Annotated in this window: 42 protein-coding genes and 1 riboswitch (2 of these 43 running past the window's edge); of the genes, 22 read left to right on the forward strand and 20 right to left on the reverse strand. The window is 73.7% G+C overall.

Annotated elements, in window-relative coordinates; genetic code table 11:
* Positions 1–387: the 5' portion of a glucose-1-phosphate adenylyltransferase gene (gene glgC / locus ABZW14_RS18450; RefSeq protein WP_355347554.1), read on the reverse strand. It extends 846 nt beyond the left edge of the window; only the first 387 of its 1,233 coding nucleotides appear in the window; it begins with the start codon at positions 385–387; the stop codon falls past the left edge of the window.
* 95 nt (positions 388–482) lie between these two features.
* Between glgC and glgA the strand changes: the two genes are divergently transcribed.
* Genes glgA through glgB form a run of 3 tightly spaced genes read left to right on the forward strand, consistent with a single transcriptional unit; the run spans position 483 to position 5,922 of the window.
* Positions 483–1,691, forward strand: coding sequence for a glycogen synthase (glgA, locus tag ABZW14_RS18455; protein ID WP_355347557.1), 1,209 nt, complete (start codon positions 483–485; stop codon positions 1,689–1,691).
* 38 nt (positions 1,692–1,729) lie between these two features.
* On the forward strand, positions 1,730–3,832 hold the full coding sequence (locus ABZW14_RS18460; protein WP_355347560.1) for a maltotransferase domain-containing protein: 2,103 nt from the start codon (positions 1,730–1,732) through the stop codon (positions 3,830–3,832).
* Positions 3,820–5,922, forward strand: a complete 2,103-nt coding sequence (gene glgB / locus ABZW14_RS18465; RefSeq protein WP_355347563.1) for a 1,4-alpha-glucan branching protein GlgB — start codon at positions 3,820–3,822, stop codon at positions 5,920–5,922. Before ABZW14_RS18460 ends, glgB begins: the two co-directional genes overlap by 13 nt.
* A 100-nt stretch (positions 5,923–6,022) precedes the next feature.
* Here the strand turns inward: glgB and ABZW14_RS18470 are convergent, their stop codons facing one another.
* Positions 6,023–7,063 (reverse strand): phosphatase domain-containing protein, encoded by a 1,041-nt coding sequence (locus ABZW14_RS18470; protein WP_355347566.1) that lies wholly within the window; start codon positions 7,061–7,063, stop codon positions 6,023–6,025.
* A 118-nt stretch (positions 7,064–7,181) separates the two neighbouring features.
* Between ABZW14_RS18470 and ABZW14_RS18475 the strand changes: the two genes are divergently transcribed.
* The 6 genes from ABZW14_RS18475 (at position 7,182) to ABZW14_RS18500 (ending at position 17,197) form a co-directional block, all read left to right on the forward strand.
* Entirely contained in the window at positions 7,182–8,792 is a 1,611-nt protein-coding gene (locus ABZW14_RS18475) for a hypothetical protein (protein WP_355347569.1), read from the forward strand.
* Positions 8,793–8,814: 22 nt separating this feature from the next.
* A complete protein-coding gene (yaaA, locus tag ABZW14_RS18480) occupies positions 8,815–9,612 on the forward strand; it encodes a peroxide stress protein YaaA (RefSeq protein WP_355347572.1) in 798 nt (265 codons plus the stop codon).
* A gap of 107 nt (positions 9,613–9,719) precedes the next feature.
* Positions 9,720–10,382 (forward strand): hypothetical protein, encoded by a 663-nt coding sequence (locus ABZW14_RS18485; RefSeq protein WP_355347575.1) that lies wholly within the window; start codon positions 9,720–9,722, stop codon positions 10,380–10,382.
* A gap of 236 nt (positions 10,383–10,618) precedes the next feature.
* Positions 10,619–12,886: a helix-turn-helix domain-containing protein gene (locus tag ABZW14_RS18490; RefSeq protein WP_355347578.1), complete on the forward strand. Its 2,268-nt coding sequence runs from the start codon at positions 10,619–10,621 to the stop codon at positions 12,884–12,886.
* A gap of 192 nt (positions 12,887–13,078) precedes the next feature.
* A complete protein-coding gene (locus tag ABZW14_RS18495; RefSeq protein ID WP_355347581.1) occupies positions 13,079–16,120 on the forward strand; it encodes a S8 family serine peptidase in 3,042 nt (1,013 codons plus the stop codon).
* 162 nt (positions 16,121–16,282) lie between these two features.
* Positions 16,283–17,197 (forward strand): TAXI family TRAP transporter solute-binding subunit, encoded by a 915-nt coding sequence (locus ABZW14_RS18500; RefSeq protein ID WP_355347716.1) that lies wholly within the window; start codon positions 16,283–16,285, stop codon positions 17,195–17,197.
* Between the two features lie 7 nt (positions 17,198–17,204).
* Here the strand turns inward: ABZW14_RS18500 and ABZW14_RS18505 are convergent, their stop codons facing one another.
* Positions 17,205–18,659 (reverse strand): HAMP domain-containing sensor histidine kinase, encoded by a 1,455-nt coding sequence (locus tag ABZW14_RS18505; protein WP_355347584.1) that lies wholly within the window; start codon positions 18,657–18,659, stop codon positions 17,205–17,207.
* Positions 18,660–18,669: 10 nt separating this feature from the next.
* Positions 18,670–19,338 carry a response regulator transcription factor gene (locus tag ABZW14_RS18510; RefSeq protein ID WP_355347587.1) on the reverse strand — a complete coding sequence of 223 codons (669 nt, stop codon included), beginning with the start codon at positions 19,336–19,338 and terminating at the stop codon, positions 18,670–18,672.
* Positions 19,339–19,426: 88 nt separating this feature from the next.
* Here ABZW14_RS18510 and ABZW14_RS18515 point away from each other — a divergent pair, with 88 nt between their 5' ends.
* Together ABZW14_RS18515 and ABZW14_RS18520 are read left to right on the forward strand one after the other, a co-directional pair.
* Positions 19,427–19,765, forward strand: a complete 339-nt coding sequence (locus tag ABZW14_RS18515) for a DUF952 domain-containing protein (protein WP_355347590.1) — start codon at positions 19,427–19,429, stop codon at positions 19,763–19,765.
* 146 nt (positions 19,766–19,911) lie between these two features.
* Positions 19,912–20,454, forward strand: a complete 543-nt coding sequence (locus tag ABZW14_RS18520) for an acyltransferase (RefSeq protein WP_355347593.1) — start codon at positions 19,912–19,914, stop codon at positions 20,452–20,454.
* A gap of 56 nt (positions 20,455–20,510) precedes the next feature.
* Here ABZW14_RS18520 and ABZW14_RS18525 read toward each other — a convergent pair whose 3' ends face one another.
* The 3 genes from ABZW14_RS18525 to ABZW14_RS18535 are packed head-to-tail and all read right to left on the reverse strand — an operon-like array spanning position 20,511 to position 24,923.
* A complete protein-coding gene (locus ABZW14_RS18525) occupies positions 20,511–21,794 on the reverse strand; it encodes a nucleotide sugar dehydrogenase (RefSeq protein WP_355347597.1) in 1,284 nt (427 codons plus the stop codon).
* Between the two features lie 4 nt (positions 21,795–21,798).
* A complete protein-coding gene (locus ABZW14_RS18530; protein ID WP_355347600.1) occupies positions 21,799–23,370 on the reverse strand; it encodes a glycosyltransferase in 1,572 nt (523 codons plus the stop codon).
* Positions 23,367–24,923, reverse strand: coding sequence for a glycosyltransferase family 4 protein (locus ABZW14_RS18535; RefSeq protein WP_355347719.1), 1,557 nt, complete (start codon positions 24,921–24,923; stop codon positions 23,367–23,369). Before ABZW14_RS18535 ends, ABZW14_RS18530 begins: the two co-directional genes overlap by 4 nt.
* 294 nt (positions 24,924–25,217) lie before the next feature.
* Between ABZW14_RS18535 and ABZW14_RS18540 the strand changes: the two genes are divergently transcribed.
* Complete coding sequence (locus ABZW14_RS18540; protein ID WP_355347603.1) at positions 25,218–26,408, forward strand: hypothetical protein; 1,191 nt, start codon at positions 25,218–25,220, stop codon at positions 26,406–26,408.
* A 28-nt stretch (positions 26,409–26,436) separates the two neighbouring features.
* On the opposite strand, the gene ABZW14_RS18545 is transcribed toward ABZW14_RS18540, so the two are convergent.
* On the reverse strand, positions 26,437–28,317 hold the full coding sequence (locus ABZW14_RS18545; RefSeq protein WP_355347606.1) for a hypothetical protein: 1,881 nt from the start codon (positions 28,315–28,317) through the stop codon (positions 26,437–26,439).
* 448 nt (positions 28,318–28,765) lie between these two features.
* On the opposite strand from ABZW14_RS18545, the gene wecB reads away from it, so the two are divergent.
* The 3 genes from wecB to ABZW14_RS18560 are packed head-to-tail and all read left to right on the forward strand — an operon-like array spanning position 28,766 to position 33,412.
* Positions 28,766–29,851: a UDP-N-acetylglucosamine 2-epimerase (non-hydrolyzing) gene (gene wecB / locus ABZW14_RS18550; protein WP_355347609.1), complete on the forward strand. Its 1,086-nt coding sequence runs from the start codon at positions 28,766–28,768 to the stop codon at positions 29,849–29,851.
* Between the two features lie 34 nt (positions 29,852–29,885).
* The gene (locus tag ABZW14_RS18555; RefSeq protein WP_355347612.1) at positions 29,886–31,292 is read left to right on the forward strand and encodes a glycosyl transferase; all 1,407 of its coding nucleotides are present in this window, start codon (positions 29,886–29,888) and stop codon (positions 31,290–31,292) included.
* Complete coding sequence (locus ABZW14_RS18560; RefSeq protein ID WP_355347615.1) at positions 31,289–33,412, forward strand: glycosyltransferase family 1 protein; 2,124 nt, start codon at positions 31,289–31,291, stop codon at positions 33,410–33,412. The genes ABZW14_RS18555 and ABZW14_RS18560 overlap by 4 nt, the downstream gene beginning before the upstream one ends.
* A gap of 77 nt (positions 33,413–33,489) precedes the next feature.
* Here ABZW14_RS18560 and ABZW14_RS18565 read toward each other — a convergent pair whose 3' ends face one another.
* The 5 genes from ABZW14_RS18565 to ABZW14_RS18585 form a co-directional block, all read right to left on the reverse strand.
* Positions 33,490–35,124, reverse strand: coding sequence for a glycosyltransferase family 4 protein (locus tag ABZW14_RS18565; protein ID WP_355347618.1), 1,635 nt, complete (start codon positions 35,122–35,124; stop codon positions 33,490–33,492).
* Between the two features lie 81 nt (positions 35,125–35,205).
* Complete coding sequence (locus ABZW14_RS18570; RefSeq protein WP_355347621.1) at positions 35,206–36,864, reverse strand: glycosyl transferase family 1; 1,659 nt, start codon at positions 36,862–36,864, stop codon at positions 35,206–35,208.
* A 32-nt stretch (positions 36,865–36,896) separates the two neighbouring features.
* Positions 36,897–37,925 (reverse strand): Gfo/Idh/MocA family oxidoreductase, encoded by a 1,029-nt coding sequence (locus ABZW14_RS18575; RefSeq protein ID WP_355347624.1) that lies wholly within the window; start codon positions 37,923–37,925, stop codon positions 36,897–36,899.
* A complete protein-coding gene (locus ABZW14_RS18580) occupies positions 37,922–39,031 on the reverse strand; it encodes a DegT/DnrJ/EryC1/StrS family aminotransferase (RefSeq protein ID WP_355347627.1) in 1,110 nt (369 codons plus the stop codon). Before ABZW14_RS18580 ends, ABZW14_RS18575 begins: the two co-directional genes overlap by 4 nt.
* Positions 39,032–39,186: 155 nt before the next feature.
* Positions 39,187–39,819 carry a TetR/AcrR family transcriptional regulator gene (locus ABZW14_RS18585; RefSeq protein WP_355347630.1) on the reverse strand — a complete coding sequence of 211 codons (633 nt, stop codon included), beginning with the start codon at positions 39,817–39,819 and terminating at the stop codon, positions 39,187–39,189.
* Positions 39,820–39,980: 161 nt separating this feature from the next.
* Between ABZW14_RS18585 and ABZW14_RS18590 the strand changes: the two genes are divergently transcribed.
* From ABZW14_RS18590 to ABZW14_RS18605, 4 genes are all read left to right on the forward strand, one after another.
* The gene (locus tag ABZW14_RS18590; protein WP_355347633.1) at positions 39,981–40,883 is read left to right on the forward strand and encodes an ABC transporter permease; all 903 of its coding nucleotides are present in this window, start codon (positions 39,981–39,983) and stop codon (positions 40,881–40,883) included.
* The gene (locus ABZW14_RS18595) at positions 40,876–41,676 is read left to right on the forward strand and encodes an ABC transporter ATP-binding protein (RefSeq protein WP_355347636.1); all 801 of its coding nucleotides are present in this window, start codon (positions 40,876–40,878) and stop codon (positions 41,674–41,676) included. The genes ABZW14_RS18590 and ABZW14_RS18595 overlap by 8 nt, the downstream gene beginning before the upstream one ends.
* A gap of 144 nt (positions 41,677–41,820) precedes the next feature.
* Positions 41,821–43,332 carry a bifunctional cytidylyltransferase/SDR family oxidoreductase gene (locus ABZW14_RS18600; protein ID WP_355347639.1) on the forward strand — a complete coding sequence of 504 codons (1,512 nt, stop codon included), beginning with the start codon at positions 41,821–41,823 and terminating at the stop codon, positions 43,330–43,332.
* A 22-nt stretch (positions 43,333–43,354) separates the two neighbouring features.
* Positions 43,355–45,052 (forward strand): CDP-glycerol glycerophosphotransferase family protein, encoded by a 1,698-nt coding sequence (locus tag ABZW14_RS18605; RefSeq protein WP_355347642.1) that lies wholly within the window; start codon positions 43,355–43,357, stop codon positions 45,050–45,052.
* Positions 45,053–45,059: 7 nt separating this feature from the next.
* Here the strand turns inward: ABZW14_RS18605 and ABZW14_RS18610 are convergent, their stop codons facing one another.
* The 5 genes from ABZW14_RS18610 to ABZW14_RS18630 form a co-directional block, all read right to left on the reverse strand.
* A complete protein-coding gene (locus ABZW14_RS18610) occupies positions 45,060–45,812 on the reverse strand; it encodes an alpha/beta fold hydrolase (RefSeq protein ID WP_355347645.1) in 753 nt (250 codons plus the stop codon).
* Between the two features lie 105 nt (positions 45,813–45,917).
* Positions 45,918–46,760 carry a C39 family peptidase gene (locus ABZW14_RS18615; protein WP_355347648.1) on the reverse strand — a complete coding sequence of 281 codons (843 nt, stop codon included), beginning with the start codon at positions 46,758–46,760 and terminating at the stop codon, positions 45,918–45,920.
* A 197-nt stretch (positions 46,761–46,957) separates the two neighbouring features.
* A riboswitch (cyclic di-AMP (ydaO/yuaA leader) is annotated at positions 46,958–47,099 on the reverse strand.
* A gap of 328 nt (positions 47,100–47,427) precedes the next feature.
* Positions 47,428–48,192 (reverse strand): hypothetical protein, encoded by a 765-nt coding sequence (locus tag ABZW14_RS18620; protein WP_355347651.1) that lies wholly within the window; start codon positions 48,190–48,192, stop codon positions 47,428–47,430.
* A gap of 141 nt (positions 48,193–48,333) precedes the next feature.
* A complete protein-coding gene (locus tag ABZW14_RS18625) occupies positions 48,334–48,798 on the reverse strand; it encodes a hypothetical protein (protein ID WP_355347654.1) in 465 nt (154 codons plus the stop codon).
* 128 nt (positions 48,799–48,926) lie between these two features.
* Positions 48,927–50,111, reverse strand: coding sequence for an acyltransferase (locus tag ABZW14_RS18630; protein ID WP_355347657.1), 1,185 nt, complete (start codon positions 50,109–50,111; stop codon positions 48,927–48,929).
* Between the two features lie 88 nt (positions 50,112–50,199).
* Here ABZW14_RS18630 and ABZW14_RS18635 point away from each other — a divergent pair, with 88 nt between their 5' ends.
* Together ABZW14_RS18635 and ABZW14_RS18640 are read left to right on the forward strand one after the other, a co-directional pair.
* The gene (locus ABZW14_RS18635; RefSeq protein WP_355347659.1) at positions 50,200–50,838 is read left to right on the forward strand and encodes an alpha-ketoglutarate-dependent dioxygenase AlkB; all 639 of its coding nucleotides are present in this window, start codon (positions 50,200–50,202) and stop codon (positions 50,836–50,838) included.
* Between the two features lie 95 nt (positions 50,839–50,933).
* Positions 50,934–52,271 (forward strand): solute carrier family 23 protein, encoded by a 1,338-nt coding sequence (locus tag ABZW14_RS18640; protein WP_355347662.1) that lies wholly within the window; start codon positions 50,934–50,936, stop codon positions 52,269–52,271.
* A gap of 59 nt (positions 52,272–52,330) precedes the next feature.
* Here the strand turns inward: ABZW14_RS18640 and ABZW14_RS18645 are convergent, their stop codons facing one another.
* Entirely contained in the window at positions 52,331–54,820 is a 2,490-nt protein-coding gene (locus tag ABZW14_RS18645) for a DNA topoisomerase IV subunit A (protein ID WP_355347665.1), read from the reverse strand.
* 31 nt (positions 54,821–54,851) lie between these two features.
* Positions 54,852–56,951 (reverse strand): DNA topoisomerase IV subunit B, encoded by a 2,100-nt coding sequence (locus ABZW14_RS18650; RefSeq protein ID WP_355347668.1) that lies wholly within the window; start codon positions 56,949–56,951, stop codon positions 54,852–54,854.
* Between the two features lie 283 nt (positions 56,952–57,234).
* Here ABZW14_RS18650 and ABZW14_RS18655 point away from each other — a divergent pair, with 283 nt between their 5' ends.
* On the forward strand, positions 57,235–57,671 hold the beginning of the coding sequence (locus tag ABZW14_RS18655; protein ID WP_355347671.1) for a hypothetical protein. 820 nt of this gene lie beyond the right edge of the window; only the first 437 of its 1,257 coding nucleotides appear in the window; it begins with the start codon at positions 57,235–57,237; its stop codon lies beyond the right edge, outside the window.

The following is a 57,671-nucleotide window of genomic DNA, read 5'->3' on the forward strand; positions in this document are numbered from 1 at the left end:
CCGGTAGATGTGGTCGGCACCGAAGACGATCACGTGGTCGGGCTGCTCGTCGTTGATGAGGTTGAAGCTCTGGTAGATCGCGTCGGCCGAGCCGGCAAACCACCACGGGCCGCGGCGCTGCTGCGCGGGCACCGGCGTGACGTAGTTGCCGAGCATCGTCGACATCCGCCAGGTCTGGGTGATGTGGCGGTCCAGGGAGTGGGACTTGTACTGGGTCAGCACGACGATCTTGAGATAGCCGGCGTTCGCCAGGTTGGACAGGACGAAGTCGACCATGCGGTACATCCCGCCGAAGGGGACGGCCGGCTTCGCCCGGTCGGTGGTGAGGGGCATCAGGCGCTTGCCCTCCCCGCCGGCAAGGACGATCGCGAGCACCTTGGCAGCCATGCTCAGACGCTATCCATACCGCACCGACTTCACCACTCGTACGGGCACGTTTCCGCACCCGGTGCGGGGCGGGAAAGCGCGCTAGGGTGCCGGGCATGAGCGATTCCGCACGGCTGCGCGTCGACCTGCTGACCCGGGAGTACCCGCCGGAGGTCTACGGCGGCGCCGGGGTGCACGTCGAGTACCTGGCGCGCGAGCTACGCCGCCTCGCCGACGTGCGGGTGCACTGCTTCGGCGCGCCCCGCGACGAGCCGGGCGTCACGGCGTACGCCGAGCCCGCGGCGCTGGCCGGCGCGAACGCCGCGCTGCGCACCATGGGCGTCGACCTGGAGATGGCCGCGGGCACCGCCGGCACCGACGTGGTGCACAGCCACACCTGGTACGCCAACCTGGCCGGGCACACCGCGAAGCTGCTGCACGGGGTGCCGCACGTGGTGACCGCGCACAGCCTCGAGCCGCTGCGCCCGTGGAAGGCCGAGCAGCTCGGCGGCGGCTACGCACTCTCGTCGTGGTGCGAGCGGGTGGCGTTCGAGGCCGCCGACACGGTCATCGCGGTGAGCGAGGGGATGCGGCGCGACGTGCTGACCGCGTACCCGGAGGTCAACCCGGACCGGGTGCGGGTCGTCTACAACGGCATCGACACCGCGCAGTACGCCCCCGACCGCGGCACCGGCGTGGTGGACCGGCTCGGCATCGACCCGGCCCGCCCCAGCGTGGTCTACGTCGGCCGGATCACCCGGCAGAAGGGCCTGCCGTACCTGCTGCGGGCGGCCCGGGAGCTGCCCGCCGACACCCAGCTCGTGCTGCTGGCCGGCGCCCCCGACACCCCGGAGATCGCCGCCGAGGTGGAAGGGCTGGTCGCCGAGCTGCGGGCCGGCCGCTCCGGCGTGATCTGGATCGCCGAGATGCTGCCCAAGCATGAAGTGATCCAGGTGCTCACCCACGCCACGATCTTCGTCTGCCCGTCGGTCTACGAGCCGATGGGCATCGTCAACCTGGAGGCGATGGCCTGCGAGACGGCCGTGGTGGCCACCGCCACGGGCGGCATCCCCGAGGTGGTCGCCGACGGCGAGACCGGGCTGCTGGTTCCGATCGAACAGGCCGGCGACGGCAGCGGCCGGCCGCTGGACCCGGAGCGCTTCGTGGCCGACCTGGCGGCGACGATCAACGACCTGCTGTCCGACGAGAAGCGGGCGGAGGAGTTCGGCCTCGCGGGCCGCCGCCGGGCGGTCGAGCACTTCTCCTGGGACACCATCGCGCAGCGGACGCTGGAGGTGTACCGGTCGGTGGGCGCCGCCGGCTGACTTGAGCGCGAAGCGATCTCGGGCAGTAGGTTGAACCGGTGACTGGACGGTTCCCGATCGAAGACGTCTCCCCCGTCGTCGCCTGCGGTCGCTACCCGGCCAAGGCGGTGGTCGGCGAGATCGTGCCCGTGTCGGCCCGTGCCTACCGCGAGGGCCACGACGCGCTCGGGTGCAACGTGGTCTGGCTCGGCCCCGACGGCGCCGCCCGCCCGTTCACCCGGATGCGCCCCGGCGAGCCCGGCCAGGACCGCTGGCACGCCACCATCCGCCCCGACGCGGTCGGCACCTGGCGGTTCACCGTCGAGGCGTTCCAGGACCCGTACCTGACCTGGCAGAACGCCGTCACCAAGAAGGTCGCCGCCGGCCAGGGCCCGGCCGAGCTGGCCAACGACCTGGCCGAGGGCGTGCGGGTGCTGGAGGCCGCCCTGGACCTCGTGCCGGCCGCCGACCGGGAGCGGGTGCGGGCGGCGGTGACCGCGTTGCGCGACGAGGACGCGGAGCTGCCCCGCCGGGTCGGCCCGGCGCTCGACCTGGCCCCGCTGCTCTGGGACCACCCGGTGCGCGAGCTGGTCACCACCGGCGACGAGCACACCCTCTGGGTCGACCGGCCGCGCGCGCTGTTCTCCGCCTGGTACGAGTTCTTCCCCCGCTCCGAGGGTGCGATCCCGGCCACCGTCGACGCGCCCGCCCGGTCCGGCACCTTCGTCACCGCCCTGGACCGGCTGCCGGGCGTCGCCGCCATGGGCTTCGACGTGCTCTACCTGCCGCCGATCCACCCGATCGGCCGGGTCAACCGCAAGGGCCCCAACAACGCGCTCACGGCCGGGCCGGACGACGTCGGCTCGCCGTGGGCGATCGGCGCGGCCGAGGGCGGCCACGACGCCATCCACCCCGACCTGGGCACGCCGGAGGACTTCCGCGACTTCGTCGCCGCGGCCGCCGAGCAGGGCCTGGAGGTGGCCATGGACCTGGCGTTGCAGTGCGCCCCCGACCACCCGTGGGTGACCGAGCACCCGGAGTGGTTCACCACCCGGGCCGACGGCAGCATCGCGTACGCGGAGAACCCGCCGAAGAAGTACCAGGACATCTACCCGCTGAACTTCGACAACGACCCGGAGGGCATCCGGGCGGAGATCCTGCGGGTGGTGCTGCACTGGGTCGGCGAGGGCATCCGGATCTTCCGGGTCGACAACCCGCACACCAAGCCGTTCGACTTCTGGCACTGGCTGATCTGGGAGGTCAAGAAGGTCGACCCGGACGTGCTCTTCCTCGCCGAGGCGTTCACCCGTCCGGCGATCATGCACGGCCTCGGGAAGATCGGCTTCACCCAGTCGTACACCTACTTCACCTGGCGCACGTCGGCCGCCGAGATGCGGGAGTACTGCGCGGAGCTGGTCGCGGCGGCCGACTACATGCGACCCAACTTCTGGCCGAACACGCCGGACATCCTGCACGAGTCGCTCCAGCACGGCGGCCCGCCGATGTTCAAGATTCGAGCGGTGCTGGCCGCGCTGCTCTCCCCCTCCTGGGGCATGTACGCCGGCTACGAGCTCTTCGAGCACGTCGCGCGACCCGGTGCCGAGGAGTACCTGGACAACGAGAAGTACGAGCTGCGCCCCCGGGACTGGGCCGGTGCGCAGGAGCAGGGCCGCTCGCTCGCCCCGTTCATCGCCACCCTCAACCGGGTCCGCCGGGACAACCCGGCCCTGCACCGGCTGCGCAACCTGCGCTTCCACGACATCGACAACCCGGCGCTCCTCTGCTGGTCCAAGCACGACCCGGACACCGGCAACACGGTGATCGTGGTCTGCTCGTTCGACTCCCGTGCCGTGCAGTGGGGCAACACCACGCTCGACATGCCGGCGCTCGGCCTCGACTGGCACGAGCGGTTCACCGTGCACGACGAGCTGACCGGCGCCGACTACGACTGGGGGCAGCGCAATGCGGTGCGGCTCGACCCGTACCTGCAGCCCGCGCACGTGTTCACGGTGCGCCGGCCCGCCGCGCCGGCCGAGCCCGAAGGCGTGCCGCCGGCCCCCGCGGCGGCCGACCTGACCGTCGAAGACGTACCCGCCGACCTCTCCGGCGGAACCGCCCCGACCGCACCGGCCGCGAAGGACGACGCACGATGGAGCAGCTGATCGCCGGTCAGGCCCACGACCCGCACGCCGTGCTCGGCGCGCACCCCGCCGGTGGGCGCACCACCATCCGCACGCTGCGCCGGGGCGCGGCCGACGTGGCCGTGCTCGCCGGCGACGAGCGGCACCCCATGAAGCGGGTGCACGACGCGGGCGTCTTCGAGGCCGTGCTGCCCGGCGAGGTGCTCGACTACCGGGTCGAGGTCGACGGCTCGGTGCACGACGACCCGTACCGCTACCCGCCCACCCTCGGCGAGCTGGACCTGCACCTGATCGGCGAGGGGCGGCACGAGCGGCTCTGGGAGGCGCTCGGCGCCCGGGTCTTCGACGAGGGCGTCGCCTTCACCGTCTGGGCGCCCAACGCCCGCGGCGTCCGGGTGGTCGGCGACTTCACCGGCTGGGGGACCGACGACGGCTGGCCGATGCGCTCGCTCGGCTCCAGCGGGGTGTGGGAGATCTTCGTGCCCGGCGCCGCCGTCGGCAGCCGGTACAAGTACCGGATCCTCGGCGCCGACGGGCACTGGCGGGACAAGGCCGACCCCCTGGCGGCCCGCACCGAGGTGCCGCCGGCCACCGCCTCCGTGGTGCACCACTCCCGGTACGCCTGGGGCGACGCGGACTGGCTCACCCGCCGGGCGCGGCGGCAGCCGCACCAGGAGCCGATGAGCGTCTACGAGGTGCACCTCGGCTCGTGGCGCCCCGGCCTCGGCTACCGGGAGCTGGCCGACCAGCTCACCGCGTACGTCACCGAACTCGGCTTCACCCACGTCGAGTTCCTGCCCGTGATGGAGCACCCGTTCGGCGGCTCCTGGGGCTACCAGGTCACCGGCTACTACGCCCCGACCGCCCGGTTCGGCGACCCCGACGAGTTCCGCCACCTGGTCGACCGGCTGCACGGAGCCGGCATCGGGGTGATCCTCGACTGGGTGCCCGCGCACTTCCCGAAGGACGAGTGGGCTCTGGCCCGCTTCGACGGCACCCCGCTCTACGAGCACCCCGACCCGCGCCGCGGGGAGCACCCCGACTGGGGCACGTACGTCTTCGACTTCGGCCGCCGCGAGGTACGCAACTTCCTGGTCGCCAACGCCCTCTACTGGCTGGACGAGTTCCACGTCGACGGGCTGCGGGTCGACGCGGTCGCCTCGATGCTCTACCTGGACTACTCCCGCCAGGAGGGTCAGTGGGCGCCCAACGTGCACGGTGGCCGGGAGAACCTGGAGGCCATCGCGCTCCTTCAGGAGGTCAACGCCACCGTCTACAAGCACCACCCCGGCGTGGTGATGGTCGCCGAGGAGTCCACCGCCTGGCCGGGCGTCACCCGCCCCACCGCCGAGGGCGGGCTGGGCTTCGGCTTCAAGTGGAACATGGGCTGGATGCACGACACCCTGCTCTACACCTCCAAGGACCCGATCTACCGGCAGCACCACCACCATCAGCTCACCTTCTCCCTGGCGTACGCCTGGAGCGAGAACTACGTGCTGCCGATCAGCCACGACGAGGTGGTGCACGGCAAGGGCTCCCTGACCGGCAAGATGCCCGGCGACACCTGGCAGCGGCTGGCCAACGTGCGGGCGCTGCTCGCGTACATGTGGGCGCACCCCGGCAAGCAGTTGCTCTTCATGGGCTGCGAGCTCGCCGACGACCGCGAGTGGAGCGAGGAGCGCGGCCTCGACTGGTACCTGCTGCACGACCCGGCGCGGGCCGGTGTGCAGCGCCTGGTCGGCGACCTGAACCGCGTCTACCGGGAGACCCCGGCGCTCTGGGCGCAGGACACCGACCCCGCCGGCTTCCGCTGGATCGCCGGGGACGACGTCGCCAACAACACCGTCTCGTTCATCCGCATCGCCCCCGACGGCCAGACCCTGGTCTGCGTGGCCAACTTCTCCGCGCTGCCGCTGGAGGGCTACCGGGTCGGCCTGCCGGCCGGGGGCACCTGGACCGAGCTGCTCAACACCGACGCCCACCACTACGGCGGGTCGGGGGTGGGCAACCTCGGGTCGGTGCGGGCCGAGAGCGTGCCGTGGCACGGGATGCCGGCGTCGGTGGCGCTGCGGGTGCCGCCGCTCGGCGTCCTCTGGCTCCGCCCGGCCTGACCCGCGGGCGGTTCACGGTGATCGCCGGCGGCTCAGGTGGCCGGCACGCCGGGAGGGGTGCGCCCGGTCCGCCACGGATCGGGCGGCGACATCGCGTGAATCAGACCAGGCCGGCTTCGCGGAGGAGTTTCCAGAGGCCGGCGCCGTCCGGGGCGGCCAGCCACTTCTGGCCGACCGGGCCGGCGGAGGGGCGGCCCGCGGGGGTGGGCAGGCTGCCGGCCAGCACCGACTGGGTGGGCGAGAGCCGGCGGATCGCCACCCCGGCCACGTTGTCCGGGTGGGCGGCGGCGAACTCGCGGTAGATCTCCTGGTCGTGCTGCCCGTCGTCGCCGAGGAGCAGCCAGCGGACGTCGGGGAACTCCCGGGCCAGCCGGGCCAGGGTGGCCCGCTTGTGCTCCCGGCCGCTGCGGAACCAGCGGTCGGCGGTCGGCCCCCAGTCGGTGAGCAGCAGCGGCCCGGCCGGGTAGAGGTGCCGGGACAGGAACCGGGTCAGCGTCGGCGCGACGTTCCACGCGCCGGTGGAGAGGTAGAAGACCGGGGCGCCGGGGTGGGCGGTGACCAGGCGCTCGTACAGCACCGCCATGCCGGGGACGGCGGCCCGGGCGTGCTCGTCGAGGACGAAGGTGTTCCACGCGGCGAGCAGGGGCCGGGGCAGCGCGGTGACCATGACCGTGTCGTCGATGTCGGAGAGGATGCCGAAGCGAACCTCGGGGTCGAGGATGCGGACCAGCGCCTCCACCGGCTCGGCGTCGGGCACGCTGAGGCGTACGCAGCCCCAGCCGGGGGTGAAGTCGGCCTCGATGACGGTGTCCACGAAGCCGCTGCGGTCCGCGGTGGCCTCCTGGCGTACGCCGCCGGCCTCGATGGTGACCTTCGCGTACTTGGCGGGCAGGGTGGTGAAGCTGCGCCAGCCCCGGACCTTCTCCAGCCGGCCGCGCTGCCGGGTGTCGGGGCGGCCCAGCAGGACCCGGCAGAGCACCCGCGCCCAGCCCGGCGCGCCGTAGCCGGCGTACGCGATGATGTTGATCTGCCACCCGGTGCGCCGCAGCCGCCGGGCCACCAGGTTGTGCAGGGCGTCCTCGATGCGCGCGGCGTGGTGCAGCTGCGGCACGGCCAGTTGGTCCGGTGGTGTGGGCGGCACGCTGTCACCCTGCCACAACCCGGGCGGGCCGGCCACGCGAGTGGTCTGCGCCGATCCACCCCGCCGCCCGCCGCCCCCGTGACAGACTGCGGTCGAGGCGACGACGGGGGCCTTGGTCGTGTCGAAACCGGAGCGGGACCCGGGACGGTGGCGTCCGGCGCTGGACCGGCCGGCGCTGGTGGCGCTGGTGCTCGGTGCGGCCGGGGTCGGCTACCGGCTGGTGCTGACGCTGCTCACCCTGCCCACCTCGAACAGCGACGAGGCGACGTTCGGCCTGGCGGCCCTGCACATCGCCGGCGGGGGCGAACGGCCGGTCTTCCTCTACGGGCAGCGCTACATGGGCGTGCTGGAGTCCTACCTGGCGGCCCCGCTGGTGGGCTGGGCGGGGGCGAGCTGGCCGTTGCTGCGGCTGCCGCTGCTGGTGCTGTTCGCGGTCTTCCTGTGGCTGGCCTACCGGTTGACCCGCCGGCTGTTCTCACCCTGGCTGGCCACCCTCGTGGTGGGCCTGCTGGCGCTCGGCTCCGAACGGGTCGTCCGGGACCAGCTCACCGCGGTCGGTGGCCGGCCGGAGGTGAAGCCCGCCGTGCTGGCGATGCTGCTCATCGCGGTCGCCCTCGGCGAGCGCCGGGTCCGGCACCGGTGGCTGGCCGCCGGCCTGTTCGGGCTGCTGGCCGGGCTGGCGCTCTGGTCGGACTGGCTGATCGTGCCCTACCTGGCGGTCGCCGGGCTGGTGCTGCTCTGGGCCGCGCCCCGGGACCTGGTGGGCTGGCCGGGGGTGCTGCTGGTGCTGGGCTTCCTGGTCGGAATCGCGCCGGTGATCAAGGACAACCTGGTCGCCCCCGACGGGCAGGACTCGCTGTCGGTGTTCCGGCAGATCAGCACCAAGGAGGGCGCGACGCCCTCGGTGTCGGAGCGGCTGCACGGCGGGCTGCTGGAGGGCGTGCCGCTGGCGTCCGGGCTCTGCCCGATGGACGGCTGCGCCCGCTGGGCCCAGTGGTTCGGGCTGCTCTACCCGGTGCTGCTGGTGGCCGCCGCCGTGCTCGGGCTGGTCGCGTTCCGCCGGGCCACGGACCCGGCCGCGCGGGTCCGGGCCGTGGCGATCCTCGCCCTGGTCGCCGGCGCGGCATTGACCCTGCTGGCGTACGTGCGCAGCCCGCTCGCCGCGACCGACCCGCTGGGCAACGCCCGGTACCTGTCGGTGCTCCAGATCTCGCTCCCGGCGGTGCTCTGGCCGCTCTGGCTGGCCGCCGCGCACGCCGTGCGGGCCACGGCGAGCCGGCTGACCCGGCCGGTCGGCGCGCTGGCCGCGCTGGTGCTGGCCGCGCTGGCGGCCGCCATGCTGGCCGGCACCGTGGCGTTCGTGGCCGACGCCCCAGGGCTGCGGGCCGAGGAGCGCGAGGCCCGGGAGCTGGCCGACGCGGTGCGCCGGGCCGGCCTGCGCGAGGTGTACGGGGACTACTGGACCTGCAACCGGCTGATCTTCAACACCGGGGAGGCGGTGGTCTGCGGGGTGCTCGACGGCGACCTGAGCCCCGGGCAGAACCGCTACCCGGCGTACTGGAAGCGGGTGGGGCGGGCGGCCCGGCCCGGGTACGTGGTGGCCGTCGGCTCGTCGGCGGAGCGTGCGCTGCGCCGGCTGCTCGGCGACCGGGCCGACGCGGCCGTGGTGGCCGAGGTCGGCGGCTATCGGGTGTACCACCCGGATGCCGCCGTGCGGCCGTGGCGCTGAACCCGGGCCGTACGCTGTGCCGATGCTCATCCTGCTGCCCCCGTCCGAGGGGAAGGCCGAGGCCGGCACCGGCCGGCGGCTGGACCTGTCGAAGCTCTCCCAGCCGGAGCTGAACCCGGCCCGGGAGGAGGTGCTGGCCGCCCTGGTCGACCTGTGCGCCGGCCCGGACGAGACGGCGGCCCGCGAGGCGCTGGGGCTGAGCGAGGGCCAGCGCGGCGAGCTGCGGCGCAACGCGCGCCTGCGGGCGGCGGCCACCGCCCCGGCCGGGCGGATCTACACGGGGGTGCTCTACGAGGCCCTCGACCTGGCCACGCTGCCGCCGGCCGCGGAACGGCTGGCCCGCCGCTCGGTGCTGATCAGCTCGGGCCTCTGGGGCGCGGTCCGCCTCACCGACCGGATCCCGCCCTACCGCTGCCCCATCGGGGCGCGGCTGCCGGGGATCGGCGCCCTGGGGGCGTACTGGCGGCGGCCGCTGGCGGCGGCCATGACGACGGCCGCCGGGACCGGCCCGGTGCTGGACCTGCGCTCGGGCGCGTACGCGGCCACCTGGGCGCCGCGCGGGGCGGTCGCCGAGCGGACGGTGACGGTGCGGGTGCTGCACGAGCGTGAGGTGGACGGGGCACCGACCCGGTCGGTGGTCAGCCACTTCAACAAGGCCACCAAGGGCCGGCTGGTCCGCGACCTGCTCACCACCGGCGCCCGGCCGCGCACCGCCGACGCGCTGGTCGGGGCGCTGCGCGAGCTGAAGTACGCCGTCGAGGAGCAGCCGCGGGCGGCCGGCCGGCCCCGTCAGCTCGACGTGGTCGTCACCGAACTCTGAGGCGGGTTGCCGCAAATTTTGCTCAAGGCTCGGGCGCAGCGGTTCCGTGGCGCGGACACCGGGGGTCACGGTTAGGGAACCCCGATTCCGAGCAAGGAGCTGTTCCGATGGCCCCCGAGTCCTCCACCCTGCTCGACCGGTCCCGCCAGCCGTCGCCGCCCCCGCCCCTGGACTGGCTCACCCTGGCCGACGCCTTCGAGGTCGCCTGCCTGGTGCGCTGCACCCCGCCCCCGGCCACCGGCGCCCGCCGGATCGACGCCGGGACGTACCGGGGCGGGACCGCCGAGTTCAACCGCCAGGAGGCGGCGCATCGGATGCGGCAGCTGCTCCAGCGGCTGGACGTGCCGGTGGAACACGAGCTCACCACGGGCGGCCTGCGCCGCCGCTACGAGCTGCACCGGCTGTCGGTGCCGCGGGAGCACCGGTCGGCGTACGCGACGATGCTGGAGGCCGGCTGGTGGCAGGGCCGCCGGGAGCTGCTCGGCGGGCCCTTCCCCGGCGCGTCCACGGCCCGGCGGGTGTGGCGGCCCCGGCTGGCCGCCGGGGCGTGGCGGGCGGCGCTGCTGGCCGGCGGGCGGCACGTGCGCCGGCACAGCCTCGGCATCCGGCTGGCCGACCGGGACCTGGCCGCGGTGCTGGTCCGGAGCGCGGCGCTGCTGGACGTTCCCGCGGTGCTCCGCCCCGGCTCGGGCTGCTTCCTGGTGAGCGTGGCCAACGGCGCGCACCGGGCCCGGATCACCGAGAGCGCCACGCTGGCCCCGGCCGCCTGACCCCACCGTCCGCCGACCGGGCATCCCGGTCGACGCCGGTCGGCGGCGGTTCCTTCCGCCGCTGAGCGGCGGCGTCCGCCGTACCGCCGCAATACGCCTGCAACAGCGCCCGGCTAACGTCCTGTCGTCGCGCCGCGACCTGCGGGCCGACCCGTCCCGGGGAGTGTGGATCCAGCTTGCCTCGCCCCAGCGCCGACCCGGCAGACCCGCCCGCACCGGGCTGGCACACCGGTGACGTGCGACAGCTGGCGGCCCTGCTGCGCCAACACCGGACGGCGGCGCGGCTCAGCCAGGAAGCGCTCGCCGAGACGGCCGGGGTCGCCGTGCGGACCGTACGCAACCTGGAGGGCTCCCGGATCGCCCGGCCGCGTCGCCGGACCGTGGAGGAGCTCGCGAACGCGCTCGGCCTGACCGGCCAACCGCGTGCCCGGCTGCTCCGGACGGTGCACGGGACCGCCGCAGCGCCGGCCTGGCAGCACAGCGGCCTCCCCCCGGCGGTGCCCGACTTCGTCGGCCGGCAGGCCGAACTGGACCAGCTGGTCGCGCAGGCACGGTGCCTCGCCGAGCAGCCGGGCAGCAACGCCACGGTCGTGATCAGCGGCCAACCGGGCGTCGGCAAGACCAGCCTGGTCGTGCGGGCCGCGCACGCCCTCGCGGGGGAGATACCCGGTGTCGCGTGCCACGTCGACCTTCGCGGCATGGACCTGGCACCGCTCTCGGCCGACCAGGCGATGGAGCAACTGCTCACCACCCTCCGCGGCGGCCGGGCCGGGCCGTTGCCGCCCGGCCCGGGCGAACGGCTCGCCCTCTACCGGATGCTGACCGCCACCCGTCCCGGGCTGCTGGTGCTCGACAACGCGGCCACCGAGGCGCAGGTACGACCGCTGCTCCCGACGGGTCCCGGCTGGCTGACGCTGGTCTCCAGCCGGTTCAGCCTCGGCGGGCTGGAGAGCACCAGCCGGCTGCGCCTGGCGGACCTCGACGAGGCCACCGCGACGAGGCTGATCGAGGAGATCGTCGGCGCCGGTCGGGTGTCAGCCGAGCCGGAAGCCACCGCCGAGCTCGTCCGGCTGTGTGCCGGGCTGCCCCTCGCCCTGCGGGTGGCCGGTAACCGGCTCGCCTCCCGACCGTCCTGGAGCATCGGCTGGCTGGTCGAGCGGATCCGCGACGAGACCCGCCGCCTCGACCTGCTGCATCCCGGCGACACCCAACTCCGCGCCGGGTTCAGCCTGTCGTACGACCAGCTGCCGGAGATCGCGCGGCGAACCCTGCGCCGGCTTGCCTTGCTGCCCTGGCCGGACTACTCCGCCGCCCCCGTGGCGCGGTTGCTGGGCATCGACGTCGGCGAGGCCGAGGCGGCGCTGGAGACGCTGGCGGACGCGAGTCTCCTGTCACCGGCGGCGGCACCCGACCGTTACCTGCTGCACGACCTGCTTCGCGTCTTCGCCGCCGAGCGCCTCGCCGCCGAGGACCCGCCGGCGGATCGCGCCGAGGCCGTCAGCCGGGTCCGGGCGTGGTTGCTCGGGATGGTCGACGTTGCCGGCCGGTGGCTCGACCCCGACCCCAGGCGGGAACCGGCCGCGGACACCGAGTTCGGCGGCGTCCATGCCGCCGTGGCATGGCTCACCACCGAGCGGCACTGCTGGTGGTGGGCCGTGCGTCAGGCCGCGGCGACCGGGCGGCACCGGGACGTCGTCGCGGCCGCCGACGGGCTCTACTGGTACTCGGACCGCTACCACAATGTGATCGACTGGCCGGAGCTGTTCGGCCTCGCTGTCACGGCGGCCCAGGCCGCTGGCGACACCGTGGCGGAGGCCGCGCAGCGCAACGCCCTGGGCTGGGCCCAGACCATGGTGCTCGACCGACCGGCCGACGCGGTCGCGCAGCACCGCGAGGCCTTCCGACTGGCCGCCGCGGCAGGTGACCGGCGCAACCTCGGCTGGGCATGCTTCTACCTCACCGGGGAGCGCTACCGCGCCGGCGACCTGACGGGCGCCGCCGAGGCCTGTGCCCGGGCGCTGCGCGAGCTGAACGGCGCGGGGGACCTGACCGGGAGAGTCATCGCGTCGTACACCCTGGCCGACATCCGGCGGCAGCGCGGCGAAGCCGGTGCCGCGGTCATCCAGCTGCGGCGGGCGCTCGACGACTGGCAGGCCGCCATGGCGGACCGGCCCGCCCACCGCCACCTCGCCAGTCGCCACCTGACGGGCTGGATCCACCACCGGCTCGGACGCGCCCACACGGACCTGGAGCAGTGGCCCGAGGCGATCGCCTCGATGGAGGCGGCAGCCGCCGACTTCGCGGCCGGGGGCGACCCGTACGGTTCCGGTGAAGCCGTGCTGGGCCTCGCCGAGGCGCTGCTGCGGGCCGGCGACTCCCGCGGGCAGCGGGTCCTGCTGGACGCCGTACGGGACTTCGAAGCGGACGGCGACCAGGCGCGAGCGGCTCGGGCCCGGCAGCTGCTCGGTCCCCGTCCGGGCGCCGATACGGCAAATTGCCGGTGATCTTGCCTGGTCGGCCAGCGGCGTCGACCTTAGCGTTTCCCTGAACGTCATCCAGGTTGCCGACGACGAATCGCAGCCCGCCAACGGTGGTGCACCGAACCGGTTGGGTGGCGTCAGCACCTCCCTCATGACCGAGGGGTGCATCCACGCTTGGGAGCGCTTCCAAGCAGTTCTGGAAGGAGCCTCGTGGCTATGAGCACGAGTAGTACCCGGCGCCGAAGGGGACTGGCCATACCGCTGCTGGTCCTCACCCTGGCTGGCGCCGGCACGGTCGCCACCGCGGGAACGGCGTCGGCAGTATCGAGCGGGTCGACCAGGGTGGCGGACAGCGGCCTCGACTTCGGACCGGCCAAGAACCGAGACCAGGTGGACCTGACCGGCGGCGGGGGTCGGACCGGGAAGTCCGACACGAAGCAGAAGAGCACGCCCACCGGTCCCGCACGGTACGTCGTCGAACTGGCTGAGGATCCGGTGTCGACGTACACCGGCGGGATCTCGGGGCTGGCCCGGACCCGACCGGCAGCCGGCAAGCGGCTCGAGCCGCACTCGGCGGCGGCGAAGGCGTACCGGCAGCATCTGGGCGTCCAACGCGGCGCGGTGGCCGAGGCGGCCAAGGTCAAGGTCGACCAGGTCTACACCACCGCCTTCGACGGATTCTCCGCCACGCTGACGCCCGCCCAGGTCGACGCGTTGAAGCGGGACAAGCGGGTCCGTTCGGTCACCGCTTCCCAGGCGTTCAGCATCAACCAGGCAGCGCCGGGCGAGGCCGCCCCCACCCCGACGCCCGCCGCGCCGACAACCGCCGCGACGGCCGGTGTGCAGACGCCCGCCGGATCGAAGCCGGGCAGCGACACCGGTGCCGGGATCGTCATCGGCGTCCTGGACTCCGGCATCTGGCCGGACAGCCCGTCGTTCGCCAGGACCATGCCCGCCCCGGCGGGCTGGCACGGCACCTGCCAGACCGGGTACGCCTTCGTGGTCGAACACTGCAACGGCAAGATCGTCGGCGCCCGGTACTTCGCCGACACCTACCTCGCGGTCGCGGGCGGGCTGCCGGAGGGCGAGTACCTCTCCCCTCGGGACATGGTCGGTCACGGCACGCACACCGCGTCGACCGCGGCCGGCCTCCCGGTCGAGAACGTCACCATCTCGGGGCGGGACTTCGGTTCGATCTCCGGCGTGGCCCCGGACGCGCAGATCGCCGTCTACAAGGTTCTCTGGGGCGGTTCGGGGTACGACGCCGACATCATCGCCGGCATCGACGCGGCGGTCGCCGACGGCGTCCAGGTGCTCAACTACTCGATCGGGAAGCAGTTGGGGGACTGGGAACCGAACACGCCGATCGGCACCGCCTTCCTCAACGCCACGCTGGCCGGGGTCTTCGTCTCGGCGTCCGCCGGCAACGACGGCTTCAGCGGTGCGATCAGCAACGCCCAGCCGTGGGTGACCACGGTCGGCGCGGCGGTGACCAACGTGAACGAGGGGACGGTCCAGCTCGGCAACAGCACCAAGATCGTCGGCGCCTCGCTGGACGTTCTCCCCGGTGGCCGGCCCCGACCGCTCGTCTTCGGCGAGCAGGCCGGCGCCTTGGAAGACGGTTCGGCGTACTGCTACGGCCTGGACCGGGCGAAGGTGAAGGACAAGGTGGTCGCCTGCGCCCTGGACAACCCGTACGACCAGGTGGCGGAGGCCAGGGCCAACGGCGCCGCCGCCCTCATCCTCTTCGACCCCTTGGGCAACTTCCGGGTCAACTCGATCTACGACTTCCCGGTGCTGTACCTGAACACCAAGGAGCAGGCCGGCAAGATCTTCAACTACCTGATGCGCCACCCGACCGATGGCACGGCGCTGCTCACGTCCGGCGGTGACGGCTCCAGCGTCCCCGGCGTGCCCAGCGTCGCGGACTACTCGTCCACCGGGCCGGACAAGACGCACAACGGGCTCATGAAGCCCGACCTGGTCGCGCCCGGCAGCGACATCATCGCGGCCGTCTCCCCGCCCGGCAACTTCGGCCGGCAGTACGACGCGTACTCGGGCACCTCGATGGCGGCCCCGCACGTGGCCGGCGCGGCCGCGATCCTGCGGGCGGAGCATCCCGACTGGTCGCCCGGGGCGGTCGCCTCGGCGCTGCGGACCACCGCCACCGACACCGTCGGCACCGACAACCCGCTGGCCCAGGGCAGCGGCATGCTGGCCCTGGACCGGGCCGAAGACCCCGGGCTGGTCATCGAGCCGGCCGCCGCGGACCTGATCGCGTTCGGCGCGGCGGCCCAGCCGGACGGCCGGGAGCTGAACCTGCCGTCGATCTCGCTGCGCGAGTACGACGGGACCAAGCAGGTGACGCTGACCCGCAAGCTGACCAACGTCGGCGGCAAGCAGGAGACGTACCGGGCCGCGATCACCGGGCTGCCGGGCATGCAGGTCAGCGTGACGCCGAAGGTGGTGACGGTGCCACCGGGCAAGACCGCCACGGTCACCATCACGCTGCGGCGCGGCAGCGCGCCGTGGGACCGCTACGTCACCGGCGCGATCACCTGGCGCAGCGATGCCCACCAGGTACGTGTTCCGGTCGCCGCGCGTCCGTGGGGCATCTCCCCCCGGATCTACGACGACAACCTGGAGGAGTTCGGCCGGGTCGTCAACGGCGCCTTCGGGGTCATGGAACCCGGCTTCACCGGCAAGATCTCCGGCCGGTCGACCGGCTACACCCCCATGCGGTGGGACTCGTACTCGATGCCGACGGGAGTCAACGGCGGCGTCTTCGACCCGGACGCCCTCGGGGTGCGGGCGCACACCTTCACGGTGCCGGCGGGCAGCGCCGGGATCGTGGTGCAGACCGCCACCGACGACCCGAACACCAACCTCGACCTGTGGCTGTACAAGGGCGACAAGCTGGTGTACCGGAGCGCCGCCGACTGGCACAGCAGTGAGCGGGCCTGGGTCTTCATGCCGGAAGCCGGCACCTACACGGCGTACGTCTTCGCGCAGGCCTCCAGCAGCCCGGCCGTCGACTACCGGCTCGGCCACGTGATCCTCAGCCGCGATGGCCACTACGCCCCCGCCACGCTGGAACTGCCGGCCCGGGTGGAGCGGGGCACGACCCCGTCGTACAAGCTCCGGCCGGACGCCCCGCTGGAGGAGAACGTCGAGTACTGGGCGTACACCGAGTTCTCCACCAACGGAGAGGTGATCCCCGGACATCTCGCCTCCACCACGCAGTACTTCTGGGAGTGACACGTTGACACCGGATTCGGTGGGGTGGAGCGTCGGCTCCGCCCCACCGAGCCCGCCGGACCGCCAGCCCGGCGGGCTTGCGCACCAGGCCATGCACGGCGCACAGTGCAGCCCGTGAACCGACACTGGTCCGTGCCCGGCCGACGCCGGGCCGCCGCGCCGATGGCGCTGGTGCTGCTGCTGGTGTCGGCGCTCGCCGGGCTCGCCGGCTGCCGGGACGAGCCCGCCGCGCCGGTGCGCATCCGCATCGCCACGGGCAGCCCCACGGCGGTCTACCACGCCTTCGGCCAGTCACTGGCCGCCCTGCTCAACCGCGAGCTGCGCGGCGTGCAGGCCAGCGTGGTCGTGACCGCGGCGTCCGCGCAGAACGTCCGGCTGGTGGGCTCCGGCGAGGCCGAGCTAGGCTTCACCCAGGCCGACGTGCTGCCGCCCCACACGCCGGAGCAGCCCGCGGTGCTCGCCGTGGCCCGGGTGTACGACGACCTGCTGCACCTCGTCACCACCGCCGGGGGCCCGGTACGCACCCTCGCCGACCTGCGGGGCCGGCGGGTGTCGGTGGGCGCCGACGGCTCCGGCACCGAGGTCACCGCCCGGCGGCTGCTGACCGTGGCCCAGCTCGGCGGCGACCAGGTCCGCCAGGAGCACCTCGGCCTGGACGACTCGGTGGCGGCGCTGCGGGCCGGCCGGATCGACGCCTTCTTCTTCTCCGGCGGCCTGCCGGTACGCGGTGTCGCGGAGCTGGCCGGCAGCACCTCGCTGCGGATGGTCGACCTGGGCGACTGGACCGAGCCGCTGCGCCGCGGGTACGGGCAGGTCTACGTGACCCGGGACATCCCCCGCTCGGTCTACGGGGCGGATCCGGTCAGCACGGTGGCGAACCCGAACTACCTGATCGCCCGCGCCGACCTGCCGACGGCGCTGGTGCGCGAGGTGACCCGGCTGCTGATGGAGCGCCGGGAGGAGCTGGCCGCGGCGCATCCGGCGGCCGGCCGGATGAGTCCCCGGGCGGCGATCGTCACGACCCCGCTGCCGCTGCACCCCGGCGCGGCGGACTGGTACCGGGCCACCAAGCCCTGAGGCGGGCTCAGCGGCGCCCGCGCTCGGAGCCGACCGGTTCGACCGGGCCGTCGCCGAGCGCCGCGGCAGGCTCGTCCGGCTCGGGCAGCTCCTCGTCCGACGCCGGGAACCACAACTCGGCCACCAGCCCCCGCGGCTCGCCCTGACGCATGGTCAGCCGGCCGTCGGAGGCGTCGACAAGAACCGCGACGATGGTCAGCCCGAGCCCGGCGCCGTCCACGTTCTGCACGTCCGGCGCGCGCCAGAACCGCTCGGTGGCCTGGTCGAGCTGGCTGTCCGTCATGCCGGGGCCGGTGTCCCGCACCTCCAGCGCGATCCCTCCGTCGGCCGGGCGTACGGTCACCGTCACCGCCTCCCCGTCGCCGCTGAACTTGACCGCGTTGTCGATCAGGGCGTCGAGCGCCTGGTCGATCGCGGTCGGCACGGTCCGGGCGTACGCGGGCGTCCCGGTGCCGTGGACCGCCAGCGTGACCGACCGGTGCCGGGCCAGCGGCAGCCAGGCCGCGACCCGGGAGGCGGCGATCGCGGCGGCGTCCACGGTGACCCGCTGGTTCTCCTCCCGCTCGGCGCGGGCCAGGGTGAGCAGCGCGTCGAGCACGGTGGCCAGGCGGTCGGTCTCCTCCAGCGCCAGCCGGTGCTCGTCGCGGCCGTCCGGGTCGGTCAGGCTCGGTCCCAGCTCCTCCACCCGCAGCCGCAACGCGGTGAGCGGGTTGCGCAGCTGGTGACTGGCGTGCGCCACGAACGCCCGCTGCCGGTCCATCACGTCGGAGACCGCGTCGGCCATGTGGTTGAAGCTGGTCGCCAGCCGGCGCAGCTCGGGCGGGCCGAGCCGGGGACGCACCCGGGCCCGCCGGTGCCCCTCGGCGATCTCGTGGGTGACCGCGTCCAGCTCGGTGACCGGGCGCAGCACCCAGCCGGCCAGCCCGAACGCGGTGGAGACGCAGGCCAGCACCGCGAGCAGGCCGATCCCCGCGAGCGTCAGCCACCAGGCGGTGACCGTGCGGCGCACCTTGGCCGCCGGGGTCGTGGTGACCACGGCGCCGAGCACCTCGCCGCCGTCGTTGATCGGGACCGCCACCACCAGCGGCCCGTCCACCCAGGGACGGACCGCGTCCGGCCGGCTGAACTGCTGACCGGCCAGCGCGGTGTCCAGCGCCAGGTCGGTGCCCGCGCCGACGGCCCAGCGCGTCGAGGCGACCACGGTCCGGCGGTCCCGGTCCACCACGGCCGCGCCGATGCCGTAGAGGGCGTCGTAGGCGGCCAGTTCGGCGTCCAGCGGGCCGGGGGTGCCACCGCGCAGCGCCGGGCCGGCCAGCGAGGCGAACCGGGTGGCGTCGGCGAGCCGGTCGGCGCGGACCCGGTCGGTCTCCCGGGTGGCCAGGGTGGCCGCCAGCGGGGTCTCCAGGGCCAGCAGCACGAGCACCATCAGCAGCAGGTAGCTGATCACCAGACGGCGGCGCACAGCAATCCCCTTACTCGCCGCGGAGCCGGTAGCCGACCCCGCGGACGGTCTCGACCAGCGTCGGGTCGCCGAGCTTGCCGCGCAGGGAGCCGACGTGCACCTCCACCGTGTGCCGGTCCGCCCAGGTGGTGCCCCAGACGTCGAGCAGGATCCGGTCGCGCGGCACGGCGAACCCGGGCTGGCGGGCCAGCGAGAGCAGGATGTCGAACTCCTTGCGGGTGAGCGCCACGGGCCGGCCGGCCACGGTGACCGTCCGGCCGCCGACGTCGATGCGTACGGCGCCGGCCTCGATCAGCGTGCGCTCCGGCGCGGTGTGCGCGGCCCGGCGCAGCACCGCCTCGATCCGCGCCTGCAGCTCCACCATCGAGAACGGCTTGACCACGTAGTCGTCGGCGCCCAGCCGCAGCCCGAGCACCCGGTCGCGTTCCTCGCCCCGGGCGGTCACCGCGATGATGCCGAGCTGGCTGCTGCGCCGGCGCAGCTCCCGGCACAGGTCGGTGCCGTCCCCGTCGGGCAGGGTCAGGTCGAGCAGCACCAGGTCGCAGGGGGCGGCGGAGAGGGCGGCCCCGACGGTGGCGGCGTGCTCCACCTCGTAACCGCGTCGGGTGAGCGCGGACGACAGGGCGGCGGCCACCCGACGATCGTCCTCGACCAGGAGGATCCGCACCCGTGCCTCCATCCGCTCGACGTGCTGCCCTGCGAATGGTGGCAGACCGGGCGGCGGGATGGGAGGGCCGGTGCCCGGTCCGGCCCTCTAGGCTGCGGTGGTGATCTACAAGATTCTGGCCGACAGCGAGTGGGAGCAGGCGCGGGCGGCCGGGCGGTTCACCGGCACCGCGATGGACCGCCAGGACGGCTACATCCACCTGTCCGCGGCGGACCAGGTGGTGGAGACGGCCCGCCGGGTCTTCGGCGGTGTCACCGGCCTCACCGTGCTGGCGGTGGACGAGGCGCGGCTCGGCGACGCGCTGCGCTGGGAGGTGTCCCGGGGCGGCGCGCTGTTCCCGCACCTCTACGCGGCCCTGCCGGTCGACGCCGTGGTGGCCGCGCACCCGCTGCCCGCCGACCGGCCCGCCGCCGACGCGGTGGCCGACCTGGTGGCCTGACGGCTCGCTATGCTGCCACGAGCCCGCGCGCCGGCTCCCGGAGCCGGCGCGCTCGGGTGGCCCTGGCCCGACCGGGCGCGCGGTGTGAGCCGCGGCGGTCCGGCACCGACGGCGCGACGACGCGCCCTGCGACGATGCGAGTTGACATGACTGACACCAACGACCGGTCCGCCTCCGTCTTCGTCCACCCGACGGCGGATGTCGAGGAGGGCGCCAAGGTCGGCGACGGCACCAAGGTCTGGCACCTGGCCCACATCCGGTCGAGCGCGCAGGTGGGCGCCGGCTGCGTGATCGGCCGCAACGTGTACGTCGACGCGCAGGTCACCGTCGGCGACCGGGTGAAGATCCAGAACAACGTCTCGGTCTACCAGGGTGTGACCATCGAGGACGAGGTTTTCGTCGGCCCCTGCGCGGTGTTCACCAACGACTTCCGCCCGCGCGCCCAGAACCCGGACTGGACCATCACCCCGACCATGGTCCGCCGGGGCGCCTCGATCGGCGCCAACGCCACCCTGGTCTGCGGCATCGAGGTGGGCGAGTACGCGATGATCGCCGCCGGTTCGGTGGTGACGAAGGACGTCAAGCCGTACCAGCTGGTGGCCGGCAACCCGGCCCGGCCCAAGGGCTGGGTGGACGAGAAGGGCGAGGTCGTCTCCCGGGACGTCGACAACCCGCCGCACCAGGGCTGAGCACGCCGCGGGCCCCGGCCGTCGGAACGGCCGGGGCCCGCGGGCGACGCTCGGGGTCAGCCGCCGATGACCACCCGGCGGACGCCGGTCCAGCGCGCCGGGTCGGTGACCCGGCGGCCGTCGACCAGCACCGTCACGCCCGGCAGGTCGGCCGGGGTGAGGTTGCGGTACTCGGCGTGGTCGGCCTGGATGACCGCCGCACCGACCGGCTCCCCCTCGTAGCCGGGGAGGCCGTGCGCGGCCAGCTCCTCGTTGGTGTACATCGGGTCGGAGACGTACGGGACGGCGCCCCGCGCGCGCAGCGCCTCGACGGTCGGGAAGACGCCGGAGAACGCGGTCTCCTTCACGCCGCCCCGGTAGGCCGCGCCCAGCACCAGCACGCCCACGCCGGTCAGGTCGCCGTACGCGGCGGCCAGCAGGTCGACGGCGTAGTCCGGCATGGCGGCGTTGGCCTCGCGGGCCGAGCGGACCACGGTGGCCGCCGGGTCGTTCCACAGGTACATCCGCGGGTAGATCGGGATGCAGTGGCCTCCGACGGCGATGCCCGGCGAGTGGATGTGGCTGTACGGCTGGGTGTTGCAGGCCTCGATGACCTTGGTGACGTCGACGCCCACGGTGTCGGCGAAGCGGGCGAACTGGTTCGCCAGGCCGATGTTGACGTCCCGGTAGGTCGTCTCGGCGAGCTTGGCCAGCTCGGACGCCTCGGCCGAGCCGAGGTCCCAGACGCCGTTCGGGCGGTCGAGGTCGGCCCGCTCGTCGAAGTCCAGCACCGCCTCGTAGAAGCGCACGCCGTGCTCGGCCGACGCCTCGTCGATGCCGCCGACCAGCTTCGGGTAGCGGCGCAGGTCGGCGAAGACCCGGCCGGTGAGAACCCGCTCCGGGCTGAACACCAGGTGGAAGTCCTTGCCGGCGGTGAGGCCGGAGCCCTCCTCCAGCATCGGGGCCCAGCGGTTGCGGGTGGTGCCGACCGGCAGGGTGGTCTCGTAGCTGACCAGGGTGCCCGGCTTGAGCCCGCGGGCGATGGCCCGGGTGGCGTCGTCCATCCAGCCGAAGTCCGGCACGCCCTCGGCGTCGACGAAGAGCGGCACGACCACGACGACGGCCTCGGACTCGGCGACCGCGGCGGCGGTGTCGGTGGTGGCCGACAGCAGCCCGGCGGCGACCGCCTCCTTGAGCTTGACGTCCAGGTCGGTCTCACCGGGGAACGGCACGGCACCGTCGTTGACCAGCTGGACGACCCGCTCGGAGACGTCGGCACCGAGCACCCGGTGCCCCTTCGAGGCGAACTGCACGGCGAGCGGCAGACCGATCTTGCCGAGCGCGACGACGCAGATGTTCATGAAACTACTTTCCTCCAGAGGGCCAGATTCGGCGCAGGCGGGCAAGGAACCGACCGGGGGTCACCGGCGTGATCGCGACGATCACCTGGCCCTTGTGATTGGTGGTGGGCGTGACGAGGTGGAACCGGACACCGTGCCGGGCCAGCAGCCGGGGCGCCGCGACGTGGCGCTCCGTCCGCAGCGGCGCCGAGCCGGTGCCGCCCAGGGCGGTCACCTCGGCACGCACCACCCGACGCTCGCCGTTCGCCGCGACGACCGCGAGCAGCCGGTCGACCGCGAAGTCCGTCCGTACGACGGTACCGGTGCCGCCCGGCGCGACCGACGTCACACCCGCCAACTCGCCGACGCTCACCCGGAGCGAGTCGGCGGACAGCTCGGACAGCTCCGCCCAGCGGCTGTGCGCGGTGACCACCAGGGCGCGGGCGCCGGCGGCGTCCCGCCCCCAGGCCAGCTCGGTCGCCGTCAGCTTCGCCAGCACCTTTGCGGCCCGGTCGGTGACGTCGTACCAGTCATCCGGGTAGCCGAAGGCCGGGTCGCGGAAGCCGACGTGGTGGGCGTACCAGCGGCCGTCGGCGATGGTGACCTCGGGCAGCGTCTTGTCGGCCTGCTGCCCGATCAGCTCGCGGACCTGGGCCAGGTCGCCGTCGCGCGCGACCGCGAGTCGCAGCCGCAGGTCGGGTGCCATCCGGGCCAGGACGCCTTCGGTCAGGTACGCCTCGGTGAGCTTGCGGATCCGGTCGTGGACGTGCTGCTGGACGTCCGGGGAGAGGTCCAGGAACTCCGGCCGGAGCAGCTTCGCCACCTCCCAGCTGAAGTGGCGCAGCAGCACCGCGTCCCGGCGCGGGCCCGGCTCGATCAGCCCGGCCACGAAGGCGACCAGCTCCTCGGCGCAGCGCAGCCGCTCCTCGAAGCGGCTGGCGTAGGTGATGTTCTGGGCATTCTCCCGCTTGACCGCGTAGTAGTACTCGTAGTCGGCGAGCACGGAGATCTTCCCCGCCCGGACGCAGGCCTCCAGCGTGAACGGCTGGTCGCTGCCCATCGGCATGTCGGTGCGGAACCGCAGCCCGTGGCGCTCGACCAGGTCCCGCCGGAACAGCTTGGTGTTCGACAGCGACCAGGGCAGTTCGCTGTCGAACAGGTCGACCCGTTCCTCGGTGCTCGCGTAGACCGCCTGGTGCACGTAGCGCTTGTTGGTGCCGACCATCCGGCCCAGCACCACGTCGGAGTCCCACCGGTCGGCGGCGGTCACGAGGCGCTCCAGCGCCTCCGGGCCGAGATGGTCGTCGGAGCCGATGAAGAAGACGTACCGGCCGCGGGCGTGGTCCAGGGCGACGTTGCTCGGGGCGGCTGGGCCACCGGAATTGGCCTGGTGCAGCACCCGGACCGTGTCCGGGTAGCGGGCCGCGTACCGGTCCAGCTCGGCGCCGCTGCCGTCGGTGGAGCCGTCGTCGACCGCGACGACCTCGAGCCGGTCGAGCCCGATGGTCTGCCCGACCAGCGAGTCCAGGCAGGTGGTCAGGTAGGGCATCGTGTTGTAGACGGCGACGACCACCGTCACGTCCGGCTGCCGGCTCACGCGCCCACTCCCGCCGAGGCCGGGGCCGGGTCGCCGGCCGGCGCCGCCGGGGCGCCGGGCAGCAGGCGGGAGTAGACGCCGTCGAGCACCTGCGCCTGCGCCTCCCAGGTCCACCCGGCCAGCAGGCCCGGCCGGTCGTATGCGGCCCGGTAGCGCGCCGGGTCCGCGAGCACCGCGGTGACCGCCCGGGCGAAGTCGGCCACGTCCTCGGCCGTGAACACCTCGCCCTGCCCGGTCTCGCGGACAGTCTCGGCCATGGTCCGCACGTCGGAGACCACCAGCGGGAGGCGTGCGTGTGAATATTCGAAGAACTTGGTGATCAGCGCGATCTCGTGGTTGGGAAAGTGCTGGATCGGGATGACGCCGACCTGCGCGCCGGACAGGAACCGCACGACCTGGTGGTGCGGCACGTACGGCAGCACGTGCACCCGGTCCGCCACGCCCAGCTCGCCCGCGCGGGTGACCAGGCCCTTGACGTACCCCGACGCGGGCTTGTTGACCACGAACGCGACATGCGCGCCGGGCAGCCGGGGCAGCGCCTCGACCATCACCCCGAGGCCGCGCTTGGCGGCGGCCACCCCGCTGTAGACCAGCAGCGGGGTCTCCGGGCCGATGCCGCAGACCTCGCGGATGTCCGGCACCGGCTCGCCCGCGTCGGCCGGCAACTCGTCCACCGCCGGGGCGTTGAGCACCACCGCCGGGCGCTCCGCCAGCCCGTGCTCCCGCTGAAGCAGGTCGGCCAGGCCGCCGGAGACGGTCATCGTGGCGTCCGCGTGCGGCACGTGCTCCCGCTCGTGTGCCACGTTGCCGGGGAGCCAGCGGGCGTTGTCCCGCCACGGCTGCACGCCGGGCAGGTACTCGTGGGCGTCCCAGACCAGCGCGATCCGGCGGCCCCTGGCGGCGGCCCGGATCTTCGCGCGGGCGCCGACGCCGATCATCCGGAAGTCGTTGGCGTGGATCAGGTCCGGGGCAAGCTCGTCGACGACCGGGCCGTAGGCCAGCTCGTAGTCCCACAGCCCCGGTTCCAGGCGGCGCCAGGCGCCGTCGCCGCGCAGCCGCTGCCAGAACAGCGTGTACGCCCGGTCCCAGGGCCCGTCGAGCTTGCGGCTCTTCCGGGCCTGGTTGAGTTGCCGGTTGCGGAACCCCACCCACTTGCGGGTCAGGCCGGCGAGCTTCTCCTCGGCGCGCAGCGCGGCCCAGGGCAGGCCACCGGGCCGGCCGGCGCCGGACTCCCGGGCCGTAGTGGTCAGCGCGGCACGCCGCACCGCGAGGTCGGCCCGCCAGGCCTTCACGGCCTGGGTGCGGTGGGCCGCGATGCCGGACGGCGGGTAGGCGAGCGGCCGGCGCAGCCAGACCCGCCGGAACTCGTGCCGGCGCCGGGCGAGCGGCTCGGGCATCGGGATCAGGCGGACCTCGGCCTCGCCGAGCCGCCAGCTCTGCGGCTGCCCGACCGGCGCGCGACCGAGGAGGACGACCTCCCAGCCCGCCTCCGCCGCGGAGCGCGCCGCCTTCTGCACCCGGGAGTCCCCGATGACCCCGTTGTCCACCAGCATGACGACCCGTCCCCGGGTGGCCGCCGAGGCGGTCGTGCCGTCAGATCGCATTTCTGCCCGTTTCCGTCGTCGCCAGCACCGCTCCCGCGGGACCCGAGCGAGTCTACGACAACGGATCGGCGGTTCCGGCCCGCCGCCGTCGGCGGTCCGCGCCCTCGCCGGCCGGTTGCTACCCTCCATGCTGTTCAACGACCGGTGACCTCGTCAGTTGGCAGGCCGGGGCCGGCGTCGAGCCTCCCGACGGACCCGGCGGGCCGCCGGATCACCCCAGCTCAGCGCGGACAGGATCGCACAATGGACGTGGTGACCACCGAGGAACCGAGCCGGCCGGCACCGGCCCCGTCCGCGGAGCCGGCGAGCCCGCCGTCGGGTCGGGCGGGCCTCGGCGTACGTCTGCGGGAGGCCGCCCGGCAGGCGCTGCCCGCGCTGGCGGCCTACGCGGTGATCCGGCTCATCGGTGTGGCGGCGGTCTACGTCTGGGCCCGCAACCTCGGCGTCTCACCGGGTCAGCGGCTCACCAGGTCGGACGCGACCTACTACCTCTCGATCGCCCAGCACGGATACGACGGCTACGCCAAGACGCAGAGCGACATGGCGTTCTTCCCGCTCTACCCCGGCCTCGTCGGCGTCCTGGAACGGATCGTTCCGCTCAGCCCGCGCGACGTGGCGCTGATCGTGGCGTGGCTGGGCGGCCTGGCGGCCGCCTGGGGCCTGTTCGCGATCGGGGCGTACCTGCACGACCGGCGCACCGGGGTGCTGCTCGCCGCGCTCTGGGCCGCGCTGCCGCACGCGATCGTGGAGTCGATGGCCTACAGCGAGACGCTGTTCACGGCCCTGACCGCCTGGTCGCTCTACGCGCTGCTGCGCCGCCAGTGGCTCGCGGCGGGCGTGCTCTGCCTGTTCGCCGGCCTGACCCGGACGACCGCCTCGTCGCTGATCCCGGTGGTCGGGTTGGCCGCGCTGATCGCGGTCGTCCGGCGCCGGGACGGCTGGCGGCCCTGGGCGGCCATGCTGCTCGCGCCGGCCGGCTGGCTCGCCTACCTCGCCTGGGTGGGCGTGCAGACCGGGCGGCCGGACGGCTGGTTCCACATCCAGTCCGCCGGGTGGGGCAGCAGCTTCGACTTCGGCGTCTACACCTTCCAGCGTGGGCGGGAGGTGCTGGCCCAGCCGGCCGCGCCACAGATGCTGGTGGTGAGCGTGGTGGCGCTGCTCGCGGTGATGTTCTTCGTGCTGAGCGTGCTCGACCGGCAACCCTGGCAGCTGCTGCTGTACAGCGGGTTGCTGCTGGTCACCACGCTGGGCTCGGCGGGCTACTACCACTCCAAGGCACGGTTCCTGCTGCCGGCGTTCGCGCTGCTGCTCCCGGCGGCCGTCGGTCTGGCCCGCGCCGGCCGGGCCCGGGCGGTCACCGTACTGGTGGCGGTGACCGCCTTCTCGACGTACTTCGGCGGCTACCTGCTGCTGATCTGGACGCGGTCGCCGTGACCGGCACGCGGTGCCGGCGGCCCACCCGTCACCGCGTGAACGACCGGACGTCCCAGAGCCAGACGTCGTCCACCCGCTGTCCCGGGCCGTACAACGCGTCCAGCACGATCTTGAGGTTGTCGTGCCCCCGCGCGCCCCGGTCGGGCAGCGCCACGGCGTCGGCCTTCCAGTACCGGACGTCGGACCGGGCCTGGGCGATGTCCGCCGGGCCGACCATGGTGTCCCGTTCGCCCCGCGACACGGCGGTGAGCAGCTTCGCGGTCGGCTGCGGCTCCACGCCCCAGCGACCGGTGGCGTCGGTGGCCGAGACCGGGCCGAGGAAGTAGCCCTCCGGTACGGCGAAGCCGGCCAGCGCGGCGGAACTCCAGTAGAGCGAGGTCATGCCGCTGACCGGCACCGGCACCAGCGTGCGGCCGGGCGCCACGTGGTCGCGCCACGTGCCGCTGGTGACGAAGTCGGGGACGGGCACCCGGCCCCGGGCCTCCAGCGGGGTCGGCAGGATGGGCAGCAGCGCGGCCAGCGCCGCCACGGCGGCCAGCCGGGGAACCAGGCGCCCCTCCCCCGCCTCGGTCGCCCGGCTCCGGGCGAGCCGGTCACCCGCGACCGCGAACAGCACGCCGAGCGCCGCCGTGGTGATCAACGCGAACCGGGAGACCACCACCGAGTCGAAGACCGGCAGGTCCGTCACCAGCGCGAACGGCGCGGGCACATCGGTACGCCGGGTGCCCCAGGTCCAGGTGGTGCCGATCGAGAAGACCGCGGAGATCGCGATCACCACGGCGAGCACCCGGACAACGATCTCCCGGCGCAGCCACCAGCAGGCGGCCAGCGCCAGCACGACCACCGACCAGCCGTAGAAGCTCGACTGCTCGGTGGTGTTCGGGCCCCAGCGCAGCGCGCTGGTGGGGCTGCCGGCGATCGACTCGGTGGCGTACCGCACGAACGAGCCGACGGTCAGCGCGTAGACGTCGGGGTTGCCGGGGTGCCCGACCCGGTGCTGCGGCCCGGCGAACTGCATCCACAGCGGGTACGCGGCGGCGGCACCGACCAGCACGCCGGTGATCGCGAGCCCGCCCAGCAGCGGCCGGGCCCGCCGCAACGCCTCGCGGGGCCGGAAGATCAGGTAGCCGACCACCATCATCAGGCAGCCGAGCGCGGCCAGGAAGAGGATCTCCAGGCTCACGAAGAACTGCGCCACCACGAGCCCGCCGAGCACCAGACCGTCGCGCACGACGTGGCCGCCGCGGGCCAGCCGGACGACCCGCCAGAGGATGAACGGCACCAGCCACTGGGCGGTGATGTGCGGGTGGCCGTTGCTGTGCGAGACGAGGGCCGGCGCGAAGGCGCAGAACAGGCCGCCCACGAAGGCCGCGGCCCGGGACGACACCAGGTGCCGGGAGAGCACGTGGTACCAGGCGTACGCGGTGCCGGCCAGGTTGAGCGTGATGAACAGCAGGTACGAGAACGAGGCGCCGAACAGCAGGGTGAACGGCGACAGGACCAGGCCGGGAAGCTGCATCCCGACGTTGGTCATCAGGTTGATGCCCGTCGGGGCGTTCTGCAGGGTGGTGAAGAACGGGTTCTCCAGGTGGCTGACCGCGTGCGCGCCGTAGGCCAGCATCCACTCGTTGAAGCCCTGGTCGTTGGGGCGGCTGCCGAGCAGCCGGCCGCTGTGGTCGAGCCAGCCACGGGCGGTCACCCAGAGGGCGCCGGTCAGGTAGACCGCGGCGACCAGCAGGTCCGGGCGCAGGTGCCGGCGGGCGGGGCCGGCCGCGGGCGCCGGGTGGCGCTCCTCCGCGCCGGCCGATGGCGCCGACCGCTCGGGGGCCTCGGCGTCGGCGGTGGCGTCGATCACCGGTTCGCCGTCGGTGGCGGTACGGGTGCGGATGTCGGGGCCCGGGGCGGTCATGGCGCCGTAGTGTACGCAAGCCACGCGCCGCCTCCGGGCCAGGCTCGCCTCCGGCGGCGGGCCGTGAACTGTCCTCGAAGATCCGCCGTCGGTGTGGCGAACGGGACGCGACGCCCACCAGGCCCACCTGGGCGGGTCCGGCGACTCCGGCCGACCCCACGGGCCGCCACGGCGCCGGTGAGGCGCGGACGACCGGCCACGGTCGGTTAGGGTGGTGCGCTGTGTCCCACGCCGCGCCACTCGTCGCCATCCGCCCGGCTCCGGCGGCGATGACCGGATCCGCCCGGTGGCGCTCGGCACGATTCGCCGCCGGCCGCCACCGCGTCCGTCGTCCCTCACCGGCCGGGGCACTACTATTCCTAGGGCCGCCCGCCCACGACCCGGGCCTCCGCGACCGGCGCGCCCGAGCCACCCGCAGTCCCCGTCGCAGATCACGAGGAGTCACGCAGTGAAGGTCGTCAGCATTGTCGGCGCCCGGCCGCAGTTGGTGAAGCTGGCGCCCATCGCCGCGGCGTTCGCCGCGGACGGGTGCGAGCACGTGATCGTGCACACCGGCCAGCACTACGACGCGGATCTGTCCGACGTGTTCTTCTCCGGCCTCGGCATCCCGGACCCGGACGTGCACCTCGGCATCGGCTCCGGCAGCCACGGCGTGCAGACCGGCAACACCCTGGCGGCGCTGGACCCGGTGCTCGCCGCCGAACGGCCGGACTGGGTGCTGGTCTACGGCGACACCAACTCGACCCTGGCCGGCACGCTGTCGGCCGTGAAGCAGCACCTGCGGGTGGCTCACCTGGAGGCCGGGCTGCGGTCGTTCAACCGGCGCATGCCGGAGGAGCACAACCGGGTGCTCACCGACCACGCCGCCGACCTGCTGCTCGCCCCCACCGAGGAGGCCGTGCGGCACCTGGCGGCGGAGGGCCTGGCGTCGCGCTCGGAGCTGGTCGGCGACGTCATGGTGGACGTCTGCCTGCGGGTCCGCGACGACGTGGTGCGCGGCGGGCAGCCCCGGCCGGCCCTGCCCGAGGGGATCGACCCGGACGCCCCGTACCTGCTGGCGACCCTGCACCGCGCGGAGAACACCGACGACCCGCAGCGGCTCGCCGCGCTGCTCGACGCACTGGCCGACCTGCCCGTGCCGGTGGCGCTGCTGGCCCACCCGCGGCTGGTCGCCCGGGTCGAGGAGCACGGCCTGAAGCTGTCCCGGGGCTCGCTGCACGCCGGCCGGCCACTGCCTTACGCCGCCATGGTGGCGGCGGTGCTCGGCTCGGTCGGCGTGGTCACCGACTCCGGCGGCCTCCAGAAGGAGGCCTACCTGCTGGACCGCCCGTGCACCACGCTGCGGACCGAGACGGAGTGGGTGGAGACGCTCGCGGACGGCTGGAACGTGCTGGTCCCGGACCCGCGCGAGCTGGGCGCCCAGTGGGCGACGACGGCGACCCGGCCCGCGCCGGCGGCCTCCCGCGGCACCCCCTACGGCGACGGCCGGGCGGCCCACCGCGTCGCCGAGACGCTGCGCCGGCACCTGGCATGACCGCGCGTCCCCTCTTCACGATCGGCTACCTGCGATGAGCAACCGAGTCCTCCCCCTCCCCCGGTCCGGCGGCGACAAGCGACCGCACGCCATCTACCTGGCGATCGGCTTCCCGCCCGCGGCGAAGAGCAGCGCCTACCGGCTGCGCGAGACGGCGAACCAGTTCGTCGCCCTGGGCTGGGACATCACCGTCATCACCATCTGCCAGGAGGCCTGGGAGCGGGAGTACGGCCTGGACCACACCCTCTCCGAGAAGGTCGACCCGCGGGTCCGGGTGGTGGAGCTGCCGCTGATCCGCGAGGACCTGGAGACCGACATCCGGGCCTTCTCCGAGGAGCGCTCGCTCGACCCCGCGGGGTGGATCAAGCGACTGCGCCAGCGCGAGCAGAAGGTCTTCCCCGAGCCGGTCTTCGGCGGATGGCGGCACGACCTCGAGCAGGCGGTGCTGCGGGTGCACCGCGAGCGCCCCGCCGACCTGCTGCTCGCCTCCTGCGCCCCGTACGTGAACCTGGCCGCCACGTGGAAGCTGTGGGAGGAGCACAAGGTCCCCTACGCGGTCGACTTCCGCGACGGCTGGTCGCTGGACGTCATCGGCGGCGGCGAGGCGTTCACCCGGGACTCGGTCTCCGGCCGCTGGGAGTCCAAGGTGCTGGAGCACGCTGTCGCGGTCTGGTGCGTCAACGACCCGATCGCCGGCTTCTACCGCGAGCGGTACCCGCACCTCGCCGACCGGGTGCACGTCGTGCGCAACGGCTACGACGAGGACAGCCTGCCCGACGTCAGCGGCCGGTCGCCGGACCCGGCCGCCGGGTTGACCTTCGGCTACCTCGGCTCGGTCAACTTCACGCCGGCCTTCCTCGAGTCGGTCCTCGATGGGTGGCGGATCGCCCGGCGGGACGACCCGGTGGTGGCCGGCTCCCGGTTCGAGGTGCGCGGCCACATCGGCGCCGGTCCGGCCCGCGAGGCCAACCGTCACATGGACCTGCTCAAGGAGGCCGCCGTCGACGGGGTCAGCTTCGGCGGCCCGGTGCCGAAGGCCGACCTGGCCGCCACCTACGGCTCCTGGGACGCCCTCGTCCTGATGCTGGTCGGCGGCCGCTTCGTCACCTCCGGCAAGGTGTACGAGTTCATGGCCACCGGCCTGCCGGTGCTCTCCGCCCACGATGTCGACCACGACGCGACGAACATCCTGGCCGGGCACCCGCTGTGGACCGGGGCCGTCGGCCTGGACCCGCACCGTCTCGCCAACTCCTTCAGCGAGGCCGCCCGGATGGCCCTGAAGGCGACCGACGCCGACCGGACCGCCGCGCGCCAGCTCGCCCGCCGGTTCGCCCGGCCGGCGGTGCTCGGCCCCGCCGTGCGACACCTCACCGAACTCGTCCGGCCCACCACGGCCGGCGATTCCGCCCCGGCCGCTTCGACGGAGGATGTCCAGCTGTGACCACCGTGCTCATCGTGGCCGCCACCGCGCCGAAGCAGCCGGCCGTCCTGATCGAGGCGCTGGAGCGCTTCCGTGCCCGGGGCGCCACCGTCACCGTGGCGTGCTTCTTCAACAGCGCGGACCTGCCGGTCGACCCGGCGCTGGCGGAGGTGCGCACCTTCGCCGTACCCGGGGAGAAGCGGGACGCCCGGCTCCGCAAGGCGCTCGGCCGGGCGCCGGCCAACCGGAAGGTGTGGTTGCACGCCCGGCGCAACCCGTGGCTGCGGCAGCTCTACCGGAAGGCGGACCTGCTGGTCGCCCTCGACGCCCGCGCCGTGCACACGGTGTGGGAGATGGCCCAGCGCAACACCCGGGCCGGCGCCTACTACGGGCTCGTGCCGGCGCAGCGGGCGCTCGATGCCCGGCGGACCGAGTCCGTGAGCCGGCGGCTGGAGCGTCAGGTCGCCGCGGCGGCGGGCATCGGCGCCCGGGGCGCGCGCCGGGCGGCGGCGCAGACCGTCCGGACCACGCTGCGCAAGGCCACCGGCCAGACGGTCATGAGCAACCCGGCGGGGGCCTGGTTCTGGACCCGCGCGGTGGCGGCTCCCCGCGTGCCGGACCGGTTCCGCAGCAAGCTCGCCGTCCGGCTGCACGACAGCGCGGTGAAGGCCGGCCGCCCGGCCGTCGCCGCCCGGGCCGCCTCCGCCGCGGTGAGCCGGATCAGCAGCGCCGGCACCCGTGCGGATGTGCTGACCAAGGCCGCGCAGGCCGAGCTGGCCCTCGGCCGGGTGCCGACCGGCCTGCACGAGGCGATCCGGGCCCAGCTGGCGCTGGCGGACAACCTGCTGCCCCGGGACAGCAAGAAGGCCGCCGCGGCCGTGTCCAGGGCGTGGAGCCTGGCCTCCAACCGGGTGCTGCACTTCGACCGGCTCTCCTCGCCCATGAGCGAGGACCCGGGCGCCTTCCTGGCGCCGTTCCGGGAGAGCACCGCGGCCCGGAAGCTGTCCGCGAAGCGTGGCCGGCTCGCCCCGGCCGCCCCGGCCCCCACCGACCGGCCGCTGCGCCTCCTGGTCACCACGCTCATCAACGACAACTTCCTCCAGGAGATCCTGGAGCGCTACCGGGCGATGCCGAACGTGGAGGTCCGGTTCCTCGACCTCTACGACGACCCGGCGACCCGCCCGCTGGCCCTGAGCGGCAGCACCGTCATGGAGCACCTGCTGGCCGGCGAGTCGTCGTACGGCGCCAAGATCGAGGAGTGGCTGCGGCCGCACCTGGACTGGGCCGACACCGTCTTCGTCGACTGGTGCCAGGCCACCGCGGCGCTGTTCACGCTGCACGACCCGGGCACCGCCCGGATCATCGTGCGGCTGCACAGCTTCGAAGCCTTCAACTTCTGGCCGCACCTGGTGGACTTCTCCCGGGTCGACGACGTCGTCTTCGTCTCCGAGCACCTCAAGGACCTGTCCACCGCGGTGCTGCCCCAGCTCACCGAGGCGGACGGCCCCCGGCTCCGGGTCATCGACAACGCGATGGACCTCCAGCGTTACCCCCGCGCGAAGCCGGCGGACGCCCGGTTCACCCTCGGCATGGTCGGGTTCAGCTCGGTGGCCAAGGATCCGCGCTGGGCGGTCGAGGTGCTGCGGAGGCTGCGCGAGCGGGACGAGCGCTACCGGCTCACGCTCATCGGCAGCGACTTCAACAACCGGACCAGCAAGCCGGCCAAGGACTACGGCAAGCTGTTCAGCCAGGACCTGGCGGAGCTGGAGCCGCTCGGCGCGATCCGGCGCTACGGGCAGACCGATGACGTTCCCGCCGCGCTCCAGGAGGTGGGGGTCATCCTCAGCACCTCGGTGCGGGAGAGCTTCCACTGCGGCCTGGTGGAGGGCGCGGCCAGCGGGGCCGTGCCGGTGGTCCGCGACTGGCCGTTCTTCGCCGGGAAGCCGCACGGCGCCCGTACCCTCTTCCCCACCGACTGGATGGCCGCGACCCCCGAGGAGGCCGCGGAGCGGATCCTCGACGCCACGGCCACCGAGGAGCGGTGGGCGGAGGCCGGGCGGGCCGCGTCCGAGCATGTTCTGAAGACGTGGGACTGGACCGTGACCCAGTCCGACTACGACCGGCTGCTGCTGGACGACTGAGCCGCCCGGCGGCGGCGCGCACGCGAACGGCAAAGGGGCCCGGCCGATCGGCCGGGCCCCTTTCGCGTGAGCGCGGGTCAGCGCACCGGCACCGCCGACCGCTGCGTCGGCAGCGACGGGGTGGCGGGGTCCGCGGTGACCGCCTTCGGGTGGTCGGGCAGCAGGCGGGTGTAGACCTCGTCCATCACCCGGGCCTGCGCCTCCCAGGTCCACTGCTCCAGCACGCCCGGCCGGTCGTAGGCGGCGCGGTACCGCTCGGGATCGTCCAGCACCGCCCGCACCGCGCGCAGGTAGTCGTCAAGGTCCTCGGCCCGGAACACCTCACCCTGGCCGGTCGCCCGGGTCGCCTCGGCCATGGTCCTGACGTCGCTCACCACCATGGGCAGCCGGCCGTGGGCGTACTCGAAGAACTTGGTGATCAGCGCGATCTCGTGGTTCGGCTTGTGGTGGATCGGGATGACGCCGAGGTCGGCCGGGGCCACGAAGGCCGACACCTGCCAGTGCGGCACGTACGGCAACAGGTGCACCCGGTCGGCCACGCCGAGTTCGGCGGCGAGCTCCTCCAGCTCGTACATGATCGGCACCCGGCCGTTCGGATGCACCGACACCAGCGCGACGTGCGCGTCCGGCATCCGGGTCAAACCGCGGATCATGATGTCCACCCCGCGCGACGGGTTGATGCCGCCGCAGTAGACCAGCAACGGGGTGGTCGCGTCGATGCCGCAGAGCGCCCGGATGTCCGGCACCGGCACGGCCCGCTGCTCCGGGGTCAGCGCGGCGGGCGGAGCGTTCAACACGACGGCCGGCTGCTCGGGCAGGTCGTGGGTCTCCCGGAGCAGGTCGGCCAGCGTCGAGGAGACGGTGATGACGGCGTCGGCGTAGGGCGCGTGCTCCCGCACGTACGCGATCTGGGCCGGCAGCCAGCGCAGGTTGGTGGGCCGGCCGATGATGCCCGGGACGAACTCGTGGGCGTCCCAGACCAGCTTGACGTCGCGGCCGCCGGCCCGGGCCCGCATGGCGGCCCGCGCCCCGACGCCGAGCATCCGGAAGTCGTGCGCGTGGATGAGGTCCGGCTCCAGCTCGTCGACGACCGGGGCGAAGGCCAGCTCGAAGTCCCACAGCTCCGGATCCAGCCGGCGCCAGGCGCGGTCACCCTGCAGGCCCTGCCAGAACCGCAGGGCCGCCCGGTCCAGCCGGGAGTTCGGGTCCTGCTGGTGCTCCTGCAGCCGCTTCAGCTCCCGCGAGCGGAGCTTGACCCACTGGAACATGATCTTGTTGAGGAAGTACGGCGACGCCAGCCGGGCCTTGCCGGCCAGCTCGGCCCAGCGCGCCCCACCACCGCGCCGCGCCACCTTGATCTCGGAGAGCCGGAAGTTGAGGTCGTCCCGCCGGGCCTTGAGCTTGTTCAGCTTCCGCTTCGGCTCGGGCCCCGGCTTGTAGGCCAGCGGCCGGCGCAGCAGGGCGCGACGATAGGTGACCGGGTGCGGGAGCCGTCGGGGCACCCGGATGAGACGCACCTCGGCGTCACCGAGCCGCCACGTCTCCTCCGCCGTGGCGCTCTTCAGGATGCCGACCAGGATCACCTCCCAGCCGGCCTCGGCGGCCGACCGGGCGGCCTTCTGCACCCGGGAGTCGCCGTGGACCCCGTTGTCGACCAGCATCACCACCCTCCCCCGGGTCGGTCGGGCGTCGGTGGACGGGACAGCAGGCATCGGGTGCTTCTCCTCGTTGACGGGTCTGGCACGGTCGGTCCGGCTCCCCCGCGCCGGTCGTCCGGGGACGACCGGCGCGGGTCACCGGAGGAAAGCGTCGAAGACCTCGGCGGTCCGCCGACCGTCGTGCTGGTCACGGACGTACCCGGGCCCCTCGGCGGCGAGCGCCGTCGCGGCGGCACGGTCGTCGAGCAGCGACTCGATCGCCTTCACCAGCGTGGTGGGCGTCGCGTTCACGATGGGCGGTTGGACGCCGACCGCGCGGTGGGCGGCCTCGCTGAGGTAGGCCACCACCACCTTGCCGGCGGCCATCCCCTCGCAGGAGAACGTGCCGTAGCTGCCGATCACGAGCTGGTCGACGACGATGTCGGCGTCCTGCACCAGGCGGCGCATCTCGCTGTACGGCAATCGTTCCACCAGCCGCAACTCGATGATCCGCCGGTCGTGCAGCTCCTGCAACTGGGGCAGGAGCCGGTCGGTGCCCTTGGTCCAGCGGTTGGACGGGGCGTGCAGCACCACCGGCCGGGCCCGTTCCAGCACCGGACGGTCGCACGTCCAGCCGTCGACGTCGACCACCAGCGGGGCCCAGGTGGCGAAGGGCACGTCGTCCAGCAGGTCGGGGGTGGTGACGAACAGCGGGAGGCCACTCTCCTCGGCGGTGCGCCGGTTCCGCTCGGCCACCACGGTGAGCCGCTCCCGCAGGTCCTCCGGGGCGTCCCGGAACGCGGACTCGGCGTGCCGCTCCAGGTGCGCGCCCGGGTGACGGATCTCGCTGCCGTGCGCCAGCAGCGCCACCTTGATCCGGGCCCGGCGCAGGGCGGGGAGGTCGGCCGCCACGTCGTCGCCGTTGAGCCGGCCGAGCACCGGGCGGAAGGCGTCGACGATCAGGTGGGTGTACGCGCCGAGCACCCGCCGGATCTGTTCCAGCTGCACGTCGAGCTGGTGTTCGGCCGGGAAGTGCAGGTAGCGGTCCGCCGGGTACCGGTAGGTCGCCGGCGGCTTGGCCACGACCAGCTCCACGCCCACGTCCGGGCGGGCGGCGCTGATCGCGGCGGCCAGCGCGGAGAGCTGACCGGCATAGTTGGCGGTGCCCAGGCCGAGCCGCACGGGCCCGGCGCCCAGGGCCCGCCACGAACCCGGTGTGCCGGCCTCGACCGGCGCGACGATCGGCTCCGCCGCCTCCGGCGCCTCCGCGGTGCCGTCCCACGCCCGCTCGACGGCCTTCACGAAGGACGGCACCGAGCCGGGGACGAACAGTTCGCCGGTCCGGTGCCGGGCCAGGTACTCGCGGACCGGCCGGGCGTTGCCGGCCACGATCCGCAGCCCGGCGGCCCGGTAGGCGTCGAGCACCGCCGGCACCGTCGCGGCCGGGTCCCCCGCCGGGGCGAACCCGAGCACGGCCAGGTCCGCCGAGGCGAGGAACGCCGGCGTCAGCCGGCGCGGGCGGGGCACCTCGTGCACCCGCCGGCGCGCCTTGCCGGCACGGCGGATCAGCTCCCCCACGGCCGCCCCGTCCGCGTCGGTGCGAACGAGGGCCAGGTGGAACTCCGGCAACCGGACCAGGGCGGCGAGGATGCCGCCGAGCGCCCGGTCGTCCGCGATGCCGCCCGCGTGCACGAGCAGCGGCGTGGTGGCGGGGAGCTCGCAGAGCTCCCGCACCGAAGGGGTCTCCCAGGGCCGGTCGCCGGCGGCGGCCCGGCGGAGCGCGATGCGCCACCGCCGGGGGAGCCGCCGCTTCACCGCGGAGACCGTCCGCCGAACCGGCGCCGGGCTCATCGCAGTGCCGGCTCCGCGTCGCTCCCGGCGGGCGCGACGGAGACGACCTTGCCGTCGGACGCGGACTCGAGGAGCCCGGCCGCCACCTGTACGGTCCGCAGGCCCTGCCGCAGCGTCACGATGTCGCTCTGCTTGCCCTCGACGGCGTCGCGGAAGCGCTCGTGCTCCACCAGCAGGGGCTCCCGCTTCGGGATCGCGTAGCGGACCATGTCGCCCTCGGCCACCCCGCGGAACGCGCGCAGCGCCTCCCACTCGGTGTCGATGGCGGCGTTGGCGTAGAAGGTCAGGTCGGCGGTGAGCGTGTCGGCGACGAAGCAGCCCTTGTCGCCGGTGACCACGGTGGACCGCTCCTTGAGCGGGCTCAGCCAGTTGACCAGGTGGTTGACCATCGTGCCGTCGGACAGCTGGCCGACCACGGCGACCATGTCCTCGTGCAGCCGGCCGCTGCGGGAGACCGTCCGGGCCGACACCGACGTGTATTCGCGGCCGGTCACCCAGGCGGTCAGGTCGATGTCGTGGGTGGCCAGGTCCATGACCACGCCGACGTCGGCGATCCGGTGCGGGAACGGGCCCTGGCGCCGGGTGACCACCTGGAAGACCTCGCCCAGCTCGCCGGCCTCCAGCCGGGTACGCAGGCTCTGCAGCGCCGGGTTGTAGCGCTCGATGTGCCCGACGCCGGCGACCAGGCCGGCGTTCTCGAACGCCTCGACCAGCTTGGTGGCGGCCTCGACGGACTGGGCGAGCGGCTTCTCGATCAGCGCGCAGACCCCGTTGGCGGCCAGCTCCAGGCCGACCCGCTCGTGCAGGGCGGTCGGGCAGGCGACGACCGCGTAGTCGATGCCCATGGCCAGCAGATCGGCCAGCTCGGGAACGACCGGGGCGCGGAGCGTGCCGGTGACGTCGCCGGCCGGGTCGACCACGCCGACCAGCTCGACGCCGTCCAGGCCGGACAGCACGCGGGCGTGGTTGCGGCCCATGGCGCCGAGGCCGATGAGGCCGGCGCGCAGCTTGCGGCTCTGGCTCACCGGGCACCTCCGGCCAGGTTCGCGCCCTCGGCGATCCGCTCCAGGTCGGCCGGGCTCAGCGACGGGTGCACCGGCAGCGACACGACCTCGGCGGCGGCCCGCTCGGTCTCCGGCAGGTCCCACGGGCCCGGCTTGCCGTCGGCGTCGAGGTAGGGCTTGAGGCGGTGGATCGGGGTCGGGTAGTAGACCGCGTTGCCGATGCCCAGCTCGGTGAGGCGGGCCATCGCCGCGTCCCGGTCGCCCTGCACCCGCACGGTGTACTGGTGGTAGACGTGCTTGGCGGCGTCCGCCACGGGCGGGGTGACCATCCCGGTGATCTTCGAGTCGAGGAACTTGGCGTTCGCCCGGCGCTGCTCGGTCCACTCGGCGAGCTGGGTGAGCTGCACCCGGCCGATGGCGGCGGCCACGTCGGTCATCCGCATGTTGGCGCCGACGATCTCGTTGGCGTACCGCTGCTCCATGCCCTGGTTGCGCAGCAGCCGCAGGGTGCGGGCCAGCTCGGCGTCGGCGGTGGTGACCATGCCGCCCTCCAGGGCGTGCATGTTCTTCGTGGGGTAGAAGCTGAAGCAGCCGGCGGTGCCGAACGCGCCGACCGGGGTGCCGTGCAGGCTGGCCCCGTGCGCCTGGGCGGCGTCCTCCACCACGGCGAGGCCGTGCCGCTCGGCGATGGCCATGATCTGGTCCATGGCGGCCGGGTGGCCGTAGAGGTGCACCGGCATGATGGCGACGGTGCGCGGGGTGACCGCCGCGGCGACCGCCTCCGGGTCGACGCAGAAGCTCCCCGGCTCGATGTCGACGAAGACCGGCTCGGCGCCGACCAGCCGGACGGCGTTGGCGCTGGCCGCGAAGGAGAACGAGGGCACGATGACCTCGTCGCCCGGGCCGAAGCCGAGCGCCATCAGGGTGAGCTGGAGGGCGGACGTGCCGGAGTTGACGGCGACGCAGTGCCGGCCGGCGACCAGGTCGCCGAACTCCTCCTCGAATGCCGCGACCTCGGGGCCCTGCACGACCCGGCCGCTCCGCAGCACCCGGACAGCCGCCTCGATCTCGGCCTCACCGATGATCGGTCGTGCTGGGGGAATGAACTCTGGATGCGGCCCGACCATGGGGCTTCCTCCTGTCGACACGTTGCTCTTGGGGGGGAACGTTCTGGGGATGGTAGCGGTTTGTGGCGAAAACAACCTGATCGCACTCATTGTCCGACCAGTTGTGTCCTGCTGTTCATGATCGACGGGCCGGCCGTCGACGACGGCACCGGGGGTCAGACTTCCACCTCGTCGCGGACAGGCCCCAAGCATGCTACCCGCAGGGCCGCGACGATCGCGGAGGCCAGTCGGGGCACCTCCGCCATCTCCAGGGGCGCCCGGGAGATGGCCATGCGCCAGTAGACCGGACCGACGATCAGGTCCACCGCGGCGCGCCGGTCGGTGTCCGGGGAGAGCTCCCCCCGCTCGACGGCCCGGCCGATCAGGATCCGGCCGACGGCCTGCTGGTAGTCGTCCAGGGCGGCCTGGAGCTTCTCCGCGATCTGCGGGTTGCGGGCCGCCTCGGCCAGCAGGTCCGGGATGATCTGCGAGGCCAGCCGGTGACGGAGCGCACGGGCCATCACGTGGAGCAGGATCTCCAGGTCGCCCAGGAGGCTCCCGGTGTCCAGCAGCGGCAGGTTGCGGCCGGCCACGGCGGAGACCATGTCCAGCACGAGGTCGAGCTTCGAGCGCCAGCGACGGTAGATCGCCGTCTTGCTGACCCCGGCCCGGCGGGCCACCGCCTCGATGGAGAGGCGGCCGTAGCCGACCTCGGCCAACTCCTGCATCACGGCGGTGCGGATGGCACTGGTGATCTCCCCGCGCAGCACCGCCGCGCCGGCCGGGGCACGCCTCTTCTCGGTCGTCACGTGGGACAATGTAGCGCAACGACGGTACGGTTGCGTCCCGACGTGTTTTGGACTACCTTTCCGGCAGCAGCGAGGCACCCTCCCCGCCCGGCCGCGCTAGATTTCCACGCCGCGACACATCTCCTGCTCCCCATCGGCACAAAAGATCGGAGCGCCTGACCATGGCCAACACCGCGGTGGCCGACCCCGATTCCGGGCTGACCCAGGCCCAGCTCGCCCAGCGGTACGGGCTGCGGGTCGCCGGGGAACGCCCACCCCTGGCCGAGTACGCCCGCCGACTGTGGGCGTACCGACACTTCATGACCGCGTACTCGCGGGCGAAGGTCGCCTCCTCGCTGAGCAACACCCAGCTCGGCCAGCTCTGGCAGGTGCTGACACCGCTCACCAACGCGGCGGTCTACTACCTGATCTTCGGCGTGATCCTGTCCCAGCACCGGAGCGTGTCGAACTTCATCGCCTACCTGTGCACCGGCGTGTTCATCTTCATGTTCACCCAGACCGCGGTGCAGAACGGCACGAGCGCGATCACCGGCAACCTCGGGCTGATCCGGGCCCTGCAGTTCCCCCGGGCCGCGCTGCCGATCACCGTCACCCTGGTGCAGCTCCAGCAGCTGCTCATGTCGATGATCGTGCTGGCCGCCATCGTGCTGCTGACCGGCGAGCCGATCACCTTCCGCTGGCTGCTGATCGCCCCCATGCTGCTCCTGCAGACCATCTTCAACGTCGGGCTGACCATGGTGATGGCCCGGCTCGGCTCCAAGGTCACCGACCTCAAGCAGGTCATGCCCTTCGTGATGCGGACCTGGCTGTACGCCTCCGGCGTGCTCTACCCGGTCGCCCTGTTCCGGGAGCACCTGCCGAACTGGGCGGCGGCCGTCCTGGAATGGAACCCGCCGCTGGTCTTCATCGAGCTGGCCCGGTACTCGCTGCTCGACTCGCACCAGGCGAACCTGGTCAGCTCCCCCCTGCGGCTCTGGGCGCTCGGCCTGTTCTGGGCGGTCGTCATGGGCATCGGCGGGTTCGTCTACTTCTGGCGCGGAGAAGAGGAGTACGGCCGTGGCTGACCTCACACAGCCGGCGGGCAACGCCGCCGTGGTGGACTCGGGGCGCGTCCCCACCGTCGTGGTGGACGACGTGCACGTGATCTACCGGATCCACAAGGGCGCCACCGGCGGCACCACGCCGGTCTCGGCGCTCAAGCGGATCGTGTCCCGGACCAAGGCGCCGAGCATCCGCGAGGTGCACGCGGTCAAGGGCGTCAGCTTCACCGCGTACGAGGGTGAGGCCATCGGCCTGATCGGCAGCAACGGCTCCGGCAAGTCGACCCTGCTGCGGGCCATCGCCGGCCTGCTCCCGCCGGCCCGGGGCGCGGTCTACACGCAGGGCCAGCCGTCCCTGCTCGGTGTGAACGCGGCCCTGCTCAACGACCTGTCCGGCGAGCGCAACGTGGTGCTCGGGTGCCTGGCCATGGGCATGCCGCCGGAGGAGGTCAAGCGGCTCGCGCCGGAGATCATCGAGTTCTCCGGGATCAACGAGCGCGGCGACTTCGCCTCGCTGCCGATGCGCACCTACTCCTCGGGCATGGGCGCGCGGTTGCGCTTCGCCATCTCCTCGGCGAAGAAGCACGACGTGCTGCTCATCGACGAGGCGCTGGCCACGGGTGACCGCAAGTTCCGCGCCCGCAGCGAGCAGCGGGTGCGCGAGCTGCGCGACAGCGCCGGCACCGTCTTCCTGGTCAGCCACTCCATCGGCTCGATCCGGGACACCTGTGAGCGGACCATCTGGCTGGAGAGCGGCGTCCTGAAGATGGACGGCCCCACCCAGGAGGTCTGCGACGCCTACGAGAACCAGAAGTAGTCGACCGGAGCGCACCGGTTCCGGGCTCGCCCGGGTCGGTGCGCTCCGTCGTACGCGTTAAGGTTCACCTCGGCGCCGACCAAAGTTCACCACCCGGTCACCGACGCGCAAAACCCCCATCCACCGCAGAAGTGAGGAACGGCAATGACGCAGGACCGCACCCCCGCACCGGACGCCCAGCCGGCGAGCCCGGCGCCCTGGCGGCCCTCGCGGACGGTGGCCGTGATCCTCGCCGGGGGGACCGGGACGCGTCTCGGGCTGGGCATCCCGAAGCAGCTGCTGAAGATCGCCGGTAAGCCGATCATCGAGCACACCCTGGCGGTGTTCGAGGCCGCGCCGGAGATCGACGAGATCATCGTGCTGATGGCCGGCGGTCACGTGCCGGACGCCGAGCGGATCGTCGCCAACGCGGGCTTCCGCAAGGTCAGCAAGGTGATCGAGGGCGGCGACACCCGCAACGACACCACCCGGATCGCGCTGGACGCCGTCGGCGACGGTGACGTCAACATCCTCTTCCACGATGCCGTGCGCCCGCTGGTCAGCGCCCGGATCGTGCGCGAGTGCGTGAACGCCCTCTGGACGTACGCGGCGGTGGACGTGGCCATCCCGTCCGCCGACACGATCATCCAGGTCGACCAGGACGACTGCATCACCGACATCCCGGTCCGCGCCACCCTGCGCCGCGGCCAGACCCCGCAGGCGTTCCGCTCCGGCACCATCCGTGAGGCGTACCGGCGGGCCGAGGGCGACCCGGACTTCGCCGCCACCGACGACTGCGGCGTGGTCCTGCGCTACCTGCCCGGCACGCCGATCAAGGTGATCGACGGTTCGGACGAGAACATCAAGGTCACCCACCCGGTCGACGTGCACCTGGCGGACAAGCTCTTCCAGCTCGCCGCCGCGCAGGTGCCCAGGGTCAGCGACCACCGCAGCTACACCGAGGAGCTGGCCGGTCGGACCATCGTGGTCTTCGGCGGCAGCTACGGCATCGGCCACGACCTCACCGAGCTGGCCCGCCGCTACGGGGCCCAGGTCTTCCCGTTCAGCCGCTCCACCACCGGCACCCACGTCGAGCGGGCCGAGGACGTGGCCGCCGCGCTGAAGACCGCCTTCGAGGCGACCGGCCGGATCGACCACGTGGTGGTCACCGCCGGGATCCTGGAGAAGGGTGCCCTGGCGGAGATGGACGAGGAGACGATGGACCGCCTCCTGCACGTCAACTTCGTCGGCCCGGTCACCATCGCCCGGCAGTCGCTGCCCTACCTCCAGCAGACCAAGGGCCAGCTGCTGCTCTACACCTCCAGCTCCTACACCCGGGGCCGGGCGCGCTACGCCCTCTACTCGGCCACCAAGGCCGCGCTGGTCAACCTGACCCAGGCGCTCGCCGACGAGTGGGCCGAGTTCGGCGTACGGGTCAACTGCGTCAACCCGGAGCGCACGGCCACCCCGATGCGCACCAAGGCGTTCGGCGAGGAGCCGGAGCACACCCTGCTCTCCGCCGAGGCGGTCGCCCAGGCCTCCCTGGACGTGCTGATCTCCGAGCTGACCGGTCAGGTGATCGACGTCCGCCGGGCGCCGGGCGAGCCGGTCGTGGCGGTGCCCGCCCAGCCCGGCCCGGATCCTGCCGAGCAGCTGCCCACCGGCATCGACGCCTGAGCCGCGGGACGGGACGAGCCAGATGCGTGGTGACCTGGTCCGGAAGCTGCTCGCCCGGGTGCTGACCACCGGGCTGGCGGTGCTGGCCTTCCTCGTCGTGGCGCTCACCGGGGCGACCGGCTGGGGGTTGGCGGTCGCGGTCACCGCCCTCGCCGCCGCCGCCTGGGAGCGCCGGGTCCGGCCGACCGCCGACGGCCTCGCCGAGTCGGTGCTGGTCGCGGCCGGCATCCTCGTCGGCTACGCCCGCCGGCTGGACGCCGGCTTCGACCCGGCGCTGGCGGCCACCGCGCTCGTCCTGCTCGGCCTGGTGCTGCTGGTCGGGCCGCTGCGCGATGCCGGCGCCCTGGAGATCCGGGCGGCCAACCTGCCGGTCCGGTCCTGGACCCCGCTGGTCGCCGCCCGGCTCGGCGACGCGCTGCTGGTGCTGCTCGCCCTGGTGGCCCTCGCCGCCGGCCTGGCCCTGCCCGCCTGGGTGGCCCTGGCCGTCGCGCTGCTGGTCGGGGCGGGCTGCGGCGCGGTCGGCCTCGACCTTGCCCGGCGGCGGTTCCGGCCCCCGGCCGGTGGTGGGCCGGTCGGCCGGGCGCTGCGCCGCCACCAGCCCGAGTTCGTGCTCTACTTCTCCGCCCCGCCCGGCTCCGAGTACCAGGTCACCATGTGGCTGCCCTACCTGGAACGGATCGGCCGGCCGTTCCTGGTGCTGCTGCGCGAGCCCGAGTTCCTGCCCGCCGTGGCCGCCGCGACCCGCGCCCCGGTGGTCTTCTGCCCCACGCTGAAGACCATGGACGAGGCGCTGGTGCCGAGCCTGCGGGCGGCCTTCTACGTGAACCACGGGGCGAAGAACAGCCACTGCATCCGCTTCTCGCAGCTCACCCACGTGCAGCTGCACCATGGCGACAGCGACAAGGCGCCCAGCGCCAACCCGGTCTCAGCGATCTTCGACAAGATCTTCGTGGCCGGACCGGCCGCCATCGAACGGTACGCCCGGGCCGGCGTGGAGATCCCCGCCGAGAAGTTCGTCGTGGTCGGCCGCCCCCAGGTGGAGGCCATCGAGGTACGCCGGGAGCCCGTCACCGGCCCGGCCCACCCGACCGTGCTCTACACCCCCACCTGGACGGGCCACCACGCCGACGCCGACTACTGCTCGCTGCCGGTGGCCGAGACGGTGATCCGCCGGCTGCTCGACCGGGGTGCGACGGTGATCCTGCGGGCGCACCCTTACACCACGCAGAACCCGGCCTCGGCGCGGCAGCTCGCGCGCCTCACCGAGCTGCTCGCCGCCGACCGGGCCCGGACCGGCCGGGCCCACCTGTGGGGCGCGGCGGCCGGCCGCGAGCTGACCCTCACCGAGTGCGTCAACCGCGCCGACGCGCTGGTCTCGGACGTCTCCGGGGTGATCTCCGACTGGCTCTACTCGGGCAAGCCGTACGCGGTCACCGACATGGGCGTCGACGGTGCGCACTTCGTCGAGCGGTTCCCGCTGGCCGGCTCCGGCTACGTGCTGCGCCGGGACATGTCCAACGTGGACGAGGTGCTGACCGAGCTGCTGGAGACCGACCCGAAGGCGGCGGCCCGCTGGGCCACCCGATCCCGCTACCTGGGCGACTTCCCCGCCGAGTCGTACGCCGAGGTCTTCCTCGACGCCGCCCGCCGGGAACTCGCGCCGGAGCGGACCGTGCCCGCGCCGCGGGACGACGCGCCGCTGCCCTCCCCCACCGCCTGACGGGCGGTCAGAGGTAGTCGTCGAGGAGGGCGAGCACCGCCGCCGGGTCCTCGACGTGCGCGTTGTGGCCGAGGCCGGGCAGGGTCGCCACGGGAACGCCCAGCTCCTTGAGCTGCGCGTCGCTGACCATCGGGTCCTGCTCACCGCGGGCCAGCAGCACCGGGACGTCGGTGGCGGCGAGCAGCGCGGGCAGCCGCGGCTCCCCCACCGCGAACGCGGCCGGGTCCATGGCCAGGCGCCAGCGGCCGTCCTCACGGCGCAACCCCGCCTCCACGACCGGATGGTCGGGGGCGAACAGCCCGGCCAGCCCGGAGACCCGCAGGTAGCGGCGGGCCGCCTCGTCCCGGGTGGCGAACCAGGTCACCGGACGGTCGGCCAGCTCGCGGGCCTTCGCCAGCTCGGCCGGGGACCAGACGGCCTTGATGCCGAGCCCGACCACCGCGTCGACGGGCAGGCGCCGCGACCGCGCGGCCAGCGCCAGCGCCACCACCCCGCCGAGCGAGTGGCCGAGCAGCACGAGCCGGTCGCGGGGGCCGAGCCGGTCGGCCACCGGGCCGAGGCCCTCGACGACCCGCCGGGCCAGGGCCTCGAAGGAGTAGCCGGGCAGCGGGGGCGACCAGCCGTGACCGGCCAGGTCGGGGGCGAGCCAGCGCCCCGCCCAGGAGCGCTCCAGCAGCGGCGCCCAGGGCAGCCACACCTCACCGGTGGCGCCCATGCCGTGCAGCAGCAGCAGATGGCGGGTACCCGTCTCGTCGCCCATACGGCGCAGTGTGCCACCGGACGGACACCGGGCGCGAGAGCGGACACCGGCGCGGACGACGTCGGGCACCGGCTCGGTGGAGCCGGTGCCCGACGGTAGGTGCGATCAGGCGGAGTAGCCGCGGGTGGCGGCCCAGTTCGCCAGGTCGATGGTGCTGATCCAGTACGCGGGCAGCGCCGCGTTCGCCGAGTCGGCGATCCGGACGGTGCGGCCGTCGTCCTTGTAGCCGACCACGGCGATGTAGTGGCCGCCCGGGAACGAGTGCCAGCCACCGTCGGTGTCGGTGGCGTCGCCGGCGATGTTGACCACCACGCCCCGGCCGTCGGTGATCGCCTTGACCACGTCCGCCTGGAGCTGGTCCATCTCCGCCGGGCTCGCCGAGCCGTCGAACATGTGGGTCCGGTACGGGCTGCCCTTGACCATCTGGTTCAGACCCCGGGTGGTGTCCTCGGCGGAGTTGGTGCCGTTCTCGCCGGCGTTCAGCGGGGCGATCATCGCGTCCTGGGTGGTCTCGACGCCGCTCGCGCTGAGCGCGTTGCGCACCGCGGCCGGGCCGCAGTTCCAGTAGGCGGTCTGCGCCTCGTAGGTGTAGTCGAGCACCTTGGTCGATGGCGGCTTCGGCTTGGCCTTCCGGGTGGTGTCCGGGTCGGTGGTGGCCTTGGCCGCGGCCTTCGCGGCCGACGGCGACGCGCTCGGGGAGACGGACGGCGAGGGGGCGGCGGCCCGGGCCTCACCGCGGGTCGCGACCTCGCCGAGCCGGGAGCCCAGCTCGGCCACCGCGGCGGTGTTCTCCTGGCGGACCGGGGCGTCGTCGGTGGCGGCGAGGGCGGCACTGGTGCCGCCGGCCAGGACGAGCGCCGCGGCCGAGCCGGCGATGATCTGGTACGGACGTTCGGTCACGATGCGGCGCAACTGACGCTTCAGGTGGTGCTTCACGGGTTCCTCCACGGAGCGTGCGGCACACACCGGCCCCACGCGCGGAGGAACTCACGCGCGCTGGCGGGGCGGGTCGCCGCGGAAGGGGATCGCCCGGGGGGCCGGGCGGTCGGGACGGTTGCCGGATCCGGTCGCCGTCAGGCGAGCGCCGGCACCACGATGCCGCGGAGGCGGGGGGACGAGCGGGGGCTGGTGAGCACGAGGAATGGCACTCCTTCCATGACCGCCGACCGGGTTAGCTGACGGATTCGGGCGGGAAGTTCGCCCTACCCCGGGCCGTGGCCCGCGGATTCACCCCGGTGTTGCTGTGGGTCCCCGGTTCGTGAGAGCACGATTAGGCGGGTCGGCGCGGCGTCGCCACTTGCGATCGGAAACCGCTCCGGACGCGCCGACACTACCGGTGGGTATGCCGCCTGCCAAGCGCTCTCACCTGCTTAAACCTCGTGCACCACTACGGATATCGGAACAGTCGGTCACTGACTTCACTCAATGGGACGAGCAGTTACGGCGGCACGGTCCGGCGAAAAGCGGACATCCGGTGGCGGCCCACCCGGAATTGCGGGGGTCGATCGCACCGCCTGCCCCCGATGACCGTTTCCGGGGTCCGGGTGACCGGGCTCACCGATTTCGGATAACGATTCGGCCGATTCCCGCCCGCGAGCCGGGAGTCGACCCGGGTTCAGCCGGCGCGGGCCGGGCGCCAGCGTGCACCGGCCACGGCGGTGGCGGTGACCGGCGTGCGCGCCGCCGTGCCGTCGTTCGCAGGGGTGCGGCGGAGGGCGCCGGTGGCCGCGTACGCCTCGGAGGCCAGGGTGCGGGCCGCCTCGGCGGCCAGCTCGGCGTCCCGCCACGCCCGCCGCTCCCGCTCGGCGGCCGCCGTCCAACCGGCCCGGCGGCCCTCACGTACCGCCCGGGCCAGGACGATCTCCTGCTCGGCCGGGTGCCGGCGCGGGTCCCACCCGTTGCGGTGGGCCAGGACGTCGGCGAGCTGGCGGGCGCTCAGGTCGCCCCGCCAGTGGGCCGTCATGGCGGTGTGGTGCAGCCAGCGCTCCCGGGCCGCGTACTCGGCGGGGGTGCGCGGGGTGTGCGGGGCGGGCAGGGCGGCGGCGCCGGCGAGCCGGCGGGCGGCCGTGTCGGCCTCGTCGTACGCCCGCCAGGCCCGGTCGGCCTCGTCGTGGGCGGCGAGCCACTGCTCCCGGCGCCGCCGGGCGGTCTGCCGGGCCCCGGCGGCGGCCACCGCCACCTCGTCGGCGTAGCGGCGCAGGTCGGCCCGGCGGGCGGCCTCGTCGGCGGCCGGGTCGGGGGCCGGCTCGGGTGCCCCGTCCCGCTCGGGGCGGGCGACCAGCACGGCGAGCACGCCGAGGGCGAGCAGGAGCAGGGCCGACCAGATCGCGGCGGCCTCGGGAACCTCGGTCAGGAAGCGGTAGAGAACGGTCTGCGGCATGGCGCACCTCACGGGAGAGATCGTGGTGGAGAGGTGTCCGCACGGCCCGTGGGAGCGGCGGGCGCAGCGGCGACGCGTCCCGCCGGGCCGCTCACGGGCGGGTGCGGGGGTGAGGTTCGGTGCGTGGGGAGGGCGAGGGGGTCAGCGGGCGGGCGGTGCCCGGGAGCCGACGGTTGCGGGAACCAGCCCCGCCAGGACGAGAGGCCGTCCGGCCGCGCCGGTGCCGGACACGGCCCGGTCCGCCTCCCGGGTGACGGCTATGAACACCGCCACCGGCCCGGGCTCGCCGGCCGACCGGGCCGGCCCGTCGGCGGCGTCGTCCCGCAGGGCCGGGGCAACGGCCCCGCCCCGGAGGGCCGCCCCGCGCACCGCGTCGGCGGCGCGCCCGTCCGCTCCGGCCGGGAGGTGCTGACCGGCGTCGGCCCGGAGGGCCGGACCCTCGACGGAGGCCACCACGGCGGGCGCCGCCGGCGGGGCCGCGGCCCCGCCGAGCGGCAGGGTCGCCGCGCCGAACGAGCAGGCGACCAGCACGGCCAGGGTGGCCAGCGTCCGGGCGGTCCAGCGCGCCACCCACCACACGGGACAGGTGAGCGCGATCGGCAGCACGGGTACAAACTAGCGCCGCTGCCGCCACACCGCACCGGTCGCCGGGCGTGTCGCGCCACCCGGAAACGCGGCACCGACCAGGGTGGACGGTCGGCGGACGCGGCGAAGCCGGGAGGCGGGTGCGCGGCTCAGCCGGGGTCGCGCCGGCCGGCGTACTCGACGGGTCTGGCAGCCGTTTCCGGGGCCGCGCGGGGGGCGGGGACGGAGGGCGCCGGTGCTGCGGTGGCCGGCGCCGGACGGGCCCGGCGCGCCGGGCCGAGGCGGCGCATCAGGGGCATCTCCACCCAGCGGTGCAGCGCCGCGGCGAGCAGGAGGTTGAGCAGCAGGAAGACGAGCACCACGAGCGGCCCCCACCACCCGGGCAGGCCGGTCCCCCAGTCACCGGTGAGCCGCAGCAGCGTCTTCATGACGAGCACGTGGACCAGGTAGAAGGCGAAGGAGACCTCACCGAGCCAGACCATCGGGCGGGACCGCCACGGCGTGCGCCGGCCCCGCACGTCGGCGTCCGCCGCCGCGGCGATGACCAGCAGGTACGCCGCCGCGAGCAACGCCGCCCAGAACTCGGCGCGGATCCACAGCGCGGCGACGACCCAGGTGGCGACGAAGAGCAGGCTGGCCACGGTCAGGTTCGGCCCCCGCCAGCGGCCCCGGCGCAGCAGCTCGGCCGCGGCCACGCCCATCCAGAACTCGGCGGAGCGGGTGACCGGGAAGATCTGGGTGAACCACCAGCGGCTCTCCTCGGGCACCAGGAGCTGGGCGGGCCAGAGTGCCAGGATGAACAGCGGCACGGCGACCACCACGGCCCACAGCGCTCCGGTGCGGGCCCGCCGCAGCCACGGGAGCACCAGCGGCAGGCACAGGTAGAAGGCCAGCTCGCAGGAGAGCGACCAGCTCACGTTGTTGACGCTGTAGAAGTAGCCGTCGAGCGGGATCCAGGCCTGCACCAGGAAGAGGTTGCCGATCGCGGCCCACGGTGCGACCGGGTCGGCGAACCAGAACGCGACGGCCAGCGCCGCCACGAAGGTCACCAGGTGGTTCGGGTAGATCTTGGCGACCCGGCGGCGCAGGAAGGTGCGTCGCGGCTCGCCGTCGCGGTACGACCAGACCAGCACGAACCCACTGAGGATGAAGAAGAACTCCACCCCGGAGAGGCCGAGGCTGAACGCCTTGTTCACCACCGTCCGGAGGTCGGGCTCGGCGACGATCCCCATGGTGCCGACGTGGAAACCGAAGACCAGCAGGGCGGCGATCCAACGCAGCCCGGTCAGCGACGGCAGCCGGGTGGCGCGGGTGGCGGCCGGGGAGCTTGTCACCCGGGGCACCCTACCGGGTGGTATGCCCGGACGCCGATCGGCGCCGATCCCTCGTACGCCTGTTCGATCAGGGGGTACGATCGGCGGCGTGTCCGACGTCGTGTACCAGCCCTCGATGCTCGACTTCGCCGCGCAGGGACCCACGCTGGGCCCGCTCGCCGGCCGGCTGCGCCGGCACGAGCTGAGCCGGGGCGCCTGGGTCGACCACCTGCCCGGCTGGGTGGCGGGCTCCGACGCGGTGCTCGACACGCTGCTGCACGAGGTGCCGTGGCGGGCCGAGCGCCGCACCATGTACGACGCCGAGGTCGACGTCCCCCGCCTGCTCTGCTGGTTCGCGGCCGGCCGCCCGCTGCCGCACCCGGTGCTCACGGCGGCGCGCGACACGCTCACCGGCCACTACGCGGCCGAGCTGGGCGAGCCTTTCGTCACCGCCGGCATGTGCCTCTACCGGGACGGCCGGGACAGCGTGGCCTGGCACGGCGACACCCTCGGCCGCTCCGCCCACACCGACACGATGGTGGCCATCGTCTCGTTCGGATCGCCCCGGCCGCTGCTGCTGCGGCCCCGGGGCGGCGGAGGGACCAGCCTGCGCTTCCCGCTCGGCCACGGCGACCTGGTGGTGATGGGCGGGTCCTGCCAGCGCACCTGGGAGCACGCGATCCCGAAGACCGCCCGGCCGGTCGGCCCCCGGGTCAGCGTCCAGTTCCGCCCCGCCGGGGTGGCGTGACACCGGACCGGCACCGGGCCCCGGCCGGCGCCGTGCTAGAAACAACTCTCAGGGTCGATCACGCCCCCGTCACCTGACGACGCGAAGGGCGGCCCATGACCCAGTCCACCACCTCCCGCTGGTCCCCCTGGACCCTGCACGGTGACGGACGCTCCGTCACCCCCGGCGACGTGGTCCACCCCGACGAGCGGCTCTCCTGGCCGCGCACGGTCGGGGTCGGCGTGCAGCACGTGGTGGCCATGTTCGGCGCCACCTTCACGGTGCCGCTGATCACCGGCTTCCCGCCGGCCACCACGCTCTTCTTCTCCGGGCTCGGCACGCTGCTGTTCCTGCTGATCACCGGCAACCGGCTGCCCTCGTACCTGGGGTCGTCGTTCGCCTTCATCGCACCGGTGCTGGCCGCCAAGACCGACGGCGGCATCGGCGCGGCGCTCGGCGGCATCGTGGTGGCCGGCGCGGCGCTCGCGCTGGTCGGCGTGGTGGTGCAGCTGGCCGGGGCGCGCTGGATCGACGCCCTCATGCCGCCGGTGGTGACCGGCGCCATCGTGGCGCTGATCGGGCTCAACCTGGCCCCGGTGGCCTGGGACGGCGGCGGCAGCGGCACCGGGTTCAAGGCCCAGCCGCTCATCGCGCTGATCACCCTGGTCGCGATCCTGGTCACCACGGTGCTGTTCCGCGGCTTCCTGGCCCGGCTGTCGATCCTGCTCGGCGTGGTGGTCGGCTGGGTGCTGGCGGCGTTGCTCGGCCAGCTCGACCAGACGGCGGTCACCACGCTGAAGGAGGCCGCCTGGGTGGGCCTGCCGCAGTTCCACGCGCCGAGCTTCAGCCTGCGCGCCGTCGTGCTGGTCATCCCGGTGATCCTCGTGCTGATCGCGGAGAACGCCGGGCACGTCAAGGCGGTCGCCGCCATGACCGGCCGGAACCTGGACCGGGACATGGGCCGGGCGTTCCTCGGTGACGGTGTGGCCACCGTGCTGGCCGGCTCCGGGGGCGGCTCGGGCACCACCACGTACGCGGAGAACATCGGCGTGATGGCGGCGACCCGCGTCTACTCGACGGCCGCGTATTGGGTGGCCGGGTTCGCGGCGGTGCTGCTCGGTCTGTGCCCGAAGTTCGGCGCGCTGATCCTCACCGTGCCGGCCGGGGTGCTGGGCGGCGCCACCACGGCCCTGTACGGGCTGATCGCCGTGCTGGGCGCCCGCATCTGGATCGAGAACCGGGTGGACTTCCACGACCCGGTCAACCTCATGACCGCCGCGGTCGCCGTGATCGTCGGCGCCGCCAACTACACCCTGACCGCCGGCGACCTGTCCTTCAACGGCATCGCCCTGGGCACCGCCGCCGCCCTGGTCGTCTACCACGGCATGCGACTGATCGCGCACCTCCGCGGCACCACGCCCGCCTCGCGCCGCGGGCCCGAACCGGAACTCTGACCCGGTAGCGGTCCGGCGGAGGCCCGGCGGTGAGCACCGCCGGGCCTCCGCGCGTCGGGTCAGTCGCGGTCGATCTGGTGGCCGATCACCGTGGGGCCCAGCATCACGGCGAAGCCGGAGCCGTCGCGGCGGGGGTCGGCCGGGGGCAGCTCGACCGGGTCGCCGGTGGCGGTGGCGCCGACCGGGCGCGGGCCGATCCAGGCCACGGCCAGGTCCACCTCGCCCTTGAGGAACCGCTGGGCGCGCACGCCGCCGGTCGCGCGCCCCTTCGCCGGGTACGCCTTGAACGGCGTCACCTTGACCGTCGCGCCTGTCGAGGTGACCACCATCGGCTCACCGTGGCCCGGGTCGTCGGTGCGGATCGCGCCGAAGAAGACCACCCGTGCACCGGCGGGCAGGTTGATGCCGGCCATGCCGCCGCCCTTGATGCCCTGCGGCCGGACCGCGGACGCCGCGAAGCGCAGCAACGACGCCTCCGAGGAGACGAACGCCAGGGTCTCCGCCCCGTCGGTGAGCCAGGTCGCCCCGACCACCTCGTCGCCGTCGCGCAGCGAGATCACCTCGAACTCGTCCGAGCGGACCGGCCAGTCGGGGGCGCAGACCTTCACCACGCCCTGCCGGGTGCCGAGCGCCAGCCCGGGCGAGCCCTCCGCGGGCGGCCCCAGCGGGGCCAGCCCGACCACCGTCTCCCCCGGCTCCAGCGGCACCAGCTCGGCGGCGGACATGCCGCCACGCAGTGACACCGTGCCGGACTGCTCGGGCAGCACCGGCAGCGGCAGCACGTCGATCTTGAAGGCCCGGCCGGCGCTGGTCACCAGAAGCACCCGGCCGCGGGCCGTGGAGTGCACCACCGCACGGACGGCGTCGTGCTTGATCCGGCCGCTGCGCCGGCGCGCCTCGGCGGCCTCCTCCGACTCGGCGGCGGTGCGGGCGACCAGCCCGGTGGCCGACAGGATCACCTGGCAGGGGTCGTCGGCGACCTCCAGCGGGCCCGCCGGCACCGAGGCCGCCAGGACCTCCTTGAGGTCGCCGTCGACCAGGGTGGTGCGGCGGTCGGCGGCGAACTGCTTCACCACGGCGGCCAGCTCGTCGGAGACCAGCTTCCGCAGCACCTTCGGGTCGTCGAGGATCCTCGACAGCTCGGCGATCTCGCCGCGCAGCTTCTCCTGCTCGGCCTCCAGCTCCAGCCGGTCGTACTTCGTGAGCCGGCGCAGCGGGGTGTCCAGGATGTAGGTGGCCTGGATCTCCGAGAGCTTGAACTTCTGCATGAGGCCGTCCTTGGCGGCCTGGGCGTCCTCGCTGGCCCGGATCAGCCGGACCACCTTGTCGATGTCGAGCAGGGCGATCAGCAGGCCGTCGACCAGGTGCAGCCGCTCCTCGCGCTTGCGCTTGCGGTACGCGCTGCGCCGGGTCACCACCTCGTAGCGGTGATCCAGGAAGACCTCCAGCAGCTCCTTGAGGCCGAGGGTCTGCGGCTGGCCGTCGACCAGGACCAGGTTGTTGACGCCGAACGACTGCTCCAGCGGGGTGAGCCGGTAGAGGTCGGCCAGGAGCGCCTGCGGGTTGACCCCGACCTTGCACTCGATGACCAGCCGGGTGCCGTTCTCCCGGTCGGTGAGGTCCTTGACGTCGGCGATGCCGGTCAGCCGCTTGGTCTTGTTGACCTCGTTGGTGATGGCGGCGATGACCTTCTCCGCGCCCACCCCGTAGGGCAGTTCGGTGACCGTGATGGCCTGCCGGCCGCGGCTGCCCTCCAGGGGGCCGGTCTGCACCCGGGCGCGCATCCGCACCACGCCGCGCCCGGTCTCGTAGGCGCGGCGCACCTCGTCGAGGCCGAGCAGCAGCCCACCGGTGGGCAGGTCGGGGCCGGGCACGAACTCCATGAGCTTGTCCAGCGTGGCGTCCGGGTGGTTGATCAGCCAGCGGGCCGCCTGGACCACCTCGGCCAGGTTGTGCGGGATCATGTTGGTGGCCATGCCGACCGCGATCCCGGACGCGCCGTTGACGAGCAGGTTGGGGAAGGCGGCCGGCAGCACGGTGGGCTGGGTCAGCGAGCCGTCGTAGTTGGGCTCGACGTCGACCGTGTCCTCGCCCAGCTCGCCGACGAGCAGCATGGCCTCCCGGGACATCCGGGCCTCGGTGTAGCGCGCGGCGGCCGGGCCGTCGTCGGGCGAGCCGAAGTTGCCGTGCCCGTCGATCAGCGGCACGTTGAGCGAGAAGTCCTGAGCGAGCCGGACCATCGCGTCGTAGATCGCCGCGTCGCCGTGCGGGTGGTACTTGCCCATCACGTCGCCGACGATCCGGGCCGACTTCACGTGGCCCCGGTCGGGGCGGTGACCCTGCTCGTGCATCGACCAGAGGATGCGCCGGTGCACCGGCTTGAGCCCGTCCCGGGCGTCGGGCAGGGCGCGGGAGTGGATGACCGAGAACGCGTACTCCAGGTAGGAGTCCGACACCTCGTTGACCAGCGGGTTGTCGAAGACCCGGGCGCCGGCCTGGTCGAAGGCGGAGAGATCCGCCTTGGCGCGGTCGTCCTTGCGGCGTGCCATGGTTCAGCTTTCCCTTCGAAGAACCCGGTGGTCAGGCGTCGATGGCGTCGCGGTCGACCAGGTCGGCCGACTCGATGAGCCAGTTGCGGCGGGGCTCGACCTTCTCGCCCATCAGCAGTTCGAGGATCCGCTCGGCGGCCTCGACGTCGTCGAGGGTGATCCGGCGGACCGCCCGGGTCGCCGGGTTCATGGTCGTCTCCCACAGCTCGTCGGCGTCCATCTCACCGAGACCCTTGAACCGCGGGATGGGCGTGACGATCTGCTTGCCGGCCTTCTCCAGCTTGCGAACCGTCGCCTCCATCTCGGCCTGGGTGTAGGTGTAGACGGTCTGCGGGTTGCGCCCCTTGGTGGTGATCTTGTGCAGGGGCGGCATGGCCGCGTAGAGCCGGCCCGCCTCGATCAGCGGCCGCATGTAGCGGGCGAAGAGCGTGATGAGCAGGGTGCGGATGTGCGCGCCGTCCACGTCCGCGTCGGCCATGATGAGCACCCGGCCGTAACGCAGTGCGGAGAGGTCGAAGGTGCGCCCCGAGCCGGCGCCGAGCACCTGCACGATCGCCGCGCACTCGGCGTTGTCGAGCACCTGCTGGAGGTTCGCCTTCTGCACGTTGAGGATCTTGCCGCGGATCGGCAGCAGGGCCTGGTATTCCGACGAGCGGGCCATCCGGCTGGTGCCCAGGGCGCTGTCGCCCTCCACGATGAACAGCTCGCTGCGGTCCACCCCGGTGGCGCGGCAGTCGACCAGCTTGGCCGGCATCGACGCGCCCTCCAGGGCGGTCTTGCGGCGGGCGGCGTCCTTCTGCTGCTTCTGGGTCAGCCGGACCCGGGCCGCGTCGACGATCTTCTGGAGCACCGTGCGGGCCTCGGCCTTGGTCCTCCGGTCCTCCAGCCACGCCTTGAGGTGCGCCTCGACCAGGCCCTGGAGCACCTTCGTGATGCCGGCGGTGGAGAGCTCGTCCTTGGTCTGCGAGGTGAACTGCGGCTCCGGGATCCGCACGTGCACCACGGCGGTCATGCCCTCCAGGACGTCGTCCAGGGTGGGCGCGTCCTCCTTGGGCTTGAGCAGGCCGCGGGTGTTGCGGGCGGCCTCGGCCAGGGTGCGGGCCAGGGCCCGCTCGAAGCCCTTGCGGTGGGTGCCGCCGTGGGCGTTGCGGATGGTGTTGGTGAAGCACTCGACGGTGCGCTCGTAGCCGGTGCCCCAGCGGAACGCCACCTCGACCTCGGCCCGGCGCTGCACGTTGGACTGCATGACGCCGTTGGCGTCGGCGGCGTTCTCCCGGTAGGTGCCCTCGCCGGCGACCAGCAGGGTGCCCGAGACGGGGCGGTCGCCGGCCGGGGCGAGGTAGTCCACCATGTCGGTGAGGCCGTTGGGGAAGTGGAAGCTCTCCTCGACGGGCTTCTCGCCGGTCTCGTCGCACAGCCGGTAGGCCACGCCGGGGACCAGGAAGGCGGTGTTGCGCAGCTTGAGCCGGACCGCCTCGGTGTCGAGCGCCGCGCCGGTCTCGAAGTAGCGCGGGTCGTGCCACCAGCGGATGGAGGTGCCGGTGCGCTGGCCGCGCTTCATGGCGCCGACGATCTGGAGGCCGGGGCCGGGGGTGAAGGGCGCGTCCGGGCCGTCGCCGTCGAAGATGCCGGGGACGCCGTGCCGGAACGACATCGAGTGGATCTTGCCGCCGCGGCGGACGGTGACGTCGAACCGCCGGGAGAGCGCGTTCACCGCCGAGGCGCCCACGCCGTGCAGGCCGCCGGAGGTCTTGTAGCCCGATCCGCCGAACTTGCCGCCCGCGTGCAGCCGCGTCAGCACCAGCTCGACGCCCGAGATGCCGGACTTGGCGTGCACGTCGGTCGGGATGCCGCGGCCGTCGTCGTCGACCTGCACCGAGCCGTCGGCGTGCAGGATCACGTCGACCTTCTTGGCGTGACCCCCGACACCCTCGTCGGTCGAGTTGTCGAGGATCTCGTTGACGAGGTGACCCACGCCACGGCTGTCGGTCGAGCCGATGTACATGCCGGGGCGCTTCCGGACGGCATCGAGGCCCTCCAGGTGCGTCAGGTCGTCGGCCCCGTACAGGGTCTCAGGCTGTGCGGTCAACTGGTCGTACTCCCAGGTCTCGGGCGGTGTGGTGCCGTTCACCGTGCGATCCCCCACGTCGATCGCCAGGCGCGGCGCGCCGGAGCGAGCCTAGCCCGGCACTCCGACAGAGCCGTGGCACCCGGTGCGGTGCGGCGTCTCGTGCCGCACGCCCGGAGGCGAGGAGGCGTCCGTGCACGACAACGACATGCCCGGCCGGTGTCTTCCCGAACCCGGGCGGCGATCGCCCGCCCGGATCTCCATCCATTGACGGGCGTCACACGGTCGTGGTCTGATCGCCTCCTTGGAGAATCTTTCACATTTCGATGTGTGAGGGGGTCGGGTCATGTCCCTGTTCCGACGTGCCGCGCTCGCGGCGGCGCTGGCCGTCGCCTCGGTGGCGCTGCCGGCCGCCGTGGCGCCCGCCGGGCCCGCCGCGGCCGCCCTGCCCACCGCCGCCGTGGCGCTGGGCGACAGCTTCATCAGCGGCGAGGGCGCCGGGGCGTACGCGCCGGTGGTCGACGTCAACGGGGTGGCCCAGGGTTTCCCCGGCTGGTCGGCCCCGAACAGCAACGCCTACTTCTGCCACCGCTCGCCGAACGCCTCACTGTTCCAGGCGGACCTGCCGGGCATCGCCGCCCGGTTCAACCTGGCCTGCTCGGGCGGTCAGCCCTACGACATCGCCGCCGCCTCGGCCAGCCGGACGAAGGGCCGGCAGGTCAGTGCCCAGCTCGATCAGCTCCGGGCGGTGGCGCGGACCCACGACATCGACCTGGTGCTGGT

Source organism: Micromonospora sp. NPDC004551 (genome assembly GCF_040609975.1).
Lineage (GTDB): Bacteria > Actinomycetota > Actinomycetes > Mycobacteriales > Micromonosporaceae > Micromonospora.

Excerpts from the sequence above, each read along its gene's own strand:
- glgA (WP_355347557.1), top strand. The coding sequence starts at position 483 with ATGAGCGATTCCGCACGGCTGCGCGTCGACCTGCTGACCCGGGAGTAC.
- glgB (WP_355347563.1), top strand. The coding sequence starts at position 3,820 with ATGGAGCAGCTGATCGCCGGTCAGGCCCACGACCCGCACGCCGTGCTC.
- yaaA (WP_355347572.1), top strand. The coding sequence starts at position 8,815 with ATGCTCATCCTGCTGCCCCCGTCCGAGGGGAAGGCCGAGGCCGGCACC.
- ABZW14_RS18485 (WP_355347575.1), top strand. The coding sequence starts at position 9,720 with ATGGCCCCCGAGTCCTCCACCCTGCTCGACCGGTCCCGCCAGCCGTCG.
- ABZW14_RS18495 (WP_355347581.1), top strand. The coding sequence starts at position 13,079 with ATGAGCACGAGTAGTACCCGGCGCCGAAGGGGACTGGCCATACCGCTG.
- ABZW14_RS18500 (WP_355347716.1), top strand. The coding sequence starts at position 16,283 with ATGGCGCTGGTGCTGCTGCTGGTGTCGGCGCTCGCCGGGCTCGCCGGC.
- ABZW14_RS18510 (WP_355347587.1), bottom strand. The coding sequence starts at position 19,338 with ATGGAGGCACGGGTGCGGATCCTCCTGGTCGAGGACGATCGTCGGGTG.
- ABZW14_RS18520 (WP_355347593.1), top strand. The coding sequence starts at position 19,912 with ATGACTGACACCAACGACCGGTCCGCCTCCGTCTTCGTCCACCCGACG.
- ABZW14_RS18525 (WP_355347597.1), bottom strand. The coding sequence starts at position 21,794 with ATGAACATCTGCGTCGTCGCGCTCGGCAAGATCGGTCTGCCGCTCGCC.
- ABZW14_RS18535 (WP_355347719.1), bottom strand. The coding sequence starts at position 24,923 with ATGCTGGTGGACAACGGGGTCATCGGGGACTCCCGGGTGCAGAAGGCG.
- ABZW14_RS18540 (WP_355347603.1), top strand. The coding sequence starts at position 25,218 with ATGGACGTGGTGACCACCGAGGAACCGAGCCGGCCGGCACCGGCCCCG.
- ABZW14_RS18545 (WP_355347606.1), bottom strand. The coding sequence starts at position 28,317 with ATGACCGCCCCGGGCCCCGACATCCGCACCCGTACCGCCACCGACGGC.
- ABZW14_RS18555 (WP_355347612.1), top strand. The coding sequence starts at position 29,886 with ATGAGCAACCGAGTCCTCCCCCTCCCCCGGTCCGGCGGCGACAAGCGA.
- ABZW14_RS18565 (WP_355347618.1), bottom strand. The coding sequence starts at position 35,124 with ATGCCTGCTGTCCCGTCCACCGACGCCCGACCGACCCGGGGGAGGGTG.
- ABZW14_RS18580 (WP_355347627.1), bottom strand. The coding sequence starts at position 39,031 with ATGGTCGGGCCGCATCCAGAGTTCATTCCCCCAGCACGACCGATCATC.
- ABZW14_RS18590 (WP_355347633.1), top strand. The coding sequence starts at position 39,981 with ATGGCCAACACCGCGGTGGCCGACCCCGATTCCGGGCTGACCCAGGCC.
- ABZW14_RS18600 (WP_355347639.1), top strand. The coding sequence starts at position 41,821 with ATGACGCAGGACCGCACCCCCGCACCGGACGCCCAGCCGGCGAGCCCG.
- ABZW14_RS18605 (WP_355347642.1), top strand. The coding sequence starts at position 43,355 with ATGCGTGGTGACCTGGTCCGGAAGCTGCTCGCCCGGGTGCTGACCACC.
- ABZW14_RS18610 (WP_355347645.1), bottom strand. The coding sequence starts at position 45,812 with ATGGGCGACGAGACGGGTACCCGCCATCTGCTGCTGCTGCACGGCATG.
- ABZW14_RS18620 (WP_355347651.1), bottom strand. The coding sequence starts at position 48,192 with ATGCCGCAGACCGTTCTCTACCGCTTCCTGACCGAGGTTCCCGAGGCC.
- ABZW14_RS18640 (WP_355347662.1), top strand. The coding sequence starts at position 50,934 with ATGACCCAGTCCACCACCTCCCGCTGGTCCCCCTGGACCCTGCACGGT.
- ABZW14_RS18645 (WP_355347665.1), bottom strand. The coding sequence starts at position 54,820 with ATGGCACGCCGCAAGGACGACCGCGCCAAGGCGGATCTCTCCGCCTTC.